This window comes from Rhizobium sp. EC-SD404, assembly GCF_902498825.1.
Lineage (GTDB): Bacteria > Pseudomonadota > Alphaproteobacteria > Rhizobiales > Rhizobiaceae > Georhizobium.
The window spans coordinates 2,908,296-2,964,778 of the sequence record NZ_LR701459.1; the positions used below are offsets into that span (position 1 = coordinate 2,908,296).

Annotated in this window: 57 protein-coding genes and 1 tRNA gene (2 of these 58 cut by a window edge); 17 read left to right on the plus strand and 41 right to left on the minus strand. The window is 62.2% G+C overall.

All coding sequences use genetic code 11. The features are described 5' to 3' along the window. Window positions 1–1,928, plus strand: partial view of a hypothetical protein gene (locus tag GC125_RS14835; protein ID WP_151986351.1) — the 3' portion only. It extends 949 nt beyond the left edge of the window; only the last 1,928 of its 2,877 coding nucleotides appear in the window; its start codon lies beyond the left edge, outside the window; the stop codon is at window positions 1,926–1,928. Between the two features lie 14 nt (window positions 1,929–1,942). On the opposite strand, the gene GC125_RS14840 is transcribed toward GC125_RS14835, so the two are convergent. The 6 genes from GC125_RS14840 to GC125_RS14865 all read right to left on the minus strand — a co-directional run bounded on the left by GC125_RS14840 (window position 1,943) and on the right by GC125_RS14865 (window position 8,076). Beyond that, window positions 1,943–2,524: a DUF924 family protein gene (locus GC125_RS14840; RefSeq protein ID WP_151986352.1), complete on the minus strand. Its 582-nt coding sequence runs from the start codon at window positions 2,522–2,524 to the stop codon at window positions 1,943–1,945. Continuing rightward, window positions 2,521–4,512, minus strand: coding sequence for an acetyl-CoA carboxylase biotin carboxylase subunit (locus GC125_RS14845; RefSeq protein ID WP_151986353.1), 1,992 nt, complete (start codon window positions 4,510–4,512; stop codon window positions 2,521–2,523). The genes GC125_RS14840 and GC125_RS14845 overlap by 4 nt, the downstream gene beginning before the upstream one ends. Window positions 4,513–4,525: 13 nt before the next feature. Beyond that, complete coding sequence (locus GC125_RS14850) at window positions 4,526–6,133, minus strand: carboxyl transferase domain-containing protein (RefSeq protein ID WP_151986354.1); 1,608 nt, start codon at window positions 6,131–6,133, stop codon at window positions 4,526–4,528. 7 nt (window positions 6,134–6,140) lie between these two features. Continuing rightward, a complete protein-coding gene (locus tag GC125_RS14855) occupies window positions 6,141–6,518 on the minus strand; it encodes a type II toxin-antitoxin system VapC family toxin (protein ID WP_151986355.1) in 378 nt (125 codons plus the stop codon). Then, window positions 6,515–6,850 carry an AbrB/MazE/SpoVT family DNA-binding domain-containing protein gene (locus GC125_RS14860; RefSeq protein ID WP_151986356.1) on the minus strand — a complete coding sequence of 112 codons (336 nt, stop codon included), beginning with the start codon at window positions 6,848–6,850 and terminating at the stop codon, window positions 6,515–6,517. The genes GC125_RS14855 and GC125_RS14860 overlap by 4 nt, the downstream gene beginning before the upstream one ends. Window positions 6,851–6,912: 62 nt before the next feature. After that, complete coding sequence (locus GC125_RS14865) at window positions 6,913–8,076, minus strand: isovaleryl-CoA dehydrogenase (RefSeq protein ID WP_151986357.1); 1,164 nt, start codon at window positions 8,074–8,076, stop codon at window positions 6,913–6,915. 157 nt (window positions 8,077–8,233) lie between these two features. Here GC125_RS14865 and GC125_RS14870 point away from each other — a divergent pair, with 157 nt between their 5' ends. Then, entirely contained in the window at window positions 8,234–8,980 is a 747-nt protein-coding gene (locus tag GC125_RS14870; RefSeq protein ID WP_151986358.1) for a hypothetical protein, read from the plus strand. Window positions 8,981–9,129: 149 nt separating this feature from the next. Here the strand turns inward: GC125_RS14870 and GC125_RS14875 are convergent, their stop codons facing one another. Together GC125_RS14875 and GC125_RS14880 are read right to left on the minus strand one after the other, a co-directional pair. Then, window positions 9,130–9,489 carry a hypothetical protein gene (locus GC125_RS14875; protein ID WP_151986359.1) on the minus strand — a complete coding sequence of 120 codons (360 nt, stop codon included), beginning with the start codon at window positions 9,487–9,489 and terminating at the stop codon, window positions 9,130–9,132. A gap of 292 nt (window positions 9,490–9,781) precedes the next feature. After that, window positions 9,782–10,546, minus strand: a complete 765-nt coding sequence (locus GC125_RS14880) for an IclR family transcriptional regulator (RefSeq protein WP_199864593.1) — start codon at window positions 10,544–10,546, stop codon at window positions 9,782–9,784. 200 nt (window positions 10,547–10,746) lie between these two features. On the opposite strand from GC125_RS14880, the gene GC125_RS14885 reads away from it, so the two are divergent. Together GC125_RS14885 and GC125_RS14890 are read left to right on the plus strand one after the other, a co-directional pair. After that, window positions 10,747–11,166 (plus strand): TadE/TadG family type IV pilus assembly protein, encoded by a 420-nt coding sequence (locus tag GC125_RS14885; protein ID WP_151986361.1) that lies wholly within the window; start codon window positions 10,747–10,749, stop codon window positions 11,164–11,166. A gap of 1 nt (window position 11,167) precedes the next feature. Continuing rightward, window positions 11,168–12,901 (plus strand): pilus assembly protein TadG-related protein, encoded by a 1,734-nt coding sequence (locus GC125_RS14890; protein ID WP_151986362.1) that lies wholly within the window; start codon window positions 11,168–11,170, stop codon window positions 12,899–12,901. Between the two features lie 3 nt (window positions 12,902–12,904). On the opposite strand, the gene GC125_RS14895 is transcribed toward GC125_RS14890, so the two are convergent. From GC125_RS14895 to GC125_RS14910, 4 genes are read right to left on the minus strand one after another with little or no spacing between them, the layout of a single operon-like run. Beyond that, window positions 12,905–13,696, minus strand: coding sequence for an aldo/keto reductase (locus tag GC125_RS14895; RefSeq protein ID WP_151986363.1), 792 nt, complete (start codon window positions 13,694–13,696; stop codon window positions 12,905–12,907). After that, window positions 13,687–14,889 carry an FAD-dependent oxidoreductase gene (locus tag GC125_RS14900; RefSeq protein WP_151986364.1) on the minus strand — a complete coding sequence of 401 codons (1,203 nt, stop codon included), beginning with the start codon at window positions 14,887–14,889 and terminating at the stop codon, window positions 13,687–13,689. Before GC125_RS14900 ends, GC125_RS14895 begins: the two co-directional genes overlap by 10 nt. Then, entirely contained in the window at window positions 14,886–15,437 is a 552-nt protein-coding gene (gmhB, locus tag GC125_RS14905) for a D-glycero-beta-D-manno-heptose 1,7-bisphosphate 7-phosphatase (RefSeq protein WP_151986365.1), read from the minus strand. The genes GC125_RS14900 and gmhB overlap by 4 nt, the downstream gene beginning before the upstream one ends. Beyond that, window positions 15,434–15,997 carry a D-sedoheptulose-7-phosphate isomerase gene (locus tag GC125_RS14910; RefSeq protein WP_151986366.1) on the minus strand — a complete coding sequence of 188 codons (564 nt, stop codon included), beginning with the start codon at window positions 15,995–15,997 and terminating at the stop codon, window positions 15,434–15,436. The genes gmhB and GC125_RS14910 overlap by 4 nt, the downstream gene beginning before the upstream one ends. Window positions 15,998–16,011: 14 nt before the next feature. On the opposite strand from GC125_RS14910, the gene GC125_RS14915 reads away from it, so the two are divergent. From GC125_RS14915 to GC125_RS14925, 3 genes are read left to right on the plus strand one after another with little or no spacing between them, the layout of a single operon-like run. After that, on the plus strand, window positions 16,012–17,178 hold the full coding sequence (locus GC125_RS14915; RefSeq protein WP_199864594.1) for a class I SAM-dependent methyltransferase: 1,167 nt from the start codon (window positions 16,012–16,014) through the stop codon (window positions 17,176–17,178). Window positions 17,179–17,223: 45 nt separating this feature from the next. Further along, window positions 17,224–18,354 carry a glycosyltransferase family 4 protein gene (locus tag GC125_RS14920; RefSeq protein ID WP_199864595.1) on the plus strand — a complete coding sequence of 377 codons (1,131 nt, stop codon included), beginning with the start codon at window positions 17,224–17,226 and terminating at the stop codon, window positions 18,352–18,354. Then, a complete protein-coding gene (locus GC125_RS14925) occupies window positions 18,351–19,934 on the plus strand; it encodes a hypothetical protein (protein ID WP_151986369.1) in 1,584 nt (527 codons plus the stop codon). Before GC125_RS14920 ends, GC125_RS14925 begins: the two co-directional genes overlap by 4 nt. Window positions 19,935–19,941: 7 nt before the next feature. Here the strand turns inward: GC125_RS14925 and GC125_RS14930 are convergent, their stop codons facing one another. The 3 genes from GC125_RS14930 to GC125_RS14940 form a co-directional block, all read right to left on the minus strand. Beyond that, entirely contained in the window at window positions 19,942–20,151 is a 210-nt protein-coding gene (locus GC125_RS14930; protein ID WP_151986370.1) for a hypothetical protein, read from the minus strand. A 43-nt stretch (window positions 20,152–20,194) separates the two neighbouring features. Continuing rightward, entirely contained in the window at window positions 20,195–20,419 is a 225-nt protein-coding gene (locus tag GC125_RS14935) for a hypothetical protein (RefSeq protein ID WP_151986371.1), read from the minus strand. 88 nt (window positions 20,420–20,507) lie between these two features. Further along, window positions 20,508–21,401 (minus strand): LysR family transcriptional regulator, encoded by an 894-nt coding sequence (locus GC125_RS14940; RefSeq protein ID WP_151986372.1) that lies wholly within the window; start codon window positions 21,399–21,401, stop codon window positions 20,508–20,510. Window positions 21,402–21,608: 207 nt separating this feature from the next. Here GC125_RS14940 and GC125_RS14945 point away from each other — a divergent pair, with 207 nt between their 5' ends. Both GC125_RS14945 and GC125_RS14950 read left to right on the plus strand, forming a co-directional pair. Further along, window positions 21,609–22,826 carry an acyl-CoA dehydrogenase gene (locus tag GC125_RS14945; protein ID WP_151986373.1) on the plus strand — a complete coding sequence of 406 codons (1,218 nt, stop codon included), beginning with the start codon at window positions 21,609–21,611 and terminating at the stop codon, window positions 22,824–22,826. Window positions 22,827–22,888: 62 nt separating this feature from the next. Further along, on the plus strand, window positions 22,889–24,019 hold the full coding sequence (locus GC125_RS14950; RefSeq protein WP_151987953.1) for a CaiB/BaiF CoA transferase family protein: 1,131 nt from the start codon (window positions 22,889–22,891) through the stop codon (window positions 24,017–24,019). 30 nt (window positions 24,020–24,049) lie between these two features. On the opposite strand, the gene GC125_RS14955 is transcribed toward GC125_RS14950, so the two are convergent. The 5 genes from GC125_RS14955 to GC125_RS14975 form a co-directional block, all read right to left on the minus strand. Continuing rightward, window positions 24,050–24,973: an SRPBCC domain-containing protein gene (locus tag GC125_RS14955; protein ID WP_151986374.1), complete on the minus strand. Its 924-nt coding sequence runs from the start codon at window positions 24,971–24,973 to the stop codon at window positions 24,050–24,052. Further along, window positions 24,970–25,311, minus strand: coding sequence for an ArsR/SmtB family transcription factor (locus GC125_RS14960; protein WP_151986375.1), 342 nt, complete (start codon window positions 25,309–25,311; stop codon window positions 24,970–24,972). Before GC125_RS14960 ends, GC125_RS14955 begins: the two co-directional genes overlap by 4 nt. Window positions 25,312–25,483: 172 nt before the next feature. After that, window positions 25,484–25,559: transfer RNA gene (locus GC125_RS14965), tRNA-Lys, on the minus strand. Between the two features lie 69 nt (window positions 25,560–25,628). Next, window positions 25,629–26,579, minus strand: a complete 951-nt coding sequence (locus GC125_RS14970; protein WP_151987955.1) for a PhzF family phenazine biosynthesis protein — start codon at window positions 26,577–26,579, stop codon at window positions 25,629–25,631. Between the two features lie 56 nt (window positions 26,580–26,635). Continuing rightward, window positions 26,636–27,352, minus strand: a complete 717-nt coding sequence (locus tag GC125_RS14975; protein ID WP_151986376.1) for an NUDIX hydrolase — start codon at window positions 27,350–27,352, stop codon at window positions 26,636–26,638. Window positions 27,353–27,597: 245 nt separating this feature from the next. Here GC125_RS14975 and GC125_RS20395 point away from each other — a divergent pair, with 245 nt between their 5' ends. Both GC125_RS20395 and GC125_RS14985 read left to right on the plus strand, forming a co-directional pair. Continuing rightward, entirely contained in the window at window positions 27,598–28,050 is a 453-nt protein-coding gene (locus GC125_RS20395; protein WP_151986377.1) for a BA14K family protein, read from the plus strand. A gap of 104 nt (window positions 28,051–28,154) precedes the next feature. After that, window positions 28,155–28,646: a hypothetical protein gene (locus GC125_RS14985; RefSeq protein ID WP_151986378.1), complete on the plus strand. Its 492-nt coding sequence runs from the start codon at window positions 28,155–28,157 to the stop codon at window positions 28,644–28,646. A gap of 8 nt (window positions 28,647–28,654) precedes the next feature. Here the strand turns inward: GC125_RS14985 and GC125_RS14990 are convergent, their stop codons facing one another. Then, on the minus strand, window positions 28,655–29,329 hold the full coding sequence (locus GC125_RS14990; protein WP_151986379.1) for a COG3650 family protein: 675 nt from the start codon (window positions 29,327–29,329) through the stop codon (window positions 28,655–28,657). Window positions 29,330–29,666: 337 nt separating this feature from the next. On the opposite strand from GC125_RS14990, the gene GC125_RS14995 reads away from it, so the two are divergent. Together GC125_RS14995 and GC125_RS15000 are read left to right on the plus strand one after the other, a co-directional pair. Further along, entirely contained in the window at window positions 29,667–30,338 is a 672-nt protein-coding gene (locus GC125_RS14995; protein ID WP_151986380.1) for a hypothetical protein, read from the plus strand. A 164-nt stretch (window positions 30,339–30,502) separates the two neighbouring features. Beyond that, window positions 30,503–32,014, plus strand: coding sequence for an SLC13 family permease (locus GC125_RS15000; RefSeq protein WP_151986381.1), 1,512 nt, complete (start codon window positions 30,503–30,505; stop codon window positions 32,012–32,014). Between the two features lie 81 nt (window positions 32,015–32,095). Here GC125_RS15000 and GC125_RS15005 read toward each other — a convergent pair whose 3' ends face one another. Both GC125_RS15005 and GC125_RS15010 read right to left on the minus strand, forming a co-directional pair. Next, entirely contained in the window at window positions 32,096–33,052 is a 957-nt protein-coding gene (locus GC125_RS15005) for an MBL fold metallo-hydrolase (RefSeq protein ID WP_151986382.1), read from the minus strand. Between the two features lie 9 nt (window positions 33,053–33,061). Next, complete coding sequence (locus tag GC125_RS15010; protein ID WP_151986383.1) at window positions 33,062–33,490, minus strand: organic hydroperoxide resistance protein; 429 nt, start codon at window positions 33,488–33,490, stop codon at window positions 33,062–33,064. Window positions 33,491–33,620: 130 nt separating this feature from the next. Here GC125_RS15010 and GC125_RS15015 point away from each other — a divergent pair, with 130 nt between their 5' ends. Beyond that, on the plus strand, window positions 33,621–34,094 hold the full coding sequence (locus GC125_RS15015) for a MarR family winged helix-turn-helix transcriptional regulator (protein WP_199864597.1): 474 nt from the start codon (window positions 33,621–33,623) through the stop codon (window positions 34,092–34,094). A gap of 88 nt (window positions 34,095–34,182) precedes the next feature. Here GC125_RS15015 and ilvC read toward each other — a convergent pair whose 3' ends face one another. The 11 genes from ilvC to GC125_RS15070 form a co-directional block, all read right to left on the minus strand. Continuing rightward, window positions 34,183–35,202, minus strand: coding sequence for a ketol-acid reductoisomerase (gene ilvC / locus GC125_RS15020; protein ID WP_151986384.1), 1,020 nt, complete (start codon window positions 35,200–35,202; stop codon window positions 34,183–34,185). Window positions 35,203–35,206: 4 nt separating this feature from the next. Next, window positions 35,207–35,878: a TetR/AcrR family transcriptional regulator gene (locus GC125_RS15025; protein WP_151986385.1), complete on the minus strand. Its 672-nt coding sequence runs from the start codon at window positions 35,876–35,878 to the stop codon at window positions 35,207–35,209. Between the two features lie 141 nt (window positions 35,879–36,019). Further along, window positions 36,020–36,364: a SorU family sulfite dehydrogenase c-type cytochrome subunit gene (gene sorU / locus GC125_RS15030; protein WP_151986386.1), complete on the minus strand. Its 345-nt coding sequence runs from the start codon at window positions 36,362–36,364 to the stop codon at window positions 36,020–36,022. 81 nt (window positions 36,365–36,445) lie between these two features. Then, window positions 36,446–37,627: a SorT family sulfite dehydrogenase catalytic subunit gene (gene sorT / locus GC125_RS15035; protein WP_151986387.1), complete on the minus strand. Its 1,182-nt coding sequence runs from the start codon at window positions 37,625–37,627 to the stop codon at window positions 36,446–36,448. Window positions 37,628–37,756: 129 nt separating this feature from the next. Continuing rightward, a complete protein-coding gene (locus GC125_RS15040; protein ID WP_151986388.1) occupies window positions 37,757–38,530 on the minus strand; it encodes an anti-sigma factor family protein in 774 nt (257 codons plus the stop codon). Then, entirely contained in the window at window positions 38,523–39,074 is a 552-nt protein-coding gene (locus tag GC125_RS15045; RefSeq protein WP_151986389.1) for an RNA polymerase sigma factor, read from the minus strand. The genes GC125_RS15040 and GC125_RS15045 overlap by 8 nt, the downstream gene beginning before the upstream one ends. 69 nt (window positions 39,075–39,143) lie before the next feature. Further along, entirely contained in the window at window positions 39,144–40,583 is a 1,440-nt protein-coding gene (gene hldE, locus GC125_RS15050) for a bifunctional D-glycero-beta-D-manno-heptose-7-phosphate kinase/D-glycero-beta-D-manno-heptose 1-phosphate adenylyltransferase HldE (protein WP_151986390.1), read from the minus strand. A 144-nt stretch (window positions 40,584–40,727) separates the two neighbouring features. Next, on the minus strand, window positions 40,728–41,732 hold the full coding sequence (gene rfaC / locus GC125_RS15055) for a lipopolysaccharide heptosyltransferase RfaC (RefSeq protein WP_151986391.1): 1,005 nt from the start codon (window positions 41,730–41,732) through the stop codon (window positions 40,728–40,730). Next, complete coding sequence (gene waaF, locus GC125_RS15060; protein ID WP_151986392.1) at window positions 41,729–42,769, minus strand: lipopolysaccharide heptosyltransferase II; 1,041 nt, start codon at window positions 42,767–42,769, stop codon at window positions 41,729–41,731. Before waaF ends, rfaC begins: the two co-directional genes overlap by 4 nt. A gap of 147 nt (window positions 42,770–42,916) precedes the next feature. Continuing rightward, window positions 42,917–44,782, minus strand: a complete 1,866-nt coding sequence (locus tag GC125_RS15065) for a putative bifunctional diguanylate cyclase/phosphodiesterase (protein WP_199864598.1) — start codon at window positions 44,780–44,782, stop codon at window positions 42,917–42,919. Window positions 44,783–44,858: 76 nt separating this feature from the next. Beyond that, window positions 44,859–45,605 carry a pyridoxine 5'-phosphate synthase gene (locus tag GC125_RS15070; RefSeq protein ID WP_151986394.1) on the minus strand — a complete coding sequence of 249 codons (747 nt, stop codon included), beginning with the start codon at window positions 45,603–45,605 and terminating at the stop codon, window positions 44,859–44,861. Between the two features lie 119 nt (window positions 45,606–45,724). On the opposite strand from GC125_RS15070, the gene GC125_RS15075 reads away from it, so the two are divergent. Continuing rightward, entirely contained in the window at window positions 45,725–46,903 is a 1,179-nt protein-coding gene (locus tag GC125_RS15075; RefSeq protein WP_151986395.1) for an alkane 1-monooxygenase, read from the plus strand. Here the strand turns inward: GC125_RS15075 and GC125_RS15080 are convergent, their stop codons facing one another. From GC125_RS15080 to GC125_RS15100, 5 genes are all read right to left on the minus strand, one after another. After that, entirely contained in the window at window positions 46,904–48,031 is a 1,128-nt protein-coding gene (locus tag GC125_RS15080) for an ATP-dependent DNA helicase (protein WP_151986396.1), read from the minus strand. Between the two features lie 3 nt (window positions 48,032–48,034). Then, complete coding sequence (locus GC125_RS20425; protein ID WP_502706063.1) at window positions 48,035–48,487, minus strand: type II toxin-antitoxin system VapB family antitoxin; 453 nt, start codon at window positions 48,485–48,487, stop codon at window positions 48,035–48,037. Window position 48,488: 1 nt separating this feature from the next. Beyond that, a complete protein-coding gene (locus GC125_RS15090) occupies window positions 48,489–49,082 on the minus strand; it encodes a LysE family translocator (RefSeq protein ID WP_151986397.1) in 594 nt (197 codons plus the stop codon). 101 nt (window positions 49,083–49,183) lie between these two features. Further along, window positions 49,184–49,753, minus strand: a complete 570-nt coding sequence (ilvN, locus tag GC125_RS15095; RefSeq protein ID WP_151986398.1) for an acetolactate synthase small subunit — start codon at window positions 49,751–49,753, stop codon at window positions 49,184–49,186. A gap of 60 nt (window positions 49,754–49,813) precedes the next feature. Continuing rightward, the gene (locus GC125_RS15100; RefSeq protein ID WP_151986399.1) at window positions 49,814–51,637 is read right to left on the minus strand and encodes an acetolactate synthase 3 large subunit; all 1,824 of its coding nucleotides are present in this window, start codon (window positions 51,635–51,637) and stop codon (window positions 49,814–49,816) included. 310 nt (window positions 51,638–51,947) lie between these two features. Here GC125_RS15100 and GC125_RS15105 point away from each other — a divergent pair, with 310 nt between their 5' ends. Further along, a complete protein-coding gene (locus GC125_RS15105) occupies window positions 51,948–53,933 on the plus strand; it encodes an ATP-binding protein (RefSeq protein ID WP_151986400.1) in 1,986 nt (661 codons plus the stop codon). 52 nt (window positions 53,934–53,985) lie between these two features. Here GC125_RS15105 and GC125_RS15110 read toward each other — a convergent pair whose 3' ends face one another. Further along, a complete protein-coding gene (locus GC125_RS15110; protein ID WP_151986401.1) occupies window positions 53,986–54,765 on the minus strand; it encodes a GGDEF domain-containing protein in 780 nt (259 codons plus the stop codon). Between the two features lie 38 nt (window positions 54,766–54,803). Then, window positions 54,804–55,760, minus strand: coding sequence for a tRNA (adenosine(37)-N6)-dimethylallyltransferase MiaA (gene miaA / locus GC125_RS15115; RefSeq protein ID WP_151986402.1), 957 nt, complete (start codon window positions 55,758–55,760; stop codon window positions 54,804–54,806). Between miaA and serB the strand changes: the two genes are divergently transcribed. Beyond that, window positions 55,760–56,483 carry the 5' portion of a phosphoserine phosphatase SerB gene (gene serB / locus GC125_RS15120; RefSeq protein WP_151986403.1) on the plus strand. The gene runs 164 nt beyond the window's last position, so only the first 724 of its 888 coding nucleotides appear in the window; its start codon is at window positions 55,760–55,762; its stop codon lies beyond the right edge, outside the window. The genes miaA and serB overlap by 1 nt on opposite strands.

Here is a 56,483-nt window from a genome sequence, read left to right on the forward strand (position 1 = left end):
GTCTGGATACAAGCTACGTCCTCGTTCTCGCCCATGACGGCAAAGCGCTGCAAGGTGAAATGCGCCTCGGACATCCGGCCAACCGTCCTGTTGCGGAACAGGACAAGCTGGTCGTGTCGCTCGCCCCGATTCATGCCGAAGGCGGCAAGATCGTGATGGCGCCGGTCGGCGCGCGGCTCGCCGAAGGTACCTATCGCCCCCAGAACACCCAAAGCGCAGTGCATCGCCATTGGCTGGTCGTCATGCCTGAAACAGCCGATGCGGAACTGGGCATGCGCGTCGTGCAAGGCGGCCGCTTTACCGAGGAGATCAACCGCATCGCGCATCCGGGCGAGCGGAGTGCGCGGTTCTTCCGGAGGATCGATGCCACGGTTGAATCCGCTATGACGGCCGGTGAGACGCCCCCGAAGACGTTCGGGCCGGGGATCGGTGGTGCCTTCGCGGCCGCATCGTCCATGGAACGCCAATGCCAGCTGCTCGCCGACTGGGCGGCACCGATGAGTGACGATGATCTCGATCGGCAAAGCGTCGACAGTGCGCTGAAGGCGATGCTGCCGATCTTCGAAGACGCCGTATTCGATCCACTCTTCGGCCTGCCCTACATGTTCATGACCGATGCGCGGGAGCGACGCGAGATCGGCCTGTTCCTGCAGCGCGATTGCCCGCAACGGTTTGGCATCGAGATCGCCAACAGCGCCTCCATCGCCCATGCCTTCACGCTGGAGAACGCCTATTCGGGTATCACCACGGCGATGATCGACCGGCGGGAGTCGATCGCTTGGATCGACGCAACGATCGCGGAGCTTGGCGCCATGGGCGAGGATGCCGCTGCCGAAACCCGCCTTGTAGCCATTCGCCTCGACGCCGAGGACCGGCTCGACGACGTGACCGCAGCGGAAGCCACCAACTTCGAGACCGCCTATGCGGCGCGCAGCAAACGCATCGAGATCGGGCTGTTGTTCGATCGCATCACCCGCGCCGAAGCCATGGCGGATGACGAAGCGACGCTCGATGAACTGGCAGCAATCGTCGAGGCGGTGTCGCAATCGCCGATGGAAGGCGACGAGCACCGCTCGGCAATTCAGCGCATCGGCGCAAAGGCCGACCGCATCGCCGCGCCCTTGATCGCCGCCGTCAACGACGAAGCCACGCGCCTGGGAACCAATCTGGCCGCGCTCTCCGCGTTGAACGGGCTGGAGGCGCGGACGAGCCAGCTCACCGGCCTGCGCGACCGCGGCTTGCCGATCACGGGCGTTTCGGAGCTGTCGATGGAACTCTATCAAAAACGCAACGCCCTTCTGGACAGCATGGCGGTCGCCGGAGAATTTCAGGCGCATCTGGCCGAGATCGAGCCGGGCAGCAATGCCCGGATGCGCGTGACGAATGCAGCTTATGTCTACCTGACGCCGGAAGAGCTTGCAGGCGGCGCACCGGTTTATGCGCAGATCCTCGAAACGACCGTCTTCACACTGGAACAGGCATCGATCGAAATCGTGGATTCGAGTGCCACGGCGACAGTCGATCCGATCGTCTCCGGTCCGGTGGGCGAAAACCCGTCGGGCGAACCGAGCGCAAAGGACATGGCGATGGCGATCCTTGCCCACTACCGCCAAGGCACCGCCAACCTCAACGCCATGGGAAACATCTTTCCCGACGACCCGTTCGGCCAGCCCAATCCGCTGAACATGATCGGTGAAGCGATGGGCCAGATGATCGGCGAAGTGAACCTGACGCTCGCCTATTTCGAGAAGCTCGGCTGCGCGTCAGCCAGCGGCGCAGGCCAGGCAGGCTACAATTGCGACTACATCGCCGAGATCCGAACGGACAACCCGATGCTCGGCATGGTCCTGCCCCAGGCGGGAATGCGCAATTCCGGGAGGTTCGCAGCGGCCCGCGGCGCTTGGATGTACCTTCCCGATGTCCAGTGAGCGCGAAAGGGTCGTCAGAAGCCTGAGCCGGGCTTTTCCAGGTAGCGTTGTTCAGCCGGTGTCGACGTCCGACCGAGGATTTCGTTGCGGTGAGGAAAGCGGCCGAACTCGACGATGACGTCTCGGTGCGCCTCGGCATATTTCGTGTAGGTCTCGTCGCCGAGCGCGGTGATCAGGCTGACGGCACGGTTCTGGTCGGCCAGGTTCTCCGAATGCTCGAACGGCAGGTAGAAGAACACGCGGCGATCGCTCGCCACTTTCTTGTCGAGCCCGGCATCGACCGCACGGCGCGCCTCCCGCAGCGCGAGCCCGTCCGTCGCAAAGGCCAGCGGCGTATCGCGATAGATGTTGCGGGGGAACTGGTCGAGGACGATGATCAGCGCCAGCCGCGCATCGCCATCGACACGCCATCCATCGCGGATGCGGCGGGCCAGCGACAGGTGGGTCGCGGCAAATTTTTCCCGAATGATCGCATCGGTCTCATCGCTTTTCTTGAACCAGTCTTCCGGTTGCAGCGAGTCGAACCAGAAATCGAGAACGTCGACGGGCGTGGCGATCGGTGCGGCGTGATCGGTGGTCGCGGTCTTGGCACTCATGCCGGCTTCTCCTCTTCAGCCAGCCGTAGAAGCGTCGCGCCCTCGCTGACCTGTGCGCCTTCCCGGTGGAAGATTTCCGCGATCACGCCGGCTCGTGGCGCCGCAAGCGTCATTTCCATCTTCATCGCTTCCATCACCACGATGATTTCGCCTTTCTCGACGGGCGCGTCGGCGCCCTTGAAGACCTGCTTGACCACGCCGGGCATGGGCGCGCGCAGCACGTCCTCGCCCGCGCTCTCGTCCTCTGCGGCATGAAGCTCGTCTACGACGGTGAACTCGGCCACAGAATGATCCCGAATGATCGCGATCCGCCCGCCGTGGTGGATCGCCCGGATGGTTACTGCATGCTCGCCGTCGACAAGCCTGAAGAAGCCCTCTCCCGCTTCGATCAGTTGAAGCTCGACCCGCGGATTGTCCTCGTCGGCGACGCTGTAGCGATCCTTGCCGAGTTGCGCGACCCGCAGGCACCGCTGGTCGCCACCCTGGGAAAGCACAACGTCACGTTCGGGCGCGCCCCAAAGAAGCCAAGGCCCCAGATCGTCGAACGGATCGCCGCTTTTGTGTGCATGCATTCCCGAAGCAAGGATGGCAGCGGCCGCACGCGCCATGGGCGATGGGCTCGGCGTCGCCGTCAGTTCGCCGAGCTCGCGGTCGATGAGGCCCGTATCCACCTCGCCTTCCGCGAAGCCCTCGTGCGATGCAAGCGCGGCAAGAAAAGCGAGATTGGTGACTGTGCCGACGATTTCGGTTTGCAGAAGCGCGTCCCGCAGACGCGTGAGCGCCTCGCCACGATCGGCCCCATGGACGACCAGTTTCGCGATCATCGGATCGTAGAAGGGCGTGATCGCATCCCCCGCAGCAACGCCGCTGTCGACCCGCACCGCCGTCTCCGGGAATCGCAGATGCGCGATGGTTCCGGTGGCCGGCATGAAGTTCCTGGCCGCATCCTCGGCGTAAAGCCGCGCCTCGAACGCCCAGCCGTCGATCGACAACTCGTCCTGCCTTTTCGGCAACGGTTCGCCGGCCGCGACCCGCAACTGCCACTCGACCAGATCGAGCCCGGTGATCATTTCCGTGACCGGATGCTCGACCTGAAGCCGCGTGTTCATTTCCATGAACCAGAAGCGATCCGGCCTCAGGCCTTCCGAGGCATCGACGATGAATTCGACGGTGCCGGCGCCGACATAGTCGATCGCCTGGGCGGCCTTTACCGCCGCCTCGCCCATCGCGGCGCGCATTTCGGCCGTCATGCCCGGCGCCGGCGCTTCCTCGATCACCTTTTGATGGCGCCGCTGGAGCGAGCAATCCCGCTCGAAGAGATGCACGACATTGCCGTGGCTGTCGCCGAAGACCTGGATCTCGATGTGGCGGGGTTTGGCCACATATTTCTCGACCAGCACGCGGTCGTCGCCGAAGGAGGCGCGCGCTTCGCGTTTGGCCGATGACAGGGCATCGGCAAATTCCGCTTGCCGGTCAACGCGCCTCATGCCCTTGCCGCCGCCACCCGCCCGCGCCTTGATAAGCACGGGAAAACCGATCTCGTTCGCCTTGCCGGCCAGGATCACCAGTTCCTGCGCGTCACCGTGATAACCGGGAACGACCGGCACCTTGGCTCGCTCCATGAGCTGCTTTGCGGCATCCTTGAGCCCCATGGCCCGGATCGCCTTGGCCGATGGCCCGATGAAGGTGAGACCGGCCGCTTCCACCGCTTCAACTAACTCGGCATTTTCCGACAGGAAACCATAGCCGGGATGGACCGCTTCGGCACCGCTTTTGAGCGCTGCCGCGACGATCGCATCCGCCCGCAGATAGCTTCCAGACGATGGCGCCGGGCCGATGCCCACCGCCTCGTCCGCTAGCTTGACGTGCAGCGCGTCCCGGTCCGCGTCCGAATGAACGGCGACGGTCTTGATGCCGAGCCGGCGTGCGGTCTTGATCACCCGGCAGGCGATTTCACCACGATTGGCAATCAGGATTTTCTTGAACATGTCAGCGCCTCCGTCACATGCGGAACACGCCGAAGCGCGTTTCCTCGATGGGCGCGTTGAGCGCTGCCGAAAGCGACAGGGCGAGCACGTCGCGGGATTTCGCCGGATCGACGATACCGTCGTCCCAAAGCCGCGCCGAGGCATAAAGCGGATGCCCTTGCGCCTCAAACTGCTCGATGATCGGACGCTTGAACTCCGCCTCTTCGTCGCTCGGCCAATCCCGGCCCTGCCGCTCCAGCCCATCGCGCCGGACCGTTGCCAGAACGCCCGCCGCCTGCTCGCCACCCATCACGGAGATGCGGCTGTTCGGCCACGTCCAGAGAAAGCGCGGGCTATAGGCGCGGCCAGACATGCCGTAGTTGCCGGCCCCGAACGATCCACCGACGAGCATGGTGATCTTCGGGACTTTCGTCGTTGCAACTGCTGTGACGAGCTTGGCGCCATCCTTGGCGATGCCGCCCGTCTCGTATTTCTGGCCCACCATGAAACCCGTGATGTTCTGCAGGAAGACCAGCGGAATGCCCCGTGCGGAACAAAGCTCGACGAAATGCGCGCCCTTCAGCGCGCTTTCGGAGAAAAGCACGCCATTGTTGGCGATGATGCCGACGGGAATGCCGTGGATATGGGCAAACCCGCACACGAGCGTCGCGCCGTAGCGCGCCTTGAACTCGTCGAAACGCGAGCCGTCGACGATGCGCGCGATCACTTCGCGGATGTCATAGGGCGTGCGCAGCCCGACCGGCACGATCCCGTGGATTTCCTGCGGATCGTAGAGCGGCGGCTCCGGCAGCTGCAGCGCGACGGTCTGTGGCTTGCGGGCATTGAGGTTGGCGACGGCGCGGCGCGCGAGGAGAAGCGCATGCGCATCGTTTTCCGCCAGATGGTCCGCGACGCCGGAGAGCCGCGTGTGCACATCACCGCCGCCGAGATCTTCGGCCGACACAACCTCGCCGGTCGCCGCCTTCACCAGCGGCGGGCCGGCCAGAAAGATCGTGCCCTGGTTGCGCACGATGATGCTCTCGTCCGACATCGCCGGTACATAGGCGCCACCCGCCGTGCAGGAGCCCATGACGACGGCGATCTGGGCGATGCCCTTCGCCGACATGTTCGCCTGATTGAAGAAGATGCGGCCGAAATGGTCGCGGTCCGGAAACACCTCGTCCTGGTTCGGGAGGTTCGCCCCACCGGAATCGACGAGGTAGACGCAAGGAAGCCCGTTCTGCTCGGCAATCTCCTGCGCACGCAGATGCTTCTTCACCGTCATCGGGAAATAGGTGCCGCCCTTCACGGTCGCGTCGTTGCACACGACCATGACCTCGCGGCCTTCGACGCGCCCGATACCCGCGATCACACCGGCGGAGGCGATTTCGCCGCCATACATGTCGTGGGCGGCGAAGCGCCCGATCTCCAGGAAGGCTGACGACGGATCGAGAAGCCGGGTAATGCGCTCTCGCGGCAGAAGCTTGCCGCGCGCCGTGTGACGCTCACGGGCTGCCAGCGGCCCGCCCTCGCCGATGCGCTCGGCAATTTCGGCCGTTTCGGCGACGAGGTCGGCCATGCGCGCGCGGTTGTCGCGGAAACTCTCCGAGGCGGTCGACAGCTTCGATTGAATGACGCTCATGAAATCCTCAACGGATAAGTTCGATCCTGCAGCCGACCTTCAAGTCGGCCCATTTCCGATCGGCGGTGACCGCCGTCGCATTCTCGCGGATCGCCAGCGCAAGGCAGGCGCGATCGCCGAGCGAGAGACCGCGATGCGCGGTTGCAGCTCGCAGTTGTCCGGCCAAGATCGCCGTCTCTTCGTCAAAGATGCGGACGGACAGATTGAGACCTTCGTATCGATCACTGGCCATTTTGGGATCAAGGCCTTTATCGATCTGTTTGCCCACGATTTCCGTCACATTGACCGCTGAGATCACGCCGATGGCCAAGCATTCCTCCGCCCGTTCACGTCCCGTTTCCGAAAAAAGATAGGCGAGGACGCAGGATGCATCGAGGACGATCACTCGTCCTCACCCCAAAGAGCAGCCCTCTCGGCCAAAAACTCATCCACCACGCTCTCGCCGGGCTTCTTGTACTTGGAAACCTCCTGCTGGATCCTCCGGATATTGTCGAGATAGGAGCGCACCCGGAGCTCACCGTCGACAACATGACAGATCAGTACGTCGCCGGGCTTGATCCCCATTGCCTCGCGCATGAACGCTGGAATCACGAAACGTCCGCCCTCACCGAGCTTCACGCGCTCGCGCTTTGGGGGAAGCTTCATCAGCTCCTCACGAAGCGCTGCATATTCAGCCTGCTGTTCGTCGAAGCCCTCGATCTTTTCGTTGTCGGACATGGCTTGCCTCACCGATATGTCACGCTCAAAAAATCATGCCATAGTTTGACAAACCTGCCAAATCACGCTGTTTCCGCGAACATTTCACGTCCGATCAACATGCGGCGGACTTCACTGGTACCGGCGCCGATTTCATAAAGTTTCGCATCGCGAAGCAGCCGGCCGGTCGGATAGTCGTTGATGTAGCCATTCCCGCCAAGCGCCTGGATTGCTTCAAGCGCCACCTGAGTCGCCTTTTCAGCGGCATAGAGAATGCAGCCGGCTGCGTCCTTGCGGGTCGTCTCACCGCGGTCGCACGAGGCGGCGACGGCATAGACATAGGCGCGGCAGGCATTGGTGATGGTGTACATGTCCGCCAGCTTGCCCTGCATCAGCTGAAATTCGCCGATTGCCGTGCCGAACTGCTTGCGTTCATGGCTATAGGGAACCACCACGTCGAGCGCCGCCGCCATGATGCCGAGTGGGCCGCCGGCAAGCACCACGCGCTCGTAGTCGAGACCCGACATCAGGATTTTGACGCCCTGACCTTCTTCCCCAAGCACGTTGTCGAACGGCACTTCGCAGTCCTCGAACACGAGCTCGCAAGTGTTCGAGCCCCGCATGCCGAGCTTGTCGAGCTTCTGCGCGGTGGAGAAGCCGTTCATCGATTTTTCGATCATGAACGCCGTAATGCCGCGCGGGCCGGCGGCAGGATCGGTCTTGGCGTAGACGACGAGCGTATCGGCATCGGGACCATTGGTGATCCACATCTTGTTGCCATTGAGCACGTAGCGGTCGTTCTTCTTCTCCGCCCGCAGCTTCATCGAGACGACATCCGAACCGGCACCTGGCTCGGACATCGCGAGCGCACCGACATGCTCGCCCGAACAGAGCTTCGGAAGATAGGCTTCCTTCTGCGCAGCCTTGCCCCAGCGGTTGATCTGGTTGACGCAGAGATTGGAGTGCGCGCCGTAACTCAGGCCTACCGAGGCAGAGGCCCGCGAAATCTCCTCCATGGCGATCACATGGGCAAGATAGCTCATGCCCGTGCCGCCGAAATCCGGATCGGCCGTCATGCCGAGGAGGCCGAGTGCCCCCATCTCCTGCCAGAGATGGGCGGGAAACTCGTTCTTGCGGTCGGTCTCTTCCGCGACCGGCGCGATCCTGTCGCGCGCGAACCGTCTGACCGTCTCGCGAAGCTGGTCGATCTCCTCGCCGAGACCGAAATTCATGCCGCTGTCGAACATCGCCGCATCCTCCCTGATGCTAGAGAGGGATAACCGCCCCTCGCCCCGGCTGCAATCCATGGAGGCAGATCAGCCAAGGGGACGCATTTCTGAACGGCTTCACCAATGCGGAAATATCGCCTCGCTCGCTTAATCCGCTGTTGGCCAGCGCCAGCCAATGATCCCCGTGCAGAAATGGTTCTGCGTCACCTGCTTGCGGGCGGCAACTCCGAAGTCTCCCGTCGCTTCCAGGCGGTGGGAGACGACCGATGCCCGGCTCGATGCAGGTCTCGGCACTCTCAGGCTTTCGCCGAACGTGAACCGCGCACGCGCCGGCCTCATCGTCACCCATGCATTGCCGTCCATGGTGCTGCGTCTCGCCGGACGGATCGATGTCGTCGACATCCCCGAAAACGACGTGCTGGCTGTCGGCTTGCGCACCGTTTCCCTCGCAGCCGGGGCGACGCTTCCGGATGTCTTGGGCTTCACGGTCGATGCCGAAGCGGGTTTCGCCCATGTCACCGATGAATTCGGCTTCACGGACCGAGCCTATCCCATCTACGCCCTGGCCATTGAGCGAAACTTTTTCGGCGCGGTCTCGGCAAGCTTCAGCCTGAAAGGCTCGATCGATACCATCGACAGCGACGACCCGCTCGGATCCTACGTCCATCGTGCAGAATTGGAGCTGTCGCGACCGCTGATCGAGCGCTTTACCGGCAGCATCGGCGTTTTCGGAGAAACGCGCGACAATCTGGCCATCGGCAATCAGGAAGTGGCGTCGGGCATCTACGTCGCTCTCGCCTACGATCCCACCACTCGATATTCTTTTCTCGTCCGGCTCGATGTCAGCGAGATCGATCGAACCAAATTCGACATTCGCGAAAACACGGTGTCCGGAACGTTTGGCCTGCGCGTCAGCCTATGATCGTGTCTGGAAACCAAAGTCCCGGACGCGAAGCTTGTCTCGCTCCGCGTCCGGGTTCTCGTCAGTGGGTAACGTGTCCCCGTCCAAACCTATCGATGCCGCTGTCCGGCCCGGCGATGGAGACGCATTGCCCGCTCAGCCAATAAGACCTAGCGGCGGAAAAGCCGCTTGGCTTGGCGGTTCTGCGAACCCTTCTGCAGGAGCCCGTTGTCACCACCGAGAATGTTGACGCCGGACAGGATGCCGTTGCCATTGAGCAGGCCGTTGCCGTTCAGGATCGAGTTGCGGCTGAGATCGTTGCCGCTTGCGATCGCGGCATCATTCAGGATGCCGCCGTTCAGCACGCCGCCGACATCGACGCTCGGCGAAACATTCAACAGCTGCCGGTTGGACGATTTGTAGCTCTGGCTACCGTAGCCGCCGCCTTTGCCCCAACCGCCGGCATGGGCTGCCGTGGCTGTGGTTGCAGCCAACAGCGATATGGCGACAAGCTTGATTGCAGTGTTCATGGGTACTCTCCTCACTCAGGGTTGAATTACTTACAGACAACAACTCCTGAGATCAGAACGCCACGATGGTGCAAAACTGGCAACCGTCAGCAGCAAAACGGCGTGAATAACGGAATATTAAGCATAATGTTCGTGATTAATATTCCGCATCAAGCAAATGGAACCTCCAAGTTCACGCATGAATACAAGCAATTCGATTAAAGATTGAAATATCAAAAAAATCGGCGCAGCGGTCAGGCTGCGCCGAAGGTGGCGGTAGGGCGGGGAAAATGTTGACTACGACTGATCGCTTTCAGCGAGCCGCGGCGTATCGGGCTGCGCGCATGTGCAGCTTCAGCGCCGATGCCTCGTTTGCGGTGGAAAGCAGTGCCCCGACGGTCAGATCGGCGATGCCGCCCGTCTCGGTCGGCCGGCAGTAAGCCGTGATGGCGGCACAGGCCTCGCCACGCGCATCGAGAACGGGAGCCGCAACCGTCGCGGCCATGCTGCCCGGCCCTGGCGGAAGTGCCGCATAGCCGCGGGTACGCACACCCATCGCGATCGCGTTTGCATCGAGCGTACTGCCCGCCTGCACCATGGCCATTTCGCGGATAATTAGATCCCGTGTCGCATGCATCGGCAGAAAGGCCATGAAGACCTGCCCGGCGGCCGATGATGCAAGTGGCTGCGTGGCGCCGAGACGGACCGGCGCGGCAAGCCGCGTCACGGGTTGCTCCGCCCAGATGCAGATCGGTCCGGCAGGCCCCAATACATCGATGCTGACAGCCACATCGAGCCGCTCGGCGAGTGCCCGCACCGTGTCGCAGGCGCGTACGACCGGATCGGAATTCTCCAGCGCCTCTAGTCCGAGCGCGATGGCCGTCGCACCTAACCCGTAAAGCCGCGTGCGCGGATCCTGCACGATCATGCCTTCCTGGATGAGGCTGCGTAGATAGCGATGCGCTTTACTGGCTGGAAGCTTCGATTGATATGCAATCTCCTTCAGGGTCAACGCCGTCCGCCGGCCCACGAACGCCTGAAGAATCGAGAATGTGACGCCCACCGACTTGATCACCATGGCATGCCCCTCAGGTTGTGCCGTGCTCGCAATACAACCATTAACTGCATTTTTGGTTAATGCAACCTTAGCGTATCCTGACATTCGGGCCACACTGATGCGCAACGGCCAGCTCCATGTGTAAAAATATGCACCCTTAGATAGAAGAATTGTTTGGATGCAACTCATAGCATGTGCACGTGCAATGGGATGAATCCGACATGCTTGACCGAGAACCATTTTGCCAATGCCGAAAGGGTGGAGCCGCAATCGAATTTGCCATCGTCGCGCCACTGTTCATCCTGACGCTTCTGACGCTGGTCGCTTACGGCATCTACCTCAGCACTGCCCATGCCGTGCAGCAGATCGCGGCGGATTCCGCCCGCATCGCTGTGGCCGGCCTGAACGAGGAAGAGAGGCTGCGCCTTGCACGCAGCTACGTGTCCTCCGCCGCGATCGACTACCCATTCATCGATGCGGCAATGATGGAGGTGGATGTCGGCGACGACCCGGAGCCTGGCCAGTTCACCGTGCGCCTGTCGTACGATTCCGCCGGCCTGCCGATCTGGAACCTCTTCACGTTCACCATGCCTGAGACGCGGATACAGCGGTACGCGACGATCCGGATCGGGGGGATCTGAGATGCGCGCAAAGCGGAGGTTTCTCACTCGCCTCGCTGCAAACCGGCGCGGCAATGTGGCGATGATCGCAGCGGGCGCCTTACCGCTCGTTGCCGGCTCGCTGGCGCTCGCCGTCGACTACGGCAAGCTCACGCTCGAGCGGCGCACGTTGCAGCAGCATGCCGATCTCGCAGCGATCGTCGCGGCTTCCAACCCGGCCGACCGCATTTCGGCTGTGCGGCACTATTTGAGCTCCAACGACCTCGATTATGTCATAGCCCTTGAAAATGGGTTCGTCGAAACAGGCGGAGAGCGCCTTGAGAGCGTGCCCGACGATCACAAAGGGATAGTGCGGATCGAGCCCGGCATCTACCAGCCCTTGCCCGATCTGGAAGTCGACGAGCGCTTCAGCCAAGTCGCTCCCACCGAGACATCCAACGCCGCCCGCGTTCATTTGAGCCAACCCGGCACGCTGCATTTCGCTGCGCTCTTTTCCGAACCGCCGACGCTGAGTGCGGTCGGCACGGCCCACGCTTCCGCACAGGCCGCGTTCTCCATCGGATCGCGACTGGCAAGCCTCAATGACGGGATCGCGAACCAGGTGTTGGGCGCCATGCTCGGATCACGCATCGACCTACGGCTGATGGACTACCATGCGCTGGTCGGTGCGGACATCTCGCTGCTTGCTTTCATGGATGCACTCGCGACCGATCTCTCATTGGAAGCCGTCACTTACGACGAACTGTTGAATCGGTCCGTCAGCATCGGCCAGATGGCGACGGCTCTCTCTTCACTCGACGGGCTATCGCCGCAGGCATCCGCCGCGCTCCGGTCTCTCGTCACGTCGGTCGGCACCAGGAACACACCGATCGCACTTTCGGCTTTGCTGGATGCCGGACCACTCGGCCGCGCCGCCGTCGGCGCTGCGCAAGGCATCGCCGTCAAGGCCAATGCGCTGGACATCATCGCCGCCATGGCCTCCATCGCCGGCGCCGGCCGTCAGATCGCACTCGAGCTCGATCAGACGCTGCCAGGACTGGCATCTGTGTCCCTGAAGCTCGCGGTCGGCCAGCCACCGGAGGGAAGCGCCTGGATCGCGATCGGAGAGCGCGGTGCAACGGTTCGAACGGCGCAGACGCGGCTTATGCTCGATGTGAAGATTCTCGGCACGGGCGCGATATCGGCCCTGCATGTGCCGCTCTACCTGGAAATCGCCTATGGGGAGGCAACATTGTCGGCCATCGATTGCGGTGCCGCTCGCCTGCCCCGGAGCATCACGCTCGACGCGCGCCCCGGAATCCTCGAAGCAGCGATCGGCAAGGTGACGCCATCGTCCTTCACGGATTTCACCCGAGACCCGACCGTCGCCAAGGCAAACATCGTCGACCTGCTGCTTTTGAAGGTGAAAGCATCCGCGCATCTGGAGGTCGCCAATATCGACGCCACAGCGCTTCGTTTCTCCGGCGACGATATCGCCAGGGGCGTGACGAAGACCATCGACACGCAGGATCTGACGCGCTCGCTGACCTTGTCTCTTCTGGAGCGGCTGCAGTTGGAGGTCGATATTCTCGGACTGGGGCTCGGTCTGGGCAACGTTCAAGCCGTCACCAGGCTCGTCACATCGCTTCTCGAAGGCGTGAGCGCGCCGCTGGATCAGGTTCTGCATTCGACGCTGCGGTCAGTCGGGGTTTCTGTCGGCGAAGCCGATATTCGCGTGACAGGCGCGGAATGCAATCGCGCAGTGCTCGTCCAATAGACCTCAGGCGGCGATGGCACGGTTCGCGGCTTCGACGTTTTGCGCGAGATGGTGCGGATCGATCGTTCCGACGACGAGCGACGACACACCGGGATGGCCGAGGATCATCCGGAAGCTTTCAGCAACCGGGTCGTCGCTCTGCGAAACCACATGGCCGGACGCGAGCGGCTTCTTGATGAGAACGCCTTTGCCGCTGGCCGCCGCCGCATTGATGACCGGCAATTCGCCCTGGTAGGCAAGATTGTGCGTAACCATCACGCAATCGCTTGCGGCAAGCGCACGCAAACCGCCTGCGATCGTCTTGGTCGACATGCCCGTCGCGCGGATCTTGCCCTCGGCTTTCAGGCGCTCGAGCGTATCAAGAGCGCCGAACCGGTCGATCACGTCGAGATCGTCGCCATTCGAATGAATGAGCACGATGTCGAGCCGGTCGGTGCCCAGCCGCTGCAGGCTCCGCTCGACGCTGGCCGTGATGTGTTCGCGCGAAAAGACGTAGTGGCTTTGCCCGGTTGCCGCATCGAATTCCTCGCCGGCCTTGGAACAGATCAGCCATCTGTCGCGCTGCCCCTTGAGCAGTTCACCAAGCCGCTCCTCGGACGTGCCGTAAGCCGGCGCCGTGTCGATGAGATTGATGCCGAGATCGGCAGCGAGCGCCAGAAGCGACGCCGCCTCCGCATCGCTTGGCAACTGGAAAGGCTTCGACAGCTTCAGCCCGGCGGTGCGGCCGAATTTGACCGTGCCGAGCGCGATCGGGCTGACGCGCATCCCCGTGGTGCCGAAGTCTCTCAAGTCCATTGGATGTTCTCTTCCCATGGCAAACGCGCGATTTCGGGACGCGGCAGATCGGCAAGTCGGGACCAATCGACGGCGGGCTGCGCTTCTTCTCCCAACCGCCCATGAAGTTTGCCGAGCGCGAGCCGAGCGAGCTCTGGCGCCAGCGCCAGCTTCGTCGGCCATGCGACGAGGCAATTGCCGACATCCTTGACGAACGCGCCATCCGGACGCGCGCCGCCCGGTTGCAGCGGTTCGGCGCGATCGATGCGCAGCGTTGCCCATTCGGCATGAAACGGACGAAGCTGCGGCAGGAGCCTGTCGATCGTTTCGCGGGCCGCGGCGATCTGCTTGTCTTCCGTTCTTTGCACGCCCGTTTCGGCAAGGCCGCCACCAAGATACCAGACGACGCGGCTGTCGCTCGATGGATGGCTCGTGACGGTGAGGAGCGGGCTGCTGGACATACCGATGCAGTGTCCGAAGAGCGGAAGATCGACGTTATGGCGCGCCACCACCATGTGCAACGGCCGCCGCTGCAGTTGCGGACGGACGATATTGAGACGCGCGGCGAGGTCCTCGTGGCCGGCACCGGATGTCAGGACAAGGGCGCGAGGCTTGAGAACGAGGCCGTTCTCGAGGCTGATGCTGCTGACATTACCGGCTTCATCGAAACCGTATGACATCGTCTCGGCGGCAGCGCGGATGATCCGATCCATGAGCGGTGCGGCCAGCGTTTCAACCAGCGACGGTATGTCGAGCACGAACTCGTTGAGACGGTAGACCGATCCGCTCGCACCCGGCAGCTGGAAGATGTCCGGCCTGCCATGTTCGTCAACGCGATCGACGCGCGAACGCATAGCCTGGCTCGCAAAGAACGACGTGACTTGCGAGGTCAGCGAGCCGGCAGACCAGAGATAGGTGGCATCGGAAAGTTCGCGCACGCCTTTTAGGTCGAGCTCGCCATTGCCCTTGAGGCAATCGCGCCAAAGGTCCGGCATACGGCCGATCGCATCGGCAGCCGGCGTCATCGCGCCGCTCAGTGCGTATTTCGTGCCGCCATGGATAATGCCCTGTGCGTAGCGGGTCTGGCCGCTGCCGAGCGCGGTCTTCTCGATCAGCACCGCGCTGAGGCCATCCTGTGTCGCGCGATTGAGGAGCCAGAGACCGGCGACACCACCGCCGATGATGACCACGTCGAGTTCCATCGGCTTGCTCATGCGTCGGCCTCCGCGGCGATGTGGTCGGCGAAACGGGCCAGATCGTCGAAGATCAGAGTGCCCACCGGAAGGGTCGAGCGATTGCTTTCCGTCTTCAAGCCCTTGCCGGTTCGCACAAGCACCGGCCGAAAGTCGCGCGAAATGCCTGCCTGCAGGTCGCGCAGGCTGTCGCCGACGAACCAACGCTCATCGATGTTCTGCGCGCCGAGCCGGTCCAGTATCTCATCGATCATCCCCGGCAGCGGCTTGCGGCAGGCGCAGCCGTCGTCGGGCCCATGCGGGCAAAAGGCGATGTGTGCGATCGCGCCGCCCGCCTCTGTCACCGCCTCCTCCATGCGCCGATGGATGGCCTGAAGCGTCCCCAGAGAAAGATAGCCGCGCGCGATGCCCGACTGGTTGGTCGCGACCGCGATGGTGTAGCCGGCCTGGGCGAGCCTGGCGATCGCGTCGATGCTGCCTTCGATCGGCCGCCACTCGTCGACGGACCGGATGAAGGCATCCGAATCGTGATTGATGACGCCGTCGCGATCGAGGATGACGAGCTTCATGGCTTGGCGAACCGGCGATCCATGTCTTCGCAGATCCAGTGTCCGATGAAGAGATGCGCTTCCTGCACGCGTGCCGTTTCACTCTCCGGCACGGCGAGAAGATGATCGGCAGTTTCAGCGAGCTTGCCGCCGCCCCTGCCCGTCCACGCCCATCCCGCGGCACCGACCGACTTGGCCGCGGCCAAGCCGGCGATGATGTTGGCGCTATTGCCGGATGTGGAGATGCCGATCACCGTGTCGGAGGGCCCGCACAGCGCCTCGACCTGGCGGGCAAAGACCGTTTCGAAGGCGTAGTCGTTGGTATGCGCCGTCAGGACCGACGTATCGACCGTCAGCGCCAGAGCGGGCAGCGGCCGTCGCTCGGCGCGATAGCGCACGACGAACTCCGCCGCGAGATGCTGGCTATCGGCTGCACTTCCGCCATTACCGAAGAACACGACTTTGCCGCCCGCGCGGATCGACCGCTCGATCTGGTCGGCCAGTGTCACGACCTGGGCCTCCAGGCCGTCCAGTTCCGCGAAAAGACGCCGATGCCGTTCCAGCGCATCGAGAAATGACATGGATGCTCCCGTTGATGCCGCCTTTTGAGCGCGCCAGACTGTTAACTGCCGTGAGAAGACGGTGCAAGCTGTGCGGCTGCGTTGCGATTGTCGCGACACTGGTGCTATCGAGTTGTTCAAGGCACAGATCCCGCGCCATTGTTGCGCCGGTTGCGATTGGTAGGGCCGAGATGCGAACTGTTCGAAGACCACACTGCATCGCCTGCGGCAGCTCGGGGACCGAGCTCTACAAAGATCTGCCCGACCGGCTCTTCTCCGCGCCCGGCACGTGGACCATCAAGCGCTGCGACAACAAGCAATGTGAAACGCTGTGGCTCGACCCGGCGCCTGCCCCGGAAGATCTGGGCGAGATCTACAGTACGTATTACACGCATGACGCGCCGCATTTTAAGCCGCTGTCGCGGGCGAAAATTGCCTACCTGCAAAGAACATACGGCGGCGATCACATTAACCTGGGCTGGGTAGAGAAAACCCTGTCAATGATGTTCGCTATGCGGGTGCGGCGTCGCATGGAGGTCGACGACCAGGTTTTCCATCTTCGCAAGACCGGTGGTGGGGCGCCGTCGGTGCTCGACGTTGGATGCGGAAGTGGTCAGGCCTTGATGTTGCTTTCGCGACTAGGCTGGCAGGCGGTGGGGGTTGAATTTGACGAGAAAGCAGCAGAAGGCGCGCGAGCGCGCGGCCTCGATATCCGCTTGGGAAGTGTGGAGCAACAAGCCTTTCCTTCAGACAATTTTGACGCAGTGACATTAAGCCATGTCGTCGAGCATCTGCCCGAGCCGATGCACACATTGCAAGAATGCCATCGGATCTTGAAACCGGGTGGCACGCTTGTCCTGTTGACGCCCAACGCGGTCTCGTTGGGCAATCAAGTTTTTGGGCAAGACTGGCGGGGCTTGGAGCCACCAAGGCATCTCAATGTCTTTTCACCATTCGCGCTAGCGCTCGTAGTGGCACAGGCCGGCTTCCATGATATCCAATCGCAGGCCAGCCCTTCTGGTGCCGATCGCATTCTCGGCACCAGCGCCGATATCCGAGCGGCAAGGCGAAAACACGCCTTGGTCGCTCCCACCCGAACTAACAAGCGCGTAGGGCGAGCAATGCAAATTCTCGAAATGGCTCTTAGCGCCTTGGGCATCCAGAAAGGCGAGCAAATAATGCTTAAGGCTCGAAAAGGATGATTGCGCGTTACTTCATAAAAAATGGCACCAAGCTCGCGAGTTGCGGTGACTAGCCAGCTCGACATTGCGATCGTGATCTTTCGCCTTGAACCTGCGGGCGGGCTGGAGATCCACGCGCTTCGTCTCGCCGAAGACCTGGTGGCGCGAGGTCACCGCGTGACCATTGTCACGACCCGCGCGACGCAGGCTCCGTCGGGGATCGATCTTCTGCGGGTTACCCAGCGCGGCTTCACCAACCATGGGCGGATCGCCGCGTTTGCGATGGACATGGCCCGCGAAACGGCCGGAAAGTTCGATCTGGCCGTCGGCTTTCAGCGCATGCCGGGGCTCGACGTGCTGTTTTGCGGTGACTGGTGTTTCGCCGACCGCAACCGGCAATGGTGGAAGACCCTCTCGCCGCGGGCCAGAACGCTCACATCCTTGGAAAAAGCCTGCTTCAGGCGCGGCAGCGACACGCTCCTTCTCATGCTCGCAGAGCCGCAGGCTGAAGCCTACCGGCGCTCTTACGACACCGAGCAGGAGCGCATGATCATCCTGCCGCCGACGCTCGATCAGAACCTGATCCCGCAGGACCTCGATGCCGCGGAACGCGCCACCCTACGCACGAAGCTGGGCTATCACGCTGAAGAAACTGTCTGGCTCTGGCTCGGCCTGCATCCACACACCAAGGGTCTCGACCGGGCGGTGGAAGCTTTGGCGCTCAGTCCGGCAGCGAGGTTGGTCGCCTGCGGCCCCGATCCGGAAGGCCGAAAGATTCAGAATATCAGAAAACAGGCGCAAGCCCTCGGATGTGCTGGCCGATTGACCTTGCACGGCCTGACAAAAGGCGACGCTTTGAAGGATCGGTTGCGCGCGGCGGATCTTCTCATGCACCCGGCCAGACTCGACGTGACCGGCATGGTGATCGCCGAAGCGCTCGCCGCCGGCCTACCCGTCATCGCCACCGCCAATTGCGGCTTCGCGCCACTCGTCGAAGAAGCGGCAGCGGGCATCGTCGTGTCGTCGGAGGCATCACCGCGCGAGCTGGCCGAAGCAGGCTCAGCCGATAAGGCGACACTCACGCGCTGGTCGCAATCCGCCCAAGATTACGTGACGAGAACCGACCTGAGCACCGGCATGGCCGTCGCGGTCGAAGCCATCGAAACACGCGCGCACCAGAAGCGATCGCACCCGTGAGTTCCGATCTCTTAATCGTCGAACCGGACGATGTCCCGCAAACGTCCGGATCCGCCGATCTCGCCAAGCTGACGGCACTGCTGGAGGCCAGACCAGAACGGTTCATCGCCGTGCCTGCCGGATCAGCAGTTGCTGCCTGCATCAAAGCCAAATCGGCCATGCTGGATCGCCTGCAAACGCATGCCGTCGACCTCCTCCTTTCCGTCGACGGTGCTGGCCGGCGCGAAAGGCGGATGCTGGCAACGGAGGGTTTGCGATTTCTCGATCCGACGGCAGCGCTGCCGATTGTGCTCGATCGTCTGTCGGCCATCACGGCCCTCGAGATGCCGGTGGTGGCCGCTTGCGGCCTGAGCTGGCGCTGGGCGCTCGCGCGCGCCGTGGCCGAGATGGGACGCGTCGAAACGCTGGTCACCGGGGTGAGCTTGCCGAAGCGCTCAATACCCGTCGTGCCGATGGCGCTGATGGACCGATTCGCAAATGCCGGAACGGATAATTCGGCGGCACCGCGCATTCTTGTCATCGGCCGTATCGAGGCCTCCGTCAGCCTCTATTTCGATGGACTGCCATTCGAAACTGCGAGAATGCTCCGTTTCATCGAAGCCGAAGCGCTGGTTGCCAAGATCGAGCTGCTTGAGACGGTTGACGCGATCATCATCGTCCGCGACCTCGAACGCTGCCACGACCTTGGTCTGCTCGACTTAATGGCCCGGCTGGACATTCCACGGGTCTGGTTCATCGACGACAACCCGCTGGTGCTCGCGCGCGAGGATTATCATTGGGCCTTCTATAGCGAAAAGCGCCTGGCCCGTCTTCTAAACGGCTTTGCCGGCATCTTCGCATCGACCGAACCACTCGCTGACGCCTTGCGGCCGCTGCATGACCGGGTTTCCGTCTTCCCTCCTGTTCTGGATCGCCGCCTCATCCCGACGGGCGAGCCCGAGTCGAAAGGGCTGACAATCGCGCTCGCAGGCGGTGGGTTCAGGTCATCCGCGTTTCAAAGGGATATCCTGCCCGCGCTTCACGCCTTGCAGGTTGAGAAGCCCATTCGGCTTATAGCGCCGAAGAGCTTCGCCGCTTCGCCGCAGCAATCGCTGAAGGCAACTTTCCTCGAACCCAGGCAGTCCTTTCCCCAATTCGTCCGCGCATGGCGACAAGAGAACCCTAACGTTCTTGTCCATCCCAGATCGGCGACGGAGAACGCACCTTACAAGACCCCCAATGCCTTGCTCGTGGGCCTCTATCTGAACTCGGTGCCGATCGTTCACGGCGAAGAACCGGCGTATCGCCCTCTGCCTGAGCATCCGGCATTCCTGAAGGCTAGGACCGACCACGAGTACCAGGCGGCACTCACCGAAATGTTCGACCCATCCTCACGCCGCAAACGACTTGCGGCAATGCTGGATCTTTGTGAACGTCTATTCGATGGGGAAACTAATCGGGTGTTGTTGGCGGGGCTTGTCGGGCACGGCCACACACACCAACGCATTGGCCAAGCCACGAAGGTCGCACTGCCCGTTCGCAGGGCAGCGGGCCGGATCGCCCGCCTTTTACGCCAGGCGCGGCACAAGCTGCGCCGCTGAATCGTCGTTACTTCCGTTTCGCGACGCCCGGGTCCTCGGCATCGATCGGGAACGTCGCGTCACCCTCGTCCTTGCCTGAGAAGACGCGCGGATCGGCGCTGGCCACGCCGTTGTTGTCCGAACGGCTCTTGCCCTTGGCGAACTGGCCGGAAATTTCCTTGGCGCGGGAGGCAGGTGTCGCCTCGCCGGTCTTGGTGGTCTTGTCGCTCGGGGCCATGGTGGTCTCCCTGCATTCGGTTGGCGCCAGATCGCACGTGAATTCAGCGTCCGCCATTCACACAGACGAACGGCCGCCCGTAGAGCGGACGATTTTCCATCACCTCGGACAAGGCGTGCAGCGGTGGCTGCGGGCTTTCATCGGGGTTCGGATTGGGAATTTCGTCCGGGAGCCGATCTGGCTCTGGTTCCTGGATCGGCGGATCCTCGGGCAACGGCGGCTGATTGGGCTCTTCGTCGGGTCGGGTGGGTCGTGCTGGATTGGACACAAGCAGTCTCCTTTGTCGCATAAGCCCCCAATTGGCGAGCGGCCCAACTGTTCCCAAGTTCCTCTTCAAATTTAATGATCGGTCACGATCAGCCCTGCCCGATCTCAGCGATCAGCCACGTCCTAAACGCGGTGACGGCGGGATTGCTGCGCGAGCGCTCCGGGGAGATCAGCGCATAGGTTTCGCCGGTGACCAGCCGATGGGGCGACGCGGCGACGAGCGTGCCGCGATCCAGCGCGTCGCGGGCGATGAGTTCGGGGATGAGCCCGATGCCGAGCCCAGCGGCTGCGGCATCGAGGATCATGTCGAAATGATCGAAGCGCGCCCCACGGGTCATCAGTCGCGGGTCGAGATCGCGTTCGCGAAACCAGTCGAGCCAGAGCGTCGGCCGGGTGGATTGTTGCAGCAGTGGCAGTTGCTGGATGTCGCGATCGTCGAAGCGCGCGCCTTCCGCGAGAACACGCGGCGATGCAACGATCACCATCTCCTCCTTCAATAGCGCCACGAGATCGGCGCCCGGCGGCTCGTGCTGGCTGCGCATGATCGCCACGTCGAAGGCTTCCTGCGCGAAATCCACCGGTCGCAGCCGTGCCGCAATGTCGAAGTTAACGTCCGGCATGGTGGCCGAAAATGCTGCCAGCCGCGGGATCAGCCAGCTGCGGCCGATGCTGGGCAGCACCGCCACCCGCAGCACCGAAGACGCGCCGCCGAAGGCTATCGCCGAGGCGGACGCATTGCGCAGATCCTCCAGCAGCGGCTCGGCACGCTCAAGCAGCACGCCGCCCGCACGCGAGAGGACGAGCCGGCGCCGCACCCTTTCGAAGAGCAGAACGCCGAGGCGATCTTCGAGCGATGAGAGCGAGCGCGAGATGGCGCTCTGCGTCAGGTTGAGATGCTCGGCCGCCTGCACCGTCGTGCCAAACCGCGCGCAGGCGACGAAGGCCTCCAGTTCGCCCACGCTCGGCACATATCCCTTAGACATCGATGGCCTCGTCTCGAACCGTTGGTGATCATATTTCCGCATAGAGCATAGCGATCCGATGCTTTGTTCCCCATGAATTTTGGCACTATAGCCTGAAATCGAATGTCCGCATCACATGGGTTGATGAGAAATCATCATTTTCCTTGCCCGGCATCATCGCTTACAAATGGGGTCAGATTTGCACGCGATGCGTAGGAGGATTTTCCGATGACCGAGGCTTTGAAGGCGAAGGATCGCCCAGACGGCGCCGCTGGTTTTCAGTGGGACGACCCGTTCCTGATCGACGATCAGCTCACCGAAGACGAGCGGATGATCCGCGATGCGGCGGCTGCCTTTGCCGCCGACAAGCTCGCGCCGCGTATCGAGCAGATGTACATGAACGAAGAAAGCGACCCGTCGATCTTCCGCGAAATGGGCGAGAATGGCCTGCTCGGCGTAACGGTGCCGGAGGAATTCGGCGGTGCCGAAGCATCCTACGTCGCCTACGGTCTCGTTGCCCGCGAAGTCGAGCGTGTCGATTCCGGCTTCCGCTCCATGATGAGCGTTCAGTCCTCGCTCGTCATGTATCCGATCTACGCCTATGGCGACGACACGCAGCGCCGCAAGTACCTCCCGAAGCTTGCCTCGGGAGAGTTCATCGGTTGCTTCGGCTTGACCGAGCCCGATGCCGGTTCCGATCCCGGCGGCATGAAAACCCGCGCCAAGAAGATCGACGGCGGCTACCTGCTCTCCGGTTCGAAGATGTGGATTTCGAACTCGCCGATCGCCGACGTTTTCGTCGTTTGGGCGAAGTCGGATGCGCATGAGGGCAAGATCCGTGGCTTCATCCTGGAAAAAGGCATGAAGGGTCTCTCCGCTCCCAAGATCGGCGGCAAGCTTTCGCTGCGCGCGTCGATCACCGGCGAGATCGTCATGGACGGCGTCGAAGTTCCGGAAGAAAACCTTTTGCCGAACGTGTCGGGCCTCAAAGGTCCATTCGGCTGCCTAAACCGCGCCCGCTACGGCATCTCCTGGGGCGTGCTCGGCGCGGCGGAAGATTGCTGGCACCGCGCCCGTCAATATGGCCTCGATCGCAAGCAGTTCGGCAAGCCGCTCGCCGGCACGCAGCTTTACCAGAAGAAGCTCGCCGACATGCAGACGGAGATTTCGCTCGGCCTGCAGGCGTCGTTGCGAGTCGGCCGGCTCATGGATGAAGCCCGCATGGCGCCGGAGATGATCTCGCTCGTCAAGCGCAACAATTGCGGCAAGGCGCTCGATATCGCCCGCCAAGCGCGCGACATGCACGGCGGCAACGGCATCCAGATCGAATACCACGTAATGCGTCACTCGCAGAACCTCGAAACGGTCAACACCTACGAGGGCACGCATGACGTCCATGCATTGATCTTGGGCCGCGCCCAGACCGGTATCCAGGCTTTCTTCTGATCATGACGCATCGCGACGACGACGGAGCGGCTGACGCTGAAGGCCAGTCGCTTCGAGGCAACGTGCGCAAGCCGCTCGAAGGCATCCGCGTCGTCGAGCTGGCACGCATCCTCGCCGGTCCCTGGGCCGGCCAGGTGCTCGCCGATCTTGGGGCTGAGGTCATCAAGATCGAAGCGCCGGAAGGCGACGACACGCGCGGCTGGGGCCCGCCTTTCGTCAACCGCGCGGACGGCACCCGCGAAGCCGCCTATTTCCACGCCGCCAATCGCGGCAAGACGTCGATCATCGCAGATCTGAAGAGCGACGAGGGTCGCGCCCGCGTGGTCGACCTCGTGCGCAGCGCCGACGTGCTGATCGAGAACTTCAAGGTTGGCGGGCTCGCGAAATACGGCCTCGACCACGAGAGCCTGAAAGCCGTGAACGAGCGCCTGATCTATTGCTCGATCACCGGCTTCGGCCAGACGGGCCCGTACCGGCACCGCGCGGGTTACGATTTCATGATCCAGGGCATGGCCGGGATCATGGACTTGACCGGCGACCCCGATGGCGAACCGCAGAAGATGGGCGTCGCCTTCGCCGACATCTTCACCGGTCTCTACAGCGTCATCGGCATAGAGGCCGCCCTTCTCGAACGCAGCCGCACCGGTCGCGGCTGCCACATCGATATGGCGCTCTACGACTGCATGGCAGGCGTTCTGGCAAACCAGGCGATGAATTATCTCGTGTCCGGCAAAGCCCCGAGGCGGCTCGGCAACGCACATCCGAACATCGTGCCCTATCAGGTCTTCCAGGTTGCGCACGGTCACCTCATCGTTGCGGTCGGCAACGATCGCCAGTTCCGCGCGCTGGCCGACATAGTCGGCTTGTCGGCGCTTGGCACCGATCCGTCCTATGCGACCAACGAAGCCCGCGTTGCCAATCGGGACGCGTTGATCGCGCTTCTCGCACCGGCAATCGCGCGTTTCGAACGGGATGCGCTGCTGGCACTTCTCGAGGAACGCTCCGTGCCGGCGGGCCCGATCAACACGGTCGCCGACGTTTTCTCCGATCCCCAGATTCTCGCGCGACAGATGAAGATTGAGACCGCCGACGACCTGGGCACGCCGATTCCTGGAATGCGCACGCCGATCCTTTTCGACGGAATGCCGGCGATCTCTGAGCGCCCTGCCCCAAGGCTCGGGCAGGAAACGTAAGCGCTGCCGGCACTCGCCGGGAACGACCGTTCAAAGCGCGGCGACGAAGCGCTCCAGCTTGCCCAGCGTTTCCATGCCGAGGTCGATTGCGCCGAAGTCGCGTGCCTGCTGGAACTCGGCCTCCGTGCTGAAGACCATCCCGAGCGTCACCAGTGTCGATCCGTCCTGGTCCTCGAACGAGGCCCATGCATCGGCGTGCTTTGGCCCGTTCTCGCCCCAGAGCAGCGTGTAGGCAAATCGCTCTTCCGGCAGGACTTCGCCATACCGGTGATGGTTCGGGTAAACCGTGCCATCCGGTCCGATCATGTCGAACACCCAGTCGCCGCCTTGCCGCAGGTCGATGCGGGTCGTGCGACAGGAAAACCCGTTCGGCCCCCACCAGAGCGGCAAGGTCTCAGGATTCATCCACGCATTCCAGACAAGCGTGCGCGGAGCGCGAATGCGCTTCTGCAGCACCATGGTGCGTTGCGCAGTGCCGGCCAGATTATCCAGGCCGGCGCCGAACCCGGCCCGGTAGCCGTCTTCCATATCGGCAGCGAGCGACGAGAGCTGCACGGTGACGGCGATCCGGCTCGTTTCTCCCAGACTGACGAAATCGGCGGTAACCAGGGCCGCCGACTGTGTCGCGCCTTCGCACGATACCACCTCGTAATTCACGCTGCGGACCTCCGGCACCAGATCCAGCCAGCCGCATTCGCATCGGATATCCGGCTCTCCCGCCACCTTGCACAGCGAAATCTCGCGTCCGCCGACGCGAGTGTCGGCCTCGAGGAAGTCGACCGTCACGGCTGGCGTCGGCGCTGCCCAGACTGCACGCGCAGTCGGCGCCGTCCAGGCCTGCCAAAACGTCGCGATCGGTGCACTCACCACTCGCTCGAAGGTCAGCGTGGCAAACCGGCCGCCGCGGTTTTCATGGGCCATGGCGTCACTCCCCGACTTTTCGGTCTGCGTCATCGTTCCTGCTTCTTCATCACATCCATCACAAAGGCATCCAGACGATCCAGACGCGCCTCCCAAACCGCCCGTTGTTCCTCGATCCAGGACCGGGCCGGCTCCATCGCCTCCGGTCGGATCGCACAGGTGCGGATGCGCCCATCCTTCGACGTCGAAATCAGCCCCGCCTCTTCGAGCACCGCAAGATGGCGCATGATCGTCGGCAGCCGCAGTCCCGTCGGCCCCGCCAGATCCGTCACACGCGCCGGTCCCTTCGCCAACCGAGCAAGCATCGATCGACGCGTGGCATCCGCGAGCGCATGGAAGAGAAGAGAAAGATCAGGATCATGCTTAGCCATACGGCTAACTATTCACGCAGACGTAAAATTGGCAAGCGGAAAACTTCGTCGGGCGGCTAAGTGAAGGGGATGGGGGCGACTTGGCGCTCGGTCAGCACGGGACCATGGAGCACGCGCGTCACGACGCACGATGGCGTCGACGTTGCGTCGCAAGGACTGGAAAGAGACAAAATGGTGGGTGATGTAGGGATCGAACCTACGACCCGCTGATTAAGAGTCAGCTGCTCTACCAACTGAGCTAATCACCCACGGGTCCGGCCTTTTTGGGCTGGAGTTGGGCGCGTATAACGTCGATCCGCGGCCCTGTCCAGCCCTTGTCAGAGATAAAGCAATCCTTCCGCGACGCGGATGGCGGCTCCTCCTATGCGGGCGCGTGCGATGCGGCCACCGGTCACATCCATATGCAGATGGATCTTCGAAGGGCGGCCCATCTCGATGCCCTGCTCGACGATGCGGGTATGATGTCCGTCCAGCAGATCGTCGAACGCATTGACTGCACCTGCCAGCGCGGCAACCGCCGAACCGGTGGCGGGGTCCTCCGTCGTGCCGGAGCATGGTGCGAACATCCGGGCGTGGAAATCGGCCGAATGATCGACGCCGCCTCGGCAATAAACGAAGGCGCTCGCCAGAATTCCTTCATCGATGGGGGCAAGCGCCTCCCATCGCGCCGGGTCGCACTGGCAGTTTTCCGCAACCACCCGATCATGCACGGGAATGAGCACATAGGGCACGCCGGCACTCCAGACCGAGACGACGTGATTTTCAAAGCCGACACTGCCTGGATTGATGCCGAGTGCATCCGCTACCTGTTCCCGCTTGACCACGCATTCCACGGGGCGCGGCAGACGCGGCAACTCGAACTCGGCGAAACCGGCCGGTCGATCATCCGAGGCATGGTTGCGCATGCTGACGACTGCCCGGATGTTGCCGGCGCGTTCTTCGAGCATCAGCACCGTATCGCAATTACCGGCACCATTTTCCGCAGAACCATTGCGCCGGTGCGCGAGCGCCACCGCCGCGCCAACGGTCGGGTGTCCGGCAAACGGTAATTCCTGCATGGGCGTGAAGATGCGCAGATGCGCCGTATGATGCGCATGCCGGGGCGCAAGCACGAAGACGGTTTCGGAGAGTTTGAATTCCGCAGCGATCGCCTGCAGCACCACGTCATCGAGCCCGTCGGCCTCGAAGACGACAGCGAGCGGATTGCCGGCCAGCGCCCTGTCGGAAAAGACATCGAAAATCGCATATGGCCGCGCCTGCGACTTCATCCCCACGTCGCTTGCCTCCCCTTATCGGCTTTCTACCTTCGTGGCGCCGCTATCCTTCAACGTTTTGAACCGAAATGCCAGCGCAGCAGGTCCTCCATGTAGAATTGGTAGTCGGATCGCGGTGCATCATCCGTTCCCACGGAGAACACATCGTCGATTTCGGGGTCGGTCTCAGCGCTGATATGGGCGCGCGCTCGTTCCACCAATTCGCTTGCCGGCAGGTCGAAGAAGAAGCGCCGCACGATGATGACCACGCCGCCGGTCTCGACCATGCCGTACTGAGGCTCGGCCCGCGCAGTCCTAAGATCGAGGCCCGTTTCTTCCAGCACCTCGCGCCTCATGTTGCCATCGATGTCGACAGCGTCTCCGACGACGTCACTAAGGTCGAGCGAGCCGCAAGGGCTGTAGACGAGCCCGGCATTGGCGGTCCGATCCCCCATCCGGATCAGGACCATGCGATTGTCGCTGGAGATCAGGAGCGCGGATCCGAAGAGATGCCAGCAGCGTTCGACCGGCCGTTGCTCGAGGAAAAACAGCAATGCGGAATACGGCACGCGATGCGCCAGCGTGGTCAGCCGGCCATCTTCGACGTCCATTGTCGAGTGGAGCATGACCGTTCCATTGAAGAGCGCGGGATTGGCGCGATGGATGCGTTGCCAAGCCTCTTCGGCCGCGCCTCGATGCGCGATCTCGAACGGATGCGGCTCGGGAATTATGCGGATGGAGATCTGAGAAAGCGGGATCACCGCGCCGCCGGTTCGATCGGTCGTCATGGATGAAGCTCCCCTCGGCAATCCGCGCGCGTACGGCCGCGATGTCGAACAGGCCGCTTGATCGTCAAAAGCATGCGGACCCGTCCTTTCCATTGCCACGATTTTCCTGCAATCTCATGGAACCGGCCCGCGAAAAAGACGTTCATAAAATCGCCGGACACGCGAAGGGACTTTCGCAACCGCCTCCTCTCCCATCCCGGCATCGGACACAGAGGAGCGAATTTGCATTTCTTGGGAGACAAGGCATGCGCGCCTTCCTATCCATTTTAAGCGCCATGGCGATCGCCGCGACGCTTCTTCTGCCCTCAACGACCACGGCCCGAGCTCAGGATCGGAGCTTTGGCAATCTCGTGACCGAAGTCCAGTATCGTGATGGCCGCAGGTGGCGCGACGATCGCCGTTGGCGCGATTCGCGTCGTTGGCATCACCGCGATCGTTACGCCCATCGGCCCCGCCATTACGGACCGCGCTATCGTCGTGGCCCGTCGGTCGACATCATCATCGGTGGTGGCGGCTACTATCGCCCTGCCCCGCGATACATCGCTCCTCCGCCGGTACGCCCGGTTCGTCCCGGCTACGGGTTGAATTCCGCGCATATCGATTGGTGCTATGCGCGCTACCGGTCTTACCGCGCCTCCGACAACACGTTCCAACCCTATAACGGCCCTCGGCGGTACTGCACTTCCCCGTACGGCTGATATGCAGACTTTGGATATGCTATGACAAAAGCGGGCCCAGGCCCGCTTTTGTTGTTTTGGGGGTGGTCATGGTTTCGCTCGCACGACGATCGCTTCGACCTGCGATGTCGCGGGAGTCGACGCTGCTTTGGGCATTTTTCGCAGGACTACTTCTCTGTGCGACGCTCTACGGCGCGCTTACCGTTTTGCGCGATGATGACGGCGAGAGACCGTATCTGAAGATCCTCGGATCCAGCTTCATCCTCAATTACCGGGTGTCGGACACCTATATGGGCTTCTCCGCGGCCGTCGACCGACCGATCCCCATCGGCACAATGCTCCAGGCCCGTTTCGAAAATCCCACGGGTGGCCCGCCATATCTCGTCGAAGAACGGATCGGCGTACCGGATAGACGGATTTCCTTGCGCAGCCCCTCGCTGTCCGGCGTCGTGGCCGGCAGGTCCTATGGCATCGATCTGCTTCTGTTGGATCGCGTGACCGGTGAGCCCTTCTGGGAGCATCGCTTCACGGTAACGTCCGATGTCGATGGATCAGTCGTTCCGACGCAGCCTTTGACGATCGGACCGGGCTATCAGCAACCAGCGCCGGCGCAGTGAGAGACGTCTCAGTTCTGCGCAGCTGGCGCGATGGAGCAGCATCCGCTTAGCCCGGTCGCGGTATCGCCGCTGTCGATCACGATCGTCGCTGCAAGCCCGAACGCCCTGTCCGACATGCCATCCGAACAGGTCTCGGGCATGACAACAGCGGTCATAGACTGCGCCTGACGCTCGCCGAGAATGATCCAGTGCGGCGACGGACTGTTCATGGCGCGCGTCACATGACGTACTGAAAATGAGGTGCCATCGGGATTGTCGGGCGTGTTGTAGTTCAAGGTGCTGCCCGCAGCCACAACCGACCAGAACGGCTCGGTTCCGAAACATGCAAGCCGCTCCGGGAGCACGCCGGACTGCGGGGCACCGGCCTCCCGTTCCAGGAAACGTGCCGCAACCCAGCCGCTGGCTTCGACGCTGTTGATCTGCAGCCAACTGCCTTTTCGACCGACGACCTCGATCCCGGCTGATTGGGGCGGCAGGCTGCCGATGATGTCGGCGTTCGATTGCGGTTCGAGACGGATATTGAGTTCGTCGCCCTGTTCCACGCCCGTGACTGCATAGAGCGCAGGAAGAGACTGATCTTCCTGAAGCGCTTCCGCAAAGCTTGGCGTCGCTGGAAACACTGCTCCCAGCATCAACCATGCGGACGCACCAAGGATCGATCGATGAGGAGAAGTGTTTGTCATGGAGCCCAGTATATCCGCGCGCCCTGACGCAGACAACGCGATGGTGCTGACGCGCGAACACCCTGCCGCGAATTTGCCCGATTCTCGCCTCAATCGCCGCTTTTTGCGCCTTTGGTCCCTTATTTCAACCGCATCGTTACGGACTTAGGTCCACGGACTGAAGTCGGATATTCGAATATGTTAATGAACGAAACTGAAAGTTTGACCGAATAGATCATTGAAATCGTTGGGTTCTTTTTGTCAGCAGGTTCTCGCCCGCTTTCTGCACGGGTTCTGCCTCATCGCATCGCGACAATTGCTGCACTGCACAGGGGGATAACCACGGAGACGACGGACAATGAATTTGGACAGCTTGTTACTGGCATTGAGCGGCGATTTGGTGCTCGCCGTCAAAAATGCCACCCGCTTCGCGCATTTCATCGGTCTGGCAATCGGATTGGGCGCGGCCACCATGCTCGATCTGATGCTGCTTCGCTTTGTCGGAAGCCGCCGCATCACCTTTCACGATTGGCAGATGATCGATTTCGGGGCACGCCTCGTCAGCTTCGGCCTGATGCTGCTCTGGATCACCGGCATCGCATTCCTGATCCAGTATGCGTTTTTCGATCCGGCAAAGCTGATGAACGAGAAGATCTGGGCCAAATTGGTGATCGTCTCGATATTGACGGCGAATGGCATGTTCATCCACTCGATCGTCATGCCACGCATCCGGGCGCAGATCGGGCAGACGCTCTTTGCCGGCATGGGCAGAGCTGCGCGCAACGCCTTCGTGATATCCGGGGCGATCTCGGCGACATCCTGGTATGCACCGGTCGCGCTCGGCGCGTTCTCGCAACTGAACAATACCGTCACGGCGATCGGCATTCTCGTCGCCTACGCTGTGGCTCTGGTGGCGATGACCCTTGCGATGCAGATCGTCATGCGCGTCGCCTCACGGACCGCTCCCGTTGCGCCCGCCTTCGCAATGGCACACCCGGACTATCAAATCCGGCTGACCTACGGGTCCTGAAAACAACGAGCCCCGCCACGCGGGTCGGGGCTCACCCAACTGTCGAAGCGACCAAATCGCGCTTTGACGCCCGCAAAGGGTTGCCTCTCGTCGAAAAAGTCTGATTGAACCCCTGTACGTCTTCCCAAGACATCCAGCGAAACGCTCAGGGATCAATTCACGACATGCCTCAGAACACCAGCAGCGCTGAACCGCGCGCGCCTCAGCCTCGGCCGGACACATCCTCAGAACCCGTGCTGTCAATATTCAAAGTCGGCTCCATCATTGCCGGTCCCCTCGTGGCACTGCTTCTGCTGGCATTGCCGGCACCTGAGGGAATGGCGCCGGAAGCGTGGCGCATGGTCGCCGTGGCGGCCTGGATGGTCATCTGGTGGCTGACGGAGGCCATTCCTATCCCGGCCACGGCCCTGGTACCGTTGCTGGCGATGCCCCTCTTCAGCATCGGCACGACCGCTGAAATCGCCCGCAGCTACGGTGATCCCATCGTATTCCTGTTTCTTGGCGGATTTCTTCTGGCCGGCGCGATGCAGAAGGTGGGCCTGCACCGCAGGCTTGCGCTGATGATCGTGGCGACCATCGGTACGTCACCGCAGAAAATCATCCTCGGCTTCATGATCGCGACTGCGTTCCTGTCGATGTGGATCTCGAACACGGCCACCGCCGTCATGATGTTCGCCGTCGGAAAATCGGTAATCGATTTCATCTCCGAGAAGACCGACGACGACACGATCATCCGCAATTTTGGCGTCGCCCTCATGCTGGCGATCGCCTATGCGGCCTCCATCGGCGGCGTCGGCACGTTGATCGGCACACCGCCTAACGCGTTTCTCGCCAGCCTGATGCGCGACCAGTACGACATCGAAATCAGCTTCTTCACCTGGATGCTGTTCGGCGTGCCGATCGTCGTCATCATGCTGCCTCTCGCTTGGTTGCTGCTGACGCGCTTCCTTTTCCCGACCCACACGATCGCTATCGACGACGCGGGTGCCGGCATCCGCAAGGAATATCGCGCGCTTCCCCCAATGAGCCGCAGCGAGAAACTGGTCGGCGCCGTCTTCATGCTTGCTGCGCTTTCCTGGATCTTCCGCACGTTGCTCGCCGATGTCACAGGCCTTCCGCTCGATGACACCGTGATCGGCATTGCCGCGGCGCTGCTGCTGTTCGCCATTCCGGTCAGCCGGCGCACTGGCGAACGCACGCTCGACTGGGAAACCACGAAGAACGTGCCTTGGGGCATCCTCCTACTCTTCGGCGGCGGCTTGGCTCTTGCGGGTGGCTTCGCTTCGACGGGGCTAGCGGAATGGATCGGTCAGTCCGTTGGCGGACTGGAAATCAGCACCTTCATCCTGGTGCTCGTTCTGACCACGGCCATGGTCTTCCTGACCGAGATCACGTCGAACACGGCATCTGCTGCGACGTTCCTCCCGATCCTCGGTGCGGTGGCCGTCGGTCTCGGCCTCGATCCGCTGCTGCTGACCGTGCCGGTCGCCGTTGCCGCGAGCATGGCCTTCATGATGCCGGTTGCGACACCGCCCAACGCAATTGCGTTTTCCTATGAACGCATGCGCCTCACCGACATGATGCGCGCCGGAATCTGGATGAACATCCTCGCAATCATTCTGATCTACGGCCTCTTCCTGGCGCTCGGTCCTATCGTCTTCGGCTTGGAGCTATAACGAGACACCAGTTCGCATCAATGAAAGGGCCGCGGAAACCAGTTCCGCGGCCCTTTTCATGTCTTGGGACCCAAACAAGGATCAGAGCGGATATTGGAATTCCGCCTGCTGGTAGCGGAACCGATCACCTTCGGCCACGATGTAACCGAAGCTCGGAAACGCAACGTGGGTTGCGGCAACCAGAATACCGTCGGCAGCGACGCGATCGAACTGAGCGCGACGTGACTGGGCTGCAAGCGCTGCGTCGGTGTCGAAGCCAAAGCCCACATCCGGATAAGCCGTGTGGATCGCGGCATTGTGAAGCGTATCGCCGAGGATCAGCATCTCGTCGTCGCCGCTGGCGATGTGCAACACCGAGTGGCCAGGCGTGTGGCCCGGTGCATGGATCAGCGTGAGACCCGGCGCCACTTCTCCGGCCTGTACTTGGCGCGTGCGATCGGCATAGGGTGTCAGAGACCGGCGAGCGCTCTCGAACAGGCCCTGGGCTGCTTCCGGCGCCTGCGCCATCATCCCGTCATCGAACCAGAAGCCGTACTCGTCTTCATGGATGACGACTTCGGCATTCGCGAAGACGGCGGCGCCGCTGCCATCCACGAGGCCTTCGACATGGTCGATATGGGCATGGGTCAGGATGACGCCGTCGATCTGGTCCGGCGTGATGCCTGCGGCTTCGAGATTGGCGACCGTGCGGCCGAGATTGGGGCCGAACGCCTGCGAAGGACCTGAACCCGCGTCGATGAGCCAGGTGCCCGCATCCGAATTGACGACGAAGGTGTTCACCGCCGTCGGGATTGTCGTTCCCTGGCGCACGGTAGCGAGCGCCGCCTCGATGTCGGATGCCGGAACGCCGGAGAAAAGATCGGCGGTCAGCGCGGTGTAGCCATCGTTGATGGCCGTGATCTCGAAGGACCCGACTTTGCGGCGGACGACACCGGGGACCTGTACGCCGGCGAGCGGCGCAAGCGCCCATGCAGGCAACGCCAGAGTGGAAGCGGCGGCAAGCGCCCCGAGGCCGAATGAACGTCTGGTGATATTCATGATCTGTCCCTACGCGCGGTTGACGGAAACGGAGATGTTGCCACGTGTGGCGTGCGAGTAAGGGCAGACGACGTGCGCTTTGGCAATGAGATCGTCAGCAACGGCGTCCTCGACGCCTGGCAGCGAAACGGTAAGCACCACGTCCAGACCGAAACCGCCCTCGTCGGCACGGGGACCAATGCCGACATCAGCAGTCACGTTGGCATCGGCCGGAACGCGGACTTTCTCTTTCGAGGCGACGAATTTCAAAGCGCCGAGAAAGCATGCGGCATAGCCGGTGGCGAAAAGCTGCTCGGGATTGACCCCGTCGCCGCCCGCGCCGCCAAGCTCCTTGGGGGTGACCAACTGGACGTCGACGGCACCATCCTTGGTGGCCGAGCGACCGTCGCGTCCGCCGGTCGCAGTGGCCTGGGTGCGGTAAAGAACGTTGACAGACATCATCTCTCTCCTCTGTTAAACAGTCGATAACGCTTATATCGTGCACGATACAAATGACAATAGCATGGCGCTATCGATTGCGTTTTATGCCGCTACGACCTAACTCATGGGGAAGCGAACCGGACCAGCCATGTCAGATATCAAAGCAGAAGCGCCCGAGACGATCGATCCACAGGCTATGCTGTGTTTCAATCTCTATGCGGTCAGCCATGCCTTCAATCGCTTCTACCAGCCGATCCTCGACCCGCTCGGCATCACCTACCCGCAATATCTCGTTCTCCTGGCGCTACGCCACGAAGACCGGCGGGGCGTCGGTGCGCTCGGTCGCGAACTGATGCTCGACACCAACACCCTCTCCCCGCTCCTGAAGCGCATGGAGATCGCGGGCCTCGTCAGCCGCACGCGCCAGGCCGATGACGAGCGCCGCGTTCTCGTGCACCTGACCGAGCAGGGCCAGGAGACCGCCGCCCGAGCCGCACAGATCCCCGACTGCATTCTCGCATGCCTCGACATGCCCGAGAGCGAGCTACAGCAGGCGACGGATATCGTTGCGCGGCTGCGCCGGATGCTCGTCGACATCGACCCGCCGGCGACACCCGCCTGAGACGCCCCTGAAACGGCAAACGGCCGCAGATTGCGCTGCGGCCGCCGTAGCTTTCCGATGCAGGCCGATCTCTCGGCCGCACCATGAATCAGTTGCGCGACTTGTCGACCAGCGCGTTCGACTTGATCCACGGCATCATGCCGCGCAGCTTTTCACCGACTTCTTCGATCTGGTGGCTGTCGTTCACGCGGCGGATGCCCTTGAAGCGTGCCCCGCCCGAGCGGTATTCCTGCATCCATTCAGACGTGAAGCGGCCGGACTGGATGTCCTTCAGCACGCGCTTCATCTCGGCCTTGGTCTCGTCCGTGATGATGCGTGGGCCGGTGACGTACTCGCCCCACTCGGCCGTGTTGGAGATCGAGTAGTTCATGTTCGCGATGCCGCCCTCGTAGATCAGGTCAACGATGAGCTTCACTTCGTGCAGGCACTCGAAATAGGCCATTTCCGGAGCGTAGCCGGCTTCCACCAGCGTCTCGAAACCGGCGCGGATCAGTTCGACCAGACCGCCGCAGAGAACGACCTGCTCGCCGAAGAGGTCGGTTTCGCACTCTTCTTTGAAGTTGGTCTCGATGATGCCCGAGCGGCCGCCACCGACGCCGCAAGCGTAGGAAAGCGCGAGATCGAGCGCGTTGCCCGACGGATTCTGGTGAACGGCGACCAGGCACGGCACGCCGCCGCCCTTCTGGTACTCGCCGCGAACCGTGTGGCCCGGGCCCTTCGGCGCGACCATGAGGACGTCGACGCTCGACTTCGGCTCGATCAGGCCGAAATGCACGTTGAGTCCATGCGCAAACGCGATCGCTGCGCCGTCACGGATGTTGCCGGCGATGTGGTCGCGGTAGATGTCGGACTGAAGTTCGTCCGGCGTCGCCATCATCATCAGGTCGGCCCAGGCGGCAGCTTCGGCAACCGACTTGACTTCGAAGCCGTCGGCCTGTGCCTTCTTAACCGTGGCAGAGCCTTCGCGCAGCGCGATGACAACGTTCTGTGCGCCGGAATCCTTGAGGTTCAGCGCGTGTGCGCGGCCCTGCGATCCGTAGCCGATGATGGCAACGTTCTTCGACTTGATGAGGTTGAGATCGGCGTCGCGATCGTAATAGACACGCATTGGTTCATCCTTCCCTTGGTTGATTTTTGGGGTCGTAGGCCCCGTTCGTAGCCCCGAAGAGGGCGAGAAACTGATCGACCGCACAGGCGGCATCCCGCGCGATGCGATCATCAGTCATGTCGATCCGATCTCCGAGAAGAAGACGGATCTGAACGTCACGGGCGACGAGCCCGAAAAAGGTCTGGAACACTGCTTCGGCATCGGCGAAGGCGAGCAGGCCGCCTGCCCTTCCGGCCTCCAGCATCGGCTTCATGCGACGGCCGAGCGCGAAGCGGCCGTTCTCGAGCACGATCGCACCGAGCCGACTGCGCTCGGAGCCTGCATGGCTGATGGCGACGCGGTTCAGCGCGACGGAACGCGGGCCGGAGATGACCCGAAGCCAGCTTGCGGCGTAGTCGGTCAGATGCATTTTCAGCGAAGCGGCATCGAGACCGCCCGCATCGGCGTCGGCGATATGGACGCGTGAAGCCTGTCGCTGCACCGCTGCAGTCAACAGGCCGTCACGGTCACCGAACCACTTGTAGAGCGTTTCCTTGGAGCAGCTTGCCCGGCGTGCGACAGCGGTCATGGTCACCGCGTCGCCGCTCTGAACGAGCAGCGCGAGCACGGCATCGAGCACGTCGCGTTGCCGCTCCGTCCACTCCGCCTGCCGCTCCATCGCCAGTGCCTGCTGCATCTGCCTCTACCGTACCGTACGTTACGGTTCGGCATTTAAATGCGTGTCTGGCACAAGTCAATCGGCGGCGACGTGCTTTCGCTATACGTCGTGCCGCCGATAGTGTCGAATGCGAGAAGTGCCGACGGAAAGACGGACTGCTTACTGGTCGGCTCCAGTTACCGAAGCGACATAGAATGCCACGGCCTCGATTTCCTCGGCGGTCAGCTGCGTGTAGGGCCGCATCGGGCCGATTCCATTTTCTACCGCCCGAGCAACAACTTCTGCGCTGGGCTTCAGGTCGTCCAGAATCGGCCCGACACCACCTTCCGTGCCCGCATCTGCCAACGTATGGCAGAGACCGCATTGCGGCTGGGCCAGCTCCGTGAACACTTGCTTGCCGAGAGCGAGCTTGTCATCGTCCGTTTCGGCCAGCGCTACTGGCGCAGCCGCCAGGAGTGACACGGCAAGCAGCACCGCTCCGCTTCTTAGCAACGTTGAACGCATTCATTCATTTCCTTGTTCTTATTCGCTTGATAGGCCACGCCCCGACGAAGGCGTGGCCGCAACCTAAAAGGGTTGGGCTCCTCAGCCGACGGTGAGTTCGACCCCTGGCGCACGCCAGCCATTGTGGTTGTATCCCGGATCGTTCGGCTCCATTTCCTCGGGCTGCTGATTGCCCTCGCTATCGGTCGCTCGGCTGACGATCGTATAGTTCCCGGCTTCTAGTTCCCGTGCCAGCACGAACGGCCGCCAGGCATGGCGCCCGAGATCCGGGCCGATGAATTCGGCTGCTTCCCAGGTTTCTCCTCCATCCACCGACACCTCAACGCTTTCCACCGCATTGATGCCGCCGAAGGCGACGCCGATGATCTGGTTCGTACCAGCAACGGCGCTTTCAAGCGGGCCGGTGATCCAGGACTTCACACTCATCTGCCATACAGACGGATAATCCGGCGAACCGTCGGTTCCGACCGGATGGATGCGGTAGCGTTCACTCTGGATCAGAGCGTCCGTTTCCGTTTCCGTCAGCGCGACGCGGTTGACATATTTGACGTTGTTGACGCCGGTATAGCCCGGAACAACCATGCGCAACGGTCCGCCGTGGGCGAGCGAGATCGGCTCGCCATTGATGTCCCATGCGAGAAGAATCGTATCCAGGGCATCGAGAGGAACGGAACGCTCGACGATGACGTCACGCGGCTCGATGCCATCCGGAATCGGTTCGCCACCCGTGCCGGTGACGAACTGTGCGCCTTCGGCGACGCCGCCAAGCGCATCCACCACCGCTCTAAGCGGGACGCCGGTCCACATGACGCAGCCCGCCGCACCCACCTGCCACGACGTACCGCTCGGCTGGTGTTCAAAATACGCTCGCCCATTGCCTGAACACTGCAGGACCATGGCGACCGTCTCGACCCCCATCGTCTTGAGTTCGCCGACCGTGATCGCACGCGGCTCGGCCACGCCTTCAAAAGAGACTTCCCAGGCATCCCGATCGTCTAGAACCGATTCATCGGGCGGCGAGACGTTGTTGCGGATGTATAGTCGCTCTTCCGAGGTCAGCGAACTTGCCCCAAAGGCCGAGCGTTCTGTTTCCAGCGTATTGTTGCTATGGACGATCATGGCGTCAGGGTTTTTGAAACTGACATAGTCCGGCAGGGCAGACGCTTCCTGCGCCCTCAGGCCGACGCCTGAAGCGAGAAGCGCAGCGCCGCCGGCTCCCCCAGCCAGAACGAGTCGGCGCTGCAGATTGATTGTCTCTGTCACGATATCCTCCAAAATTTCTCCTCGTGGCCGCACGAATGCGGAAACCAGGGAAGAGACGATGGAGAAAGCGACTTTATTCCCTCGTGCCCAGATTAATCCTGCCACCTCGAGGGCGTGGCGAAGGCACCGTCAGGTCATGCAAGGTTGGCGTGCGCCTTCCAAGGCGGCGATGACATCGCGCGCCCGACCTTCGGCATTCCCCGTCGCCTGACGCAGAGCATCGACGACGAGAGCAAACCGACCCTCGTCCATTGAGCGCGCAACGACGACGTAGCGGAAAGCGCCACCGGTCCAACTCGCTACGTGCAGATCACCGTCAGAAATCTCCCCGGTGATCGCGGCTTCCTTCACGGCAAGGGATCCTCTGAACAAGCTGAGACGGCACCCTTTGGCACCGACGAAACCGGAATGCGTCATGTCAACGCCACCGATCATCTGCCGCTCGTCGTAATGAACCTGCACGAGGCCGGCTGCGGCCAGCAGGTCAACTGTTTGGCTTTCCGGCAGACTCGCCGAGAGAAGCTGGCCGCGACCGGTACGCAACCAATCGTCATGCGCAGATATGATCGATTCCAATCCTATTGCATTGGAATCTTCGCCGAACTCCAACCATGGTCCCGTGACCAGGCTGCCGGCAACGACACAGGCGATGGCGGCTGCAAATGCGACCCAGCGACTGGAGCGGACGCCCCATCGTCCTTGCATAGAGCCTGGAAGCGGCAAAACGACGACATCGGAGGACAATCTGGAAACGGCGGATCGCAATTGGTGAATCTTCGCAAGATGGCTGGCGATGGCAGGATCGCGCGCCGCGAGCGCCGCTATGGCGGCTGCATGCTGAGCATCCAGCTCTCCATCGACATAAGCCGAAAGCGTCTCGAAATCGGGGAATTGATCATTCATTGTCGATCCGCCCCTTCCTGCGCGGCAGTTCCATGACACGGTCATCGGCAAGCAGTGCCAGCAACGCTTGGCGCGCCCGGCTGACTCGGCTCATGACCGTACCCTTGGGCACACCAAGCATGTCCGCCGCCTCCTCATAGCGGAAGCCAGCGATGTCGATAAGCGCCAAGACGTCGCGGTGCTGCAGGCTGAGACACGCGAACGCCTCACGCACAGCGAGTTGGTTGACCACCACCGCTTCGAGCGGCATCGGCATTTGCGCCATGCCCGCCCCATCGTCACTGAGCAGAGCTTCGAAGGATTGTGCGCGCTGGTCTCGCCTGAGGCGGTCAATCCACAAATTGCGCATGATGGCAAACAGCCACGCCCGAAATGCCCGGTCGTCGATTGGTACAGTGTTGGCGGAGATCGCTCTGACGACGCAATCCTGAAACAGATCGGCCGCCGCATCACGGTCGCGTGTTAGCGCCATACCGTAAGCATAAAGCCGGTCGCTTATGGGCGCGAACCGCGCTTCGAATGTCGATTTCCTTCCAAAACGCATTGTTTCGCGCCCTCCCGGTCAATCCTTCAGGCGACAGGGTTCTGGTTCACCCGACAATCACCAGCCCCGCTAGTCTCCGCCGCCGGAGCGGCCGCGGATTGCCTCGACGATGGCGGTCGTCGAGCAATTGTCGAGATGCGACAGCACCCGGACTTCGCCGCCATAGGCACGTACGATATCGCCGCCGACCACCTGGTCGAGCGAATAGTCGCCACCCTTGACCAGAATGTCGGGCCTCACCTTTTCGATCAGCGGCGTCGGCGTGTCGTCCTCGAAGGCGACGACCCAGTCCACCGATTCCAGCGCGCTGAGCACGACCATGCGCCGATCGAGCGTGTTGACCGGGCGCGACGGGCCCTTGAGCCGCTTGACCGATGCATCGCTGTTGATCGCCACGACGAGACGATCGCCGAGCGCGCGGGCCTGGTCGAGATAGCCCACATGACCCGCATGGAGAATGTCGAAACAGCCATTGGTGAAGACGATGCGCTCGCCCGCCGCCTTGGCATCAGCGATGGCCGCGACCAGTTGCTCCTCGCTGACGGCGCCGCGATCGTGCTCGCGCTGCGCGCTGATCGCGCGACGCAGCTCCGGGCCGCTGACGGCGGCGGTGCCGAGCTTGCCGACCGCGATACCGGCCGCGACGTTCGACAGCCCGACGGCAGCGACGAGATCCTCGCCGGCGCCGAGTGCCGCGCCGATAGTCGAGATCACCGTGTCGCCTGCCCCGGTCACATCATAAACCTCACGCGCCTGCGTCGGGTAATGCACCGGCGGTTCGCCGCGCCTGAGCAGGGTCATGCCGCTCTTGCCACGGGTGACCAGAAGCGCGCCGAGGTCGAGCTGCTCGACCAGCACGCGCGCCTTTTCCAGCAACACCTGCTCGCTGCCGCAATGGCCGACGACAGCCTCGAATTCCGCGAGATTGGGCTTGAGCAGCGAGGCGCCCCGATAACGTTCGAAATCGACGCCCTTCGGATCGACGAGTACGGAGCACCCCTTGGTGCGGGCGGCGGTGATCAGGCCTTGGATGTCGCTGAGCGTCCCCTTCCCGTAGTCGGAGAGGATGACGACGGATGCGCTTTCCAAGGCATCGTCGAGCGCTCCGGCGATGGCGGAAGCATGCGCATCGTCGAACCGGTCTTCCAGGTCGAGACGGATCAGTTGCTGGTTGCGCGCGATCACGCGCAGTTTGACGATCGTGCGCTCCTTCTCCACGCCGATGAGGCGGCAGGCCACGCCCGCAGCACTGAGCTGCCCGGCAAGCGCCTCGCCCGGCTCATCGCGGCCGACGAGACCGATGAGCGAAGCCGCGCCGCCGAGTGCCGCGACGTTGAGTGCCACGTTGGCCGCGCCGCCCGGTCGATCCTCGGTCGCATTGACGCGCACGGCCGGCACCGGCGCTTCAGGCGAAATCCGGGTCGTCTCGCCCATCCAGTAGCGATCGAGCATGACGTCGCCGACGACCAGAACGCGGGCGCTATCGAAGCGCGGCATGGAAAGTTGCATCGTGAGCCTTGATCCTGTTGGCAAAAACGGAGCCAGCTTGCTTGAGAGTAAATTCGCTTATCTTCGAACCGCTCGATTACTCTCAGTTTTTGATGTGTCGCGTTTCAGAACGGCGAACCGTCAGCCACTTCACCTCGAAACGCTCTAGCGCGCTTCGCCTTCGTTTAGAAGCCGATCGAGCGTCGCGAGTACGATCTCGGGCGTAAGTGGCGCGAAGACGGCGGGATCGACGCTGCGACCAGAGGCGGGGAATTCCCGTGCCTTCAGGCAGATTTGGCGATCGCCGTATCCGCCGACAAGTCCCGGATCGGTCGGACCGAACAGCACGACATTCGGCCGCCCAAGCGCAGCTGCCAGATGGGAAAGGCCCGTATCTACCGAGACGATGCCCGCAGCCTGCGACAGGACTTGAGCGATGGTGGTCAACGACGACCGCGGCAGGACCTCGACCATCGAATTTGTAGACGCCAGCCGCTCGGCACGCGCCTGCTCGACGGCATTTCCCCAGACAAGCTTGATCCGAAACCCTTCAGCGACCGCGAGCACGATCAGCTCCGTCCAGTAAACCTCCGGCCAATGCTTCTCGTGGCGCGTGGTGCCGTGCAGGAAGACGAGATAGGGCGGAGTGTCCGCAGGCGCCCGTGGCGGCCCCTCAATGTCATAGCGTCCGCGCCTCTCCGGCATCGTGTAACCGAGTGCTCCGGCAAAGAGGCGGCGCGTCCGGTCGACCGCATGCATGCCCTTGGGCACGGCGATGCCGCGATCGTAGAAAAGCGCTGCGGCCGGCTCGCGCGCCGATGCCCGGTCCATTCCGTATCGCTTGCCTCTCGCCAGCCGCGTCGCGAGCAGCGTGCTCTTCAACAGACCCTGCGCGTCGATCACCGCGTCGTATGTCTCGGCGGCAAGCGCCTTTCGATAGCGCCCCCATTCTCCGGAACGCAGTGCAGTCAGCGGATCCTTGCGCCAGCGCCTGATGGCGACCGGAATTACTCTTCGAACGCTTGGGTGCCAGACCGGAATTTCCGAGAAAGCCTCTTCGACGACCCAATCGAAGACGATGCCAGGGATCGCCTCTGCCGCGTCGGTCAGAGCCGGGAGCGTGTGGATCACATCGCCCATCGACGACGTTTTGACGACGAGAACCTTCATGAGGCAGCCGAAAGGTTCGGCAGCGCGGCGAGCACTCGGTCCGCGCCGAGGTCACGCATGCATCTGTGATGGCCGAGCGGACATTCCCGCTTGAAGCACGGGCTGCACTCGATGCCGAGCTGCACCGTCCTGGCCCGCGAACTCAAGGGCGGGGTGAAGAATGGCGAGGTCGAGCCGTAGACGGCGATCAGCGGCCGGTCGAGCGCAGCCGCCACATGCATGAGCCCGGAATCGTTGGAGATGACGGCGTTTGCCGTGCCGATCAGATCGATCGCCTGGCCAAGCGTCGTGGCACCGGCAAGGTTCGTGATATGCGTGCGAAGGTGTTCCGGCACGGCGGCGATCAAAGCCTCACCGACGGCGCGGTCCTTCGAAGAGCCGAAGATCCACACCTGGTGGCCCTCTCCCAGCAGCCGGGTGGCAGCCTCCGCGTAATGCGTTTCGGGCCAGCGCTTCGACGGGCCGAACTCGGCGCCGGGGCAGAGCGCGAGCACCGGCTTTTCAAGCGTGAGTCCGAAATGACCAAGCGCTTCTGTCGGATCCTGGCGGACAAGTCGCGGTTCGGGGTGCGGTGCCGGAAAATCGGTGGCGGCGCCGATGCGATCCTTGTCAAAGGCAAGGGCGTTGAACCGGTCGACCATCAGCGGCAACGCGGCTTTATCGAGCCTGCGCATGTCGTTGACGAGGCCGTAGCGGCTTTCGCCCCGCCAGCCCGTACGGAGCGGCACGCCGGCAAAGAAGGGGATGAGCGCGGATTTCAACGAGTTCGGCAGAAGGATCGCCTGGTCGTAGGCTTCTTGGGCAAGTGTGCGGCCAAGCTTGAAGCGGGCACCGATGCCGAGCTGGCCATGGGCGAGATCCATGTCGATCGCGCGGTCGACTTCAGGCATCCGCGCCAAAAGCGGCTCGCTCCATTTCGGAGCCGCCACATGGAGCACGACGCCTGGCCGGGTCGCCTTCAGCGTCATGAACAGGCTCTGCGCCATCACCATGTCCCCAACCCACGCTGGGCCGACGATCAGGATTTTTTCGGGCATGAGCGTCGCGTCTCCGGCGTCCCGGTCTGGTACCGACGACCAGGATAGGGCCGCTGGACCGCAGCCTGCACCGACGCGCAGGCTTTCGTCGGCGCCCTCATAGCACTTGGCGTGGCGCTGGCAAACATCCGCGCAGGCCCATGGCCGTCAAGCGCGCCTTGCGTTCGGGCCCTGGCTCGGACGATCGACTTCCGGCTCGCTTTCCGCGGGTTGAGCGAAGAGCCGCAGCAACCGTTCCGTCGTTGCCGCATCCGCTGGCCGGGCATAGAGATATCCCTGACCAAGACGGCAGCCGAGCTCACTCAGGCGCATCGCCTGTTCGTTGTTCTCGATCCCCTCGGCCACCACGCGGATACCGAGCTCGTGCGCCATTGCCACCAGGCCGCGAACGATCACGAGACTGCGCTTGTCGCGCAGCAGGCGATCGACGAAGGACTTGTCGATCTTGAGAATGTCGACCGGAAAATCGAGCAGATGGGTCAGCGATGCGTAGCCCGTCCCGAAATCATCGAGCGCGACGCGCATACCCCCTGCCCGCAAGTTCGAGACCGCCTGGGCCACGCGGCCGTCGGGACGGATCAGAACCGTTTCCGTCACTTCGAGGATGAGGTGCTTGAGCGGCACGTTCTCCGCGCCGAAAGCTGCGGCGATCTTCTCCTCCATATCGCCGCTCTCGAAGTCCGAGCTGGAGAAGTTGACCCCGACATGCTGGAAAGCGATGCCGCCATCGATCCATCTTCGAACGTCGGCTGCCACCTGACGCAACATGTGGCCGGTCAACGCGCCTGCAAGGCGAGGATCAGTCAGAGCCTCGTGAAACTCGCCGGCCGATATCAATCGCCCTTCGCGGGTGCGCAAGCGTGCCAGCGCCTCGAGACCGATGATCTCGCCGGTCTGGATTTTCACGATCGGCTGGTAATGCGCCTCGATGCGTTGTTCGGTCAACGCATCGGCCAGTTCGGCGATCATGGTCAGCCGATTGGAAATGCGCGTCCGCATGCCGGCGGTAAATGCAACGAAGCTGCCGCCCGGTCGCTCCTTGGCATGGTACAGCGCAAAATCCGCATTCTGGAACAGGGTCGCGGCATCGAAACCGTGGCGTTGCGCGATCACGCCGCCGATCGAAACGTCCGGATTGATCAACAGATTGTCGTGATGGAAAGGCTTCGTCAGCTGCACGACGAGCTGGTCGGCAGCGCTTTCCAGAGCGCCGAGCTCCGAACACTTGTCGATGATCACCGCGAACTCGTCACCCCCGAGACGAAAGGCGCTCGCAGCGAATGGCAAATTACGAAGGCGGTCGGCAATCTCGCGCAGCAGGGCATCGCCGACGGCGTGCCCCATCGTATCGTTGACGCTTTTGAAGCGATCCAGATCCACAAGAAGCAAGGCAAAGTCGCGTTTGCCGATGCGTTCGTCCACCGCGAGCTTGAAGCTCAGACGATTGGGAAGGTCGGTCAAGCCATCGCAATGGGCGAGCCGGTGATTGCGCTGCCGGATCTCTTCCTGCTCGATCGCGATGGCAGCAAGATGGCCCAGCGCTCCGACGAGGCTGGCCTCTATCTCGCTCGGTCCGCGGCATGTGCGGAAATAGAGCGCAAACGTGCCGATGACGCGTCCATCACGCGCATTGATCGGGCTCGACCAGCATGCCTTGAGCCCGAGCGGCTGGACCAGGCAGCGATAGTCGTCCCAAAGTGGGTCACTGTCGATGTCAGTGACGATGACGGCCTTTCCAAGATGGGCGGATGTGCCGCATGAACCGACGGCGGGACCGATCGGTTGCCCATCGAGCGCTGCTGCAACGCCCGATGGCATGCTTGGCGCAGCAATGGGGCGCAAGCGGCGCTCCTCATCGATACCGATCAGGCTGCAGATGGCGTCCCTTGCAATGGATTCCGCCATGCGGCACATGCGATCCATGACGACGGGTAACGGATCTCCGCGAGCGATCCGCTCGAGGATATCGTTCTGAACCCGTTGGATCTCCTGCCAGATCTGCATCGCCGCCATGCCACGCTGCTCGGTTTGTCGAGGCATGATGACGTGCAGCGATTAACAAAGCGGAAGGTGTCAGGCGATCGTCATCTCAACCCTGGCAGGCTTTGATGAACCGGTTAACCGTTTCCTTCATGCCGTATTCCAGCGCATTTGCCGTCAAGCCGTGCCCGATGGAGACCTCGGCAAGATTCGGAATGCGGCGCACCAGCGCCGGCAGATTGGCGACCGTCAGGTCATGCCCGGCATTGACGCCCAAGCCAAGCGCCTTGGCGGCATCGGCGGTTTTCCCGAGCAGTTCCAACTCCTTGGCTGCTCGATCGGAATCATCGTGGCAGCCGCCATAAGGCCCCGTATAGAGCTCGATACGCGCCGCTCCGGTGGCCTTTGCCAACCCCACGCTTTCCTCGTCGCCATCGCCATCTGCAAAAAGCGAAACGCGCATGCCCTTGCGATTCAATCTCTCCACGATCGGCGACAAATCATTGTGAAATTTGTGAAAATTCCAGCCGTGATCGGACGTGGCCTGGCTCGGATCATCGGGCACCAGCGTCACTTGTTCTGGCTCGATGCGCTCGACGAGGTCCAGGAAATCGTCGGTCGGGTACCCTTCGATGTTGAACTCGGCCGCAGGAAACTCATCGTCGATCAGCGCGCGCAGCTCGGGCAGGTCTGAAAAGCGAATATGGCGCTGGTCGGGACGTGGATGGACCGTCAGCCCGTGTGCCCCGGCCTGCAACGCGATGCGGCCGAGATGGGTGACGCTCGGCCATGGCAGGTCCCGCCGATTGCGCAGCATCGCGACGGCATTGAGATTGACCGAAAGCTTGGTGGACATGGGCTGCTCCGCTGCACTTCTTCGTGGTGTCTTAATCGGATGATCGCATCCCAACAACCCGCTTGGTTGCCGCACGGTTTCGTCGTATTTTTGCGAGATCGCGGCGGAGGGTGACGTGCGTGATCTTCGTGTCGGGCAAGCCTGGAAACGACGGCATCGAATACCGTGACACGAAGCGGCAACTCTGGCTGATTTCGGTCATCGCTCCGATCATCCCGGGCTTCGGCGCCGCAATGCTCATGCTCACCGGCAACTTTGCCTGGGCGGCATTCGCCATCGTCTTCTACTACGTCGCATTGCCCATCGCCGACACCATTGTCGGGGAGGACCCGAACAACCCTCCCGAACAGATCGTCGAAGAGCTGTCGACGGACAATTTCTACCGCATCCTCCTCTACCTTTCGATCCCGGTCTATTACGCCAGCTTCATTCTGTCCGCGGTCGCCATCGGTACGATGGACCTGCCATGGTGGGCATTCCTGCTGGTCACGCTCGGCGCCGGCATCTCGTCGGGCACGGCGCTGACGGTCGGCCACGAGCTCGGTCACAAGAACAACAGCGCCGATCGGTGGGCAGCCCGTTTCATCACCGCCCTCACCGGCTACGGCCATTTCTGCATCGAGCACAATCGCGGCCACCATGTGCATGTCGCGACCTTCGAGGATCCGGCCTCCGCGCGGCTCGGCGAGAACCTGTTCCGGTTTGCCATGCGCGAACTTCCCGGCACCGCCCGCCGCGGATGGGCGCTGGAGCGGGAACGGCTGGCGCGCAAGGGCCTTCCCGTGTGGTCGCTTAACAACGAAGTTCTGCAGGGCTACGCGATCACCGCGCTCACCGCGCTCATCCTGATCGGGCTCTTCGGCTGGGTCATGGTGCCGTTTCTCCTGATCCATCATCCGTTTGGCTGGTTCCACCTGACCATGGCCAACTATGTCGAGCACTACGGCCTGTTGCGGCAAAGGCGCCCCGACGGCCGCGTCGAGCCATGCCAGCCGCGCCATTCCTGGAACACAAACCACATCATTTCGAACCTGATGCTGTTTCACCTGCAGCGCCATTCCGACCATCACGCCAATCCGATGCGGCCCTACCAGGCGCTTCGGGATTTCGAGGATCTGCCGCGACTTCCGGTCGGGTATGCCGGCTGCTTCGTGCTCGCCGCCTGCCCGCCCATCTGGTTCGCGATCATGGACAAGAAGGCGATGGCCTGGGCGGACGGCGATCTGACGAGACTGAACGTCGATCCGAAATGGCGCGGCTGGTATCAGCGCCGACACGCGCAGGCGGTTGCGGCCTGATCACCTAACGATGGTCAAGCGCTCCGCAGCCCGCGTGATCGCAGTGTACAGCCAACGTTCGCGGGTCTCGCGAAACGCAAAGCTTTCATCGAACAGCACGACGTTGTTCCACTGTGAGCCCTGCGCCTTGTGGACCGTCAGCGCATAGCCGTAGTCGAAATCGTCGAAGCGCTTCTTCGTCGACCAGGGGATTTCCGCGTCGGGATCCTCGAACGCCGCCTTCAGCAGCCGGATCTTGGCCGAGCCACGATCCATATCGTCGTCTTCCGGCTTGATCAGCAAATTGATGCCGGGCTTCGTCGTCTCCTTTGACGACGTCATCACGGCCCAGAGCGACCCGTTGAGAAGGCCTTTTGCCTGGTCGTTACGCAGGCAGACGAGCTTGTCGCCCGATTGCGGATGGGCGGCGGTGAAGCCCTTCAGCTCGCGAAGCCGCTGGTTGTAGCGCCGTCGTGTCCGGTTGACGCCGAGCAGCACCTGATCGGCATCCAGCACCAGGTCGGTCGTCACCTCCGACTTCGAGATGATCTTAGCCGTGCCCCAGTCACCATGCATCAACTCGCGGCCTTCGCGCACGTGCATGGCAAGCTCGATGATCGGATTGTCGCGGGCTTGGCGATGAATATCGGTCAGAAGAAAATCCGGCTCGTGATCGGTGAAGAACCCGCCGCCGGTGATCGGCGGCAACTGGCCGGGATCGCCGAGCACCAGAATTGGCACGCCGAAGCTCATCAGATCCTTGCCCAGCGCCTCGTCGACCATCGAGCATTCGTCGACCACGATCAGCGTGCATTTCGCGATAGGGCTCTGCCGGTTGATGGAAAACATCGGTGAGATCGACGTCTTGCCGGTCTCTTCGTTCTCCACCTGCTCCTCGCCGCGGGGCCTGTAGATCAGCGAATGGATCGTCTTGGCATTGGATGCACCGCGCGAGCGTAGCACCTGCGCTGCCTTGCCGGTGAAGGCGGCGAACTGAACGTCGCCATCCACATGCTCGGCGAAATGGCGTGCAAGCGTCGTCTTGCCGGTGCCAGCATAGCCGAAAAGCCGGAAGATCGGCGAGCGGCCTTCCTTCAGCCAGCGCGCGACAGCCTTGAGGGCTTCATCCTGTTGGGGTGCAAACTCCATCGATCAGGCAAGATCGGTCTGGGCGAAATCGTCACCCTTGTTGAGCAGCGGCATCCCTGCCCGCTTGGCCAGTCCGTAGGAATAGCAGTCGCTCATTTTCAGCCAGGCGGGATGACCGAGTCCATTGCCGAACCGGCCATGCATCTCGACCCCTCCGAGCAGATAATCATAAAACGCCTTGTCGGGTGCGGTGCCCGTGTCCGGCTGAGCATCGATCTTGTCGAAAGGCTGCTTCAGGCGTTCCATGAGCGGAATTTTGTGGTGCTCGCGCTTCAACTCGTTCTCCACCGCCTCACGCACAGCCTCGGTGAGGCCGATACCCGCTTGGTCGCCAATTCCCGTACGAGCTGATCTGTCTTTGGAGCACGACTGTGAAAAGCCATAGCCGCGCCCTTCGCCTAGGCGCGAAGCCCTATCATCTAGACAAAAAGAACACAAGAAGAACGGATATCGCAAGCTACTGAAGCATCGGCCAGATCGACAGGGCGAGGAGGATACCCATTGAAATGTTGAACCATTTCAGGCGGACCGGGTCGGACAGGAACTGCCGCAGCATTTGACCGAACGCCGTCCAAGCCGTCACGCTCGGCACGCTGACGAGAGAGAACACGAATACGACGATCAGCATCGAGAGAAATGGCGCCTCGATCGTCGTGTAAACTGCAACGCCGGACACTGACGCCACCCAGGCCTTGGGATTGACCCACTGGAAGGCGGCTGCCTGCAGGAATGTAAGTGGCTTCGCCGCTCCATCGGTCGTCGCCATCGTTCGACTCGATGCGATCTTCCAAGCGAGATAGCAAAGATAGCCGGCGCCCGCGATCTTCAGCGCGGTGTGCAGCCATGGAAAGATGGTCAGCAGCGTGCCGAGGCCGAGGCCGACGGCCATGATCAGGATCATGAATCCGACGCAGACCCCGAGCATATGCGGGATCGTGCGACGAAAGCCGAAGTTCACGCCCGAAGCCATGAGCATGATGTTGTTCGGACCCGGTGTCATGGACGAGACGAATGCGAAGGTGGAAAGCGCTATGAACGTCTCGATCGGCATGTCGGCTCCCTGAAAGCGAGAGGCCTAGCGCCCCCTCGCCTCGCACGTCCAATTCCAAGCGGTGAAGCAGCAATCACCTTCCGTGATCGCTGCGCCACATCTCAATCGTCCAAACCGCGATTCATCGCCGCGATACCGGTACGGCAGACTTCCATCAGCCCGAGCGGCCTCATGATCGCGATGAACTGCTCGATCTTCGAAACGCGTCCGGTGATCTCGAAGATGAAGTGCTCGATGTTGGCATCGATGACGCGAGCACGAAATGCATCGGCGAGGCGCAGTGCCTCCATGCGATCCTGCTCGCGGCCGCGCACTTTCAGGAGCGCCAACTCGCGTTCCAGCGGCTTGTCATGGCCAAGTTCGCGTGCCCGGACCGTCAGGTCCTTGACGCCGTGGACCGGCACGATGCGCTCGAGCTGCGACTTGATCTGGTCCAGCACGTGCGGCGTGCCGCGCGTCACGATCGTGATGCGCGACAGATGTGCCTCGTGTTCCGTCTCCGAAACCGTCAGGCTTTCGATGTTATAGCCGCGGCCGGAGAAGAGCCCGATGACACGTGCGAGAACGCCCGGTTCGTTGTCCACCAGCACCGAAAGCGTGTGCGTCTCGGCGGCTTGGGTTTCCTTCTCGATGAAATAGGCCGAACCGGTGGGTTGCTGATGTGCGTTCATTGAACTGGTCTCTTTGCTGCCGTTCGATTTCCAGAAGTCCGGGTGCCAATCATGTCGATGCTAAACCAGCGAGCGCCCTTCGGCGCTGATGGCGTTGGCGACGACCTCGTCGGTGGCCTCGTCCGGCAGAAGCATTTCGTTGTGCGGCTTGCCCGAGGGGATCATCGGGAAGCAGTTGGCGAGGTTCGCGACACGACAGTCGAAGATGACGGGCCGCTTCACATCGATCATTTCCTGGATCTTGTCGTCGAGTTCCGCCGGCTTCTCAGCCCGGATGCCGACGCCGCCATAGGCTTCGGCAAGCTTGACGAAATCGGGTAGCGCTTCGGTGTAGGAGTTGGACAGGCGGTTGCCGTGCAGAAGCTGCTGCCACTGCCGGACCATGCCCATGTACTGGTTGTTCAGGATGAAAATCTTGATCGGCGCCTCGTACTGAACGGCGCAGGACATCTCCTGCATCGTCATCAGCACCGACGCATCGCCGGCGATATCGATGACGAGTGCATCCGGGTGAGCGATCTGCACGCCGAGTGCCGCTGGCAGGCCGTAGCCCATCGTGCCGAGACCACCCGACGTCATCCATCGGTTCGGCTTCTCGAAGCCGTAGAACTGCGCCGCCCACATCTGGTGCTGGCCGACTTCAGTGGTGATGTAGGTGTCGTGGTTCTTGGTCAGCTCATAAAGCCGCTGGACCGCATATTGCGGCATGATCACGTCGTTGTTGGGCTTGTAGGCGAGCGAATTGCGCGCGCGCCACTTCGTGATTTGCGTCCACCACGATTTCATCGCTTCCGGGTCGTTCTTCTTCGACGACGCACGCCACAGGCGAACCATGTCTTCGAGAACGAGGCCGATATCGCCGAGGATGGGGATGTCGACGCGGACGTTCTTGTTGATCGACGACGGGTCGATGTCGATGTGGATTTTCTTGGAATTCGGCGCGAATGCATCGAGGCGGCCGGTGATGCGGTCGTCGAAACGGGCGCCGACGCAGACCATGACGTCGCAATCATGCATCGCCATGTTGGCTTCGTAGGTCCCGTGCATGCCGAGCATGCCCATCCAGTTTTCGCCGGAGGCGGGATAGGAGCCGAGACCCATCAGCGTCGACGTGATCGGGAAGTTGGTCAGTTTGACCAGTTCGCGCAGCAGATGGCTGGCTTCCGGTCCGGAGTTGATGACTCCGCCGCCCGTATAGAGCATCGGCTTCTTGGCTGAAGCCATCAACTCGATGGCCGCCTTGATCTGGTTCATGTCGCCCTGGACGCGCGGCTGGTAGCTCTTCTGCTCGATGACCGGCGACGGCGCGTGGTAGATGCCCTTGGCGAACTGGACGTCCTTCGGAATGTCGACGACGACCGGTCCGGGACGCCCGGTCTTGGCGATGCGGAACGCCTCGTGAAGAACCTTGGCAAGTTGATTGACGTCTTTGACCAGCCAGTTGTGCTTGGTGCAGGGACGCGTGATGCCGACAGTGTCGCATTCCTGGAAGGCGTCCGAGCCGATCAACGAGGTCGGAACCTGACCCGTGATGCAGACGAGCGGGATCGAATCCATGAGCGCGTCCTGCAGCGGCGTCACCGCGTTCGTCGCGCCTGGACCGGAGGTGACCAGCATGACGCCGACCTTGCCGGTCGACCGCGCATAGCCTTCTGCCGCATGCCCGGCGCCCTGCTCGTGGCGCACCAGGATGTGCTGAACATCGTCCTGCTGGAATATCTCGTCATAGATCGGGAGGACGGCGCCGCCCGGATAGCCGAAAATATGCTCCACGCCGTTATCGCGCAGCGCCTGCAGCACGATCTCCGCGCCGGTCATCTCCTGGCCTGCCGCATCCTGTCGCCGTGTCGCCTGTGCCGGCGCATCCTTGGTCGTTACGTTCATGGGTCCCGCTCCCGTCCTATCGTCTTCGTCCGCTTCACCGCCCGCATCCGGGCATAAAAAAAGGCCCCTTGAGGAGCCTCGTTTGCGCATGGGTGGCTGTCGCCGGGTGGTTACACCACCCTGCCCATGCGCCTTCCCACCACGATAAGAATATGTCTGATCATGACCGTCTCGTAACCGTAAACTGCGCGACCGTCAACTGAAGGCAGCGGATTTCGAATTGAGACATGGATTCTGTACGAATCGGCACAACCAAATCTTAACAGCCGGTTGTTAGGCTTGCAGTCTTTCGAACTGGAAACCGGGCAAGATGGATCTCAGTCACACTCCCCGGATGGAAGACGCCGCGCTCGGGGACCGTCGTGGCCGCGGCGATCCTCGCGAAAGACTTCTTGGTCGTGTGGTCTCGTGCAACGGCGCCCGCGCCACCATCTCGGCAGTTGCCGAAAATGGCGAAGTCGCGCTCGCAGAACTTTGGTCGGTCGGCCGGCTCATCTCCATCGGCGTCGGCGAGAGCCGCATCGTGGCGCTTGTCTATTCGATGACCTCACCGGCGGAGTTCTGGCAGTCTGATGCCGACAACGTCCTCCATTTCGAAGTCGAGCTTGTCGGCGAAATCCGCAATGGACCCGACCATAAGCCAGTCTTCACGGCCGGCATCTCGAACTACCCCTATCTCGGCGCGATCGCGCACCGTATCCGCGCAGCCGACCTCGCGGCGATCTACGACAGCGGCCGAAGCGACAGCGTCGTCATCGGCAAGCTCACCCAGGATGAGACGATGGACGCCTCGGTGCACATCCCATCGCTCCTCAACCGTCACTTCGCCGTGGTCGGCACCACGGGCGTCGGCAAGTCCACCGCCGTGGCGTTGCTCTTGACCAAAGCGATCGAAACCACGCCAGATTTGCGCGTGCTGATCCTTGATCCGCACAATGAATTTGCCGCCGCGTTTCCCGACACGTCGATCGTCATCGACACCGAGACGCTCGACCTGCCCTTCTGGCTCTTCCGGCTGGACGAATTCACCGAGGTGCTCTTCCGCGGCCGTCCTGGCATTCCGGAAGAGATGGATTTCCTGCGCGAGCTCATTCCCGATGCAAAACGCGCCTTCCGCGGCGGTCAGGACAACGGCCTGTTCCGCCGTGCGACCGACCGCTCGTCGCTGACGGCCGATACGCCCGTTCCCTACCGCATGGCCGATCTTCTCGCCCTGATCGATGAACGCATCGGCCGGCTCGAAGGTCGGACCGACAAGCCGCATCTGCGCTCGCTGAAGATGCGCATCATGTCGGCGATCAACGATCCGCGCTTCCACTTCATGTTTTCGACCAACACGATCAACGACACGATCGTGGAGACGATGAGCCATATTTTCCGCATTCCGGGAAATGGCCGACCGATCAGTTGCTTCCAACTTGCCGGCATCCCCTCGGAAGTGGTGAATTCCGTCGCATCGGTACTATGCCGAATGGCCTTCGAGATCGCACTTTGGAGCGATGGCGGCATTCGCATTCTCGTGGTTTGCGAGGAAGCACACCGTTACGTACCCGCTGATCCCAATCTCGGCTTCATACCCACAAGACAGGCGATCTCTCGCATCGCCAAGGAAGGCCGAAAATATGGCGTCAGTCTCGGCGTCGTAACCCAGCGGCCGGGCGAACTTGATCCGACGATCCTGTCGCAATGTTCTACCGTCTTCGCGATGCGGCTTGCCAATGATCGCGACCAGGAAATCATTCGTTCGGCGATCGCCGATTCCTCCTCGTCGACGACCAGTTTCCTGTCCTCGATCGGCAACCGCGAAGCAATTGCGTTCGGTGAAGCCGTCGCCGTGCCGATGCGGATGATCTTCGAGCGCATTCCGGAACGCAGTTTGCCCAAGGCCAACGGCTCGACGAAGTCGCAGGACGGCGAGGATGCCGAGCTCGATCTCCGCATGATCGTTCAGCGCATGCGCAACTTACCGTCCAACGAGACGGTAGGCTTGGCGGGCGCCTCGGCGCCTGAGTTTCTGCCGCAAGCCGGCGAACCGTCTGTCTATGCCGGCAGCCGCTTGAGCCAGCCGGGCGACAATGAGCATGCCGGCGTCCGTTCGGCTCCAACCCCCGCTGGAGCCCATCACACAGAGGCCGCCAGACCCACGCAGTCGCTCTTGGATGGGTCGCGTTATCGGGAAACCCAGCCATCATTGGGCTCGCCCGCAACGGATGCTGCGCCGGCAAGGCCAACAAGCGGTGGCAGTTCGCTGCGCGCGCAATTGCTCAAAAAGCCGCTAAGCTCGCTGCGGAAATAGGCCGAACGAGCGAGTCAAGCGACGCCGCATCAGCCAATCGCTTTATCTGATGTTATGCGCAGACGCGGTTGCGGCCCTGGCGCTTGGCTTCGTAAAGCTGCGCATCGGCACGCTTATAAAGGCTTTCGCCGCTTTCCTGGCCATCCCAAAGAGCCACACCAGCGCTTACAGTGATCCGCAGGGTCACGTTTCCAGTGCCAACCTTCAACGATCCGATCGCCGTACGAACGCGATCGGCCAGACCGTAGAGCTGGCTTGAATTGACGTTCGGCGAAAGAATTGCGAACTCTTCGCCACCAAGCCGGGCAACGACGTCGTGGTACCGGGTGAAATCCGCGAGACAGGCTGCAATCTGGCGCAGAACCTCGTCGCCCACATCGTGGCCGTGGGTGTCGTTGACCTGTTTGAAATGGTCGATGTCGAGCAGGATCATGCCCATCGGCTTTTCGATATCGCGAAATGCCGAGAGGTACTCGTTCAAGGCATCATCAAAATAGCGGCGATTGTAGAGACCGGTCAGCGGATCCGTGACGGCAGCATATTCGAGCGTCTGCGATCGCGCGCTCAGCGAGGCCGTCATGCGGCGCAACTCGCCCTGCTCGCGAAGGCCGTGCCAGATCATCGGATAAACGAGAAAAACGCCGCAAACGATCGCAAGCCCCGCGAAAACGGCGCTTAGAAACGTGAAACGGTAGATCAGGTCGATGTCGGCAATGCGTGCCTGCGCCACGAAGGAATCCACATGGCGGAATGCGCTCCAACTGAAAAACCCAGTCAATCCAATGAGGATGACCAGGAAAAAGAACAGCAGCTCTGCCTTGTGCAGCCGCATCGGCGAATCGGATCCCTCACTTGCCCGCGCTTCGAAGACTAGAGGCTACCGGCAGTTGGTTGTCTTAGGATTAACTGAAGGTCGACATTGCTAAGCGTCGGGCTGGAAATGCGGTGCCAGTCCTCAGAAAAACGATTGCGGAACCACGTCATCTGCCTCTTTGCATAGCGCCGCGTCGCCGCCGCCCCCTGATCGACGGCGTTCTCGAGATCGAGGTCACCATTGAGATGCGCGGCAAGCTCCGGCACCCCGATCGCCTTCATCGCCGGCATCGACGGATCCAGGTGCAAATCGAGCAGCCTGCGCACCTCGTCCAGTGCGCCACCCTCGACCATCTGCCTGAACCGGCGGTCGATACGGCCCGTCAGAACATCGCGCTCGGGCATCAGGAGAATGCGCCGGGTGTTCGCCGCCTCGAGAACCGGCTCGCCGCGCGCCGCCTGGAGAACGCTGATCGACTTTCCGGTTGCATCCAGGACTTCCAGGGCACGCGCGATCCGCTGGCCGTCATTCGGCGAAAGGCGCGCCGCCGTCTCGGGATCCTTGCGCGCAAGCTCGCCATGCATCGCAGCCGGCCCGTTCGCCTGCAATTCCGCGCGCCGTGCCGTGCGGACGGGCTCGGGAATGTCCGGCATGGTTGCCAGCCCGCCCAGCAGCGCCTCGAAATAGAGGCCCGTGCCTCCGACGATGATGGGGACCTGGCCGCGACTTTGCACATCGGCAATGACCTCGGCGGCCTCGCGCATCCATTCCCCGGTCGAATAGGTTTGGTCAGCCGGCCGGTGGCCGTAGAGCCGGTGTTCCACTTGATCCGTATCGGCCTGGCTCGGCCGTGCGGTCAAAAGATGCAATGCACTGTACACCTGCATGGAATCGGCGTTGACGATGACGCCGCCGATCCGATCGGCAAGATCGAGCGCCAGCGCCGACTTGCCGCTGGCCGTCGGCCCAGCTATCAGGATCGCATCCATCTGTCCCCCGGAGTTCTTCACCAATGGCCCTCGTCGCCACGCTGATTGCTGCGCCCTCTAGGCCGGTCCTCACCCCGTCCCTCGCGGAAGCGGCTGCCGAGCGCCTCTCGGCTGCCGGCCTCTACTGGCTCGCCGACGGGATCGCCTGCGATATCGCATTGCGTGACGGACACAACAAGGCCGATGCCGAAACCACCCTGGCATCGATCATCGGAGACGCCCCGATCGACGTGGTCGTGCAAACCACGGAAACCCGCCGGAAGAGCCTTCTCCTGGCGGACATGGATTCCACGATGATCGGCCAGGAATGCATCGACGAACTGGCCGACGAACTGGGCCTGAAGGACAAGGTCGCCGCCATCACGGCACGCGCCATGAACGGCGAAATCGCCTTCGAGCCGGCATTGCGCGAGCGCGTGGCGCTCTTGAAGGGCCTGCCCGTTTCGGTCATCCAAAAGGTCATTGCGGAGCGCATCACGCTGACCTCAGGCGGTCGCGAACTGATCGCGACCATGAAGCACTATGGTGGCTATGCCGCCTTGGTGTCGGGCGGGTTCACGGCATTCACCGGCCCCGTCGCCGCCATGCTCGGCTTCGATGAGAACCGCGCCAATGTGCTTTTGGATGCCGATGGTCTTCTCGTCGGCGCGGTCCAGGAGCCTATCCTTGGCCAGCAGGCGAAGCTCGACGCGCTTCTGGAACTCTGCGAAACGCGCGGCATCGAGCCGGAGGATGCGATGGCCGTTG

Bases quoted from the DNA above. Each gene is read 5' to 3' on its own strand.
- GC125_RS14840 (WP_151986352.1), bottom strand. From the start codon at position 2,524: ATGAGTGCCAAGACCGCGACCACCGATCACGCCGCACCGATCGCCACG.
- GC125_RS14845 (WP_151986353.1), bottom strand. From the start codon at position 4,512: ATGTTCAAGAAAATCCTGATTGCCAATCGTGGTGAAATCGCCTGCCGG.
- GC125_RS14850 (WP_151986354.1), bottom strand. From the start codon at position 6,133: ATGAGCGTCATTCAATCGAAGCTGTCGACCGCCTCGGAGAGTTTCCGC.
- GC125_RS14860 (WP_151986356.1), bottom strand. From the start codon at position 6,850: ATGTCCGACAACGAAAAGATCGAGGGCTTCGACGAACAGCAGGCTGAA.
- GC125_RS14865 (WP_151986357.1), bottom strand. From the start codon at position 8,076: ATGTTCGACAGCGGCATGAATTTCGGTCTCGGCGAGGAGATCGACCAG.
- GC125_RS14870 (WP_151986358.1), top strand. From the start codon at position 8,234: ATGATCCCCGTGCAGAAATGGTTCTGCGTCACCTGCTTGCGGGCGGCA.
- GC125_RS14875 (WP_151986359.1), bottom strand. From the start codon at position 9,489: ATGAACACTGCAATCAAGCTTGTCGCCATATCGCTGTTGGCTGCAACC.
- GC125_RS14880 (WP_199864593.1), bottom strand. From the start codon at position 10,546: ATGGTGATCAAGTCGGTGGGCGTCACATTCTCGATTCTTCAGGCGTTC.
- GC125_RS14885 (WP_151986361.1), top strand. From the start codon at position 10,747: ATGCTTGACCGAGAACCATTTTGCCAATGCCGAAAGGGTGGAGCCGCA.
- GC125_RS14890 (WP_151986362.1), top strand. From the start codon at position 11,168: ATGCGCGCAAAGCGGAGGTTTCTCACTCGCCTCGCTGCAAACCGGCGC.
- GC125_RS14895 (WP_151986363.1), bottom strand. From the start codon at position 13,696: ATGGACTTGAGAGACTTCGGCACCACGGGGATGCGCGTCAGCCCGATC.
- GC125_RS14900 (WP_151986364.1), bottom strand. From the start codon at position 14,889: ATGAGCAAGCCGATGGAACTCGACGTGGTCATCATCGGCGGTGGTGTC.
- gmhB (WP_151986365.1), bottom strand. From the start codon at position 15,437: ATGAAGCTCGTCATCCTCGATCGCGACGGCGTCATCAATCACGATTCG.
- GC125_RS14910 (WP_151986366.1), bottom strand. From the start codon at position 15,997: ATGTCATTTCTCGATGCGCTGGAACGGCATCGGCGTCTTTTCGCGGAA.
- GC125_RS14915 (WP_199864594.1), top strand. From the start codon at position 16,012: ATGCCGCCTTTTGAGCGCGCCAGACTGTTAACTGCCGTGAGAAGACGG.
- GC125_RS14930 (WP_151986370.1), bottom strand. From the start codon at position 20,151: ATGGCCCCGAGCGACAAGACCACCAAGACCGGCGAGGCGACACCTGCC.
- GC125_RS14940 (WP_151986372.1), bottom strand. From the start codon at position 21,401: ATGTCTAAGGGATATGTGCCGAGCGTGGGCGAACTGGAGGCCTTCGTC.
- GC125_RS14945 (WP_151986373.1), top strand. From the start codon at position 21,609: ATGACCGAGGCTTTGAAGGCGAAGGATCGCCCAGACGGCGCCGCTGGT.
- GC125_RS14955 (WP_151986374.1), bottom strand. From the start codon at position 24,973: ATGACGCAGACCGAAAAGTCGGGGAGTGACGCCATGGCCCATGAAAAC.
- GC125_RS14960 (WP_151986375.1), bottom strand. From the start codon at position 25,311: ATGGCTAAGCATGATCCTGATCTTTCTCTTCTCTTCCATGCGCTCGCG.
- GC125_RS14970 (WP_151987955.1), bottom strand. From the start codon at position 26,579: ATGAAGTCGCAGGCGCGGCCATATGCGATTTTCGATGTCTTTTCCGAC.
- GC125_RS14975 (WP_151986376.1), bottom strand. From the start codon at position 27,352: ATGACGACCGATCGAACCGGCGGCGCGGTGATCCCGCTTTCTCAGATC.
- GC125_RS20395 (WP_151986377.1), top strand. From the start codon at position 27,598: ATGCGCGCCTTCCTATCCATTTTAAGCGCCATGGCGATCGCCGCGACG.
- GC125_RS14985 (WP_151986378.1), top strand. From the start codon at position 28,155: ATGTCGCGGGAGTCGACGCTGCTTTGGGCATTTTTCGCAGGACTACTT.
- GC125_RS14990 (WP_151986379.1), bottom strand. From the start codon at position 29,329: ATGACAAACACTTCTCCTCATCGATCGATCCTTGGTGCGTCCGCATGG.
- GC125_RS14995 (WP_151986380.1), top strand. From the start codon at position 29,667: ATGAATTTGGACAGCTTGTTACTGGCATTGAGCGGCGATTTGGTGCTC.
- GC125_RS15000 (WP_151986381.1), top strand. From the start codon at position 30,503: ATGCCTCAGAACACCAGCAGCGCTGAACCGCGCGCGCCTCAGCCTCGG.
- GC125_RS15005 (WP_151986382.1), bottom strand. From the start codon at position 33,052: ATGAATATCACCAGACGTTCATTCGGCCTCGGGGCGCTTGCCGCCGCT.
- GC125_RS15010 (WP_151986383.1), bottom strand. From the start codon at position 33,490: ATGTCTGTCAACGTTCTTTACCGCACCCAGGCCACTGCGACCGGCGGA.
- GC125_RS15015 (WP_199864597.1), top strand. From the start codon at position 33,621: ATGTCAGATATCAAAGCAGAAGCGCCCGAGACGATCGATCCACAGGCT.
- ilvC (WP_151986384.1), bottom strand. From the start codon at position 35,202: ATGCGTGTCTATTACGATCGCGACGCCGATCTCAACCTCATCAAGTCG.
- GC125_RS15025 (WP_151986385.1), bottom strand. From the start codon at position 35,878: ATGCAGCAGGCACTGGCGATGGAGCGGCAGGCGGAGTGGACGGAGCGG.
- sorU (WP_151986386.1), bottom strand. From the start codon at position 36,364: ATGCGTTCAACGTTGCTAAGAAGCGGAGCGGTGCTGCTTGCCGTGTCA.
- GC125_RS15040 (WP_151986388.1), bottom strand. From the start codon at position 38,530: ATGAATGATCAATTCCCCGATTTCGAGACGCTTTCGGCTTATGTCGAT.
- GC125_RS15045 (WP_151986389.1), bottom strand. From the start codon at position 39,074: ATGCGTTTTGGAAGGAAATCGACATTCGAAGCGCGGTTCGCGCCCATA.
- hldE (WP_151986390.1), bottom strand. From the start codon at position 40,583: ATGCAACTTTCCATGCCGCGCTTCGATAGCGCCCGCGTTCTGGTCGTC.
- rfaC (WP_151986391.1), bottom strand. From the start codon at position 41,732: ATGAAGGTTCTCGTCGTCAAAACGTCGTCGATGGGCGATGTGATCCAC.
- waaF (WP_151986392.1), bottom strand. From the start codon at position 42,769: ATGCCCGAAAAAATCCTGATCGTCGGCCCAGCGTGGGTTGGGGACATG.
- GC125_RS15065 (WP_199864598.1), bottom strand. From the start codon at position 44,782: ATGGCGGCGATGCAGATCTGGCAGGAGATCCAACGGGTTCAGAACGAT.
- GC125_RS15070 (WP_151986394.1), bottom strand. From the start codon at position 45,605: ATGTCCACCAAGCTTTCGGTCAATCTCAATGCCGTCGCGATGCTGCGC.
- GC125_RS15080 (WP_151986396.1), bottom strand. From the start codon at position 48,031: ATGGAGTTTGCACCCCAACAGGATGAAGCCCTCAAGGCTGTCGCGCGC.
- GC125_RS15090 (WP_151986397.1), bottom strand. From the start codon at position 49,082: ATGCCGATCGAGACGTTCATAGCGCTTTCCACCTTCGCATTCGTCTCG.
- ilvN (WP_151986398.1), bottom strand. From the start codon at position 49,753: ATGAACGCACATCAGCAACCCACCGGTTCGGCCTATTTCATCGAGAAG.
- GC125_RS15100 (WP_151986399.1), bottom strand. From the start codon at position 51,637: ATGAACGTAACGACCAAGGATGCGCCGGCACAGGCGACACGGCGACAG.
- GC125_RS15105 (WP_151986400.1), top strand. From the start codon at position 51,948: ATGGATCTCAGTCACACTCCCCGGATGGAAGACGCCGCGCTCGGGGAC.
- GC125_RS15110 (WP_151986401.1), bottom strand. From the start codon at position 54,765: ATGCGGCTGCACAAGGCAGAGCTGCTGTTCTTTTTCCTGGTCATCCTC.